Raw genomic sequence first — 52367 nt, forward strand, 5'->3', positions numbered from 1 at the left:
TGGAAGTTATTACGTCTTCGATCGATAAACTAAGTTCGCTTTCGTCGATTCCAAAGTACGGTGGCGTACTCGAGCGAATAGGTGAAAACCTCACGATGAGCATGACCTTTAAAGAAGCACTAAGCCTCTATCCGTTTATTTCTAATCTAAATTCGATCGATAAGATACAGCTATCAGGTGAAAATTATCAACCTGGCTCGACATACTATTTGAAGTTAGATGAACCAACACTAAGTAATGCAAGAATGGAGTTAAGGGATCATTTGAATATTGAAGGAGCGAGCGATAGCTTAAATGCGATCGAACATCAAGATGAGAAAAATAAAGAAGGTCACAGTTGATCTCTGATCGAAAAGGAGCAGGTAAATAGCCTGCTCCTTTTGCTGTTAACAAAACCAAGTGTCCCTATGCCGTAGGAGTATGAATACCTCTTGCTTTCCTGTGGACGAACGCCCGAGCCTCAAAGTGGACAAAAACCGTCCACTCCGAGTCTCGAACGCCCGTTGGACCACTGGAGTCAAGAGGTATTCACTCCTACTAGAATACATTTAACTCAAATAAAACTTTCCGACCGATTATGCTAACAAATCTTTCTTGGCATTTGGTCTTTTCTAGATGCTTTTTCTTTTTGAAATATAATTACCTCAATAAAACCTAGCGTGAAGCGAAATTCTCACCATATTTTAGTGAATTATACCTTTCTCTACAGTATAAAGCAGGCATTAAGCCTGCTCCTTTTCTTTTGAAAGATTACATAGCGATCAATGAGGGTATGAAAATTAAAGACTGAGAGAAAGGGGAAAAGCGACATGATGTCTTTTGTTAAGAAACTCGGAAAAGAAATTGGAGAAGATCGGGTAACCAGTCTAGCAGCTGAGCTTGCGTACTACTTTATGCTATCGATCTTTCCTCTGCTCATATTGGTGATTTCAATCCTCCCATACTTATCGATAGACAAGCAGGAGGCGGTTGACTTTATCACGAAAGTTGCCCCAGGAGAGATCGGAGGCATCCTGCAGGATAATGTTGTATCGATTATTAGTGAGCCGCAGGGAGGACTGTTAACAGTCGGTATCTTAGGTACACTTTGGTCTGCTTCAAACGGAATCATGGCGCTAATACGTGCATTAAACTTGGCGTATGATGTGGAAGAAACAAGGTCTTTCATAAAAGCCCGCCTTCTTTCTATTGTTCTTACGATCGGACTTATCTTAGCTTTTGTTGTTACACTCGTTTTACCCGTATTCGGTGATCTCATTATTGATACTGTAACGAGGTCGTTGTATTTACCTGAGTCAACGGAAATCTTGTTCCGAGTTCTACGCTGGGTCGTTGCAGTTGTTGTTATGGCATTAGTGCTCTCTGTATTGTATCGCTATGCTCCAAATAAACATTTTCCTCTTAAAGAAGTGTTCGTTGGATCAATCGTCGCTACAATTGGATGGCAGGTGATTTCACTCGCGTTCTCTTTCTATGTAAGTAATTTTGGGAACTATTCTGCAACGTACGGTAGCCTAGGGGGAGTTATCATCCTTATGTTATGGTTTTATTTAACGGGACTGATACTCCTTGTTGGAGGAGAGATTAATGCGCTTATCCATAAGAGAAAAATTGGAATGAGTGCTCCACCAGATGAAAGGCCTTTAGATGTCTAGGTTGAAAACTTGGTTTTATTCTGAAGAGGCTGGGACATAAGCATATAACCATGAGAAAGACCCGAACAATTCATTTGAATTAGATCGGGTCTTTTGTAATTTACAGATAGGAAACCGCCGCTTCGCCAACATACTTCGCTTTCCGCGGGCACGGCCTCAGTCTCCTCAGAAAGCAAAAAACCCCGCGGGGCCTTCGGACTCGTGCTGTTCCCGCAGGAGTCTACGTATGTTGGCTACGCTAAGGTCTTACTCTTTACCATTCAACATTCGCGATTTCCTTCATGTATATTGGTTTTGTCCCAGCCTCTTTCTTAGTGAAAAAAAAAGCCTGCACGGATGCAGGCTATTGTGCAGGCTCGAAGCCGATTCCTTCAATTGTATTGATGATCACGGATACGTCGATTGCCTCTTCGTCATATTCGATCGATACCATTTCTTCCTTTAAATCAGCTAGAGCTCTTTCGACTCCGCTAAGGGAAAGTAGCGCTTGTTCGATTTCTTGTATACAGTCCTCGCCCTTCATGCCGGCTACTGACACTTTGATTTCGTTCATATGGATAAACTCCCTTCAAATTGTTCACTCTTTGCGTAGTTACCCGATATGAGTGGAGTTTAATCGGCTAGATTGGTTTATGGTGTTTTTTTAGAATCCGTTTCATTAGATAGTTGTTCAAGAGACTTGATCTTACCGTGAGGATTCTGTGCTTCTTTACGTTTTCTGAATTGACGTTCGCGCTGTCCTTTTGATTGACTCATCTCATCACCCCTTTTTCAGTTGATGATAATTAACATAGCCAGAGGACCTTGCTTTTATTAACGTAATTTATGGTTAGAAAGGTGGACAAACGAGAAGCCCTTTTCCCTAAGAAGTGGGATGGCTTCAATCACACCTTCAGCAGTTCCGCTGTTCGGCTGATTCATATGTAGCAAAGCAATATCGCCCGGTGAAGCGCTCAACAAAGCGGCCTTCACTTCATGACTCGAATAGGTCGCCCCGGCATCTCCTAGTAGGGTGTAGTTCACGACACTGATTCCTAGGGTGTTTGCCATCTCAACTGCAACTTCATCGTAATAAGCAGTCCCTGAGCGAAAAAGGTTTGGAGAGCGTCCTGTTAGCTCTTTGATTTTTTTATGGTTTTTTGTGATTTCGTCATACGCTTCTTCTACGGAAGAAGTACCCTGAATACCCCAGGCAGTTTGCCCAGTAACCGATAGGGGTTTATGGTCTGTCCCATGATTTTCAATTTGGAATTGTGGATTTTGAGCTAATTCAAGGAATTCTTGCTTGTTTTCTTCAATCCAACGGCTGTTTACAAAAAGGGTGGCTGGAACCTGTTCATCCTTTAGAAAAGAGAGAAGTTCATGGTCGATGTCACTTCCAAAAGGGCCTCCGCATGCATCGAACGTTAGCGCGAGTTCACGCTCATTCGTTTGAAAGGAGGTTTTCACACCCGAAACATTTTCACCCCATTCGTTAGGCGTTTTATTAATGAAGGAGGAGAGGATCGTTTCTTTCTCCTTTAATGTTGAGCGTATCGGAAGCTCTTTCTCACTATGGATCGTGTTTTCAATACCGGAATGGAACACTGCGTATTCCTGCTCACATCCCACAAGCAAAAAGCAAAGTAAAGCCATTTTTTTCAATATCATCACCTGTTTACCAGAATATCACAGGTATTAATAAAACGTTAGACAAAAAAACGCCCCCGGTGGGGACGTTGTTGTTAAATTCCGTGGAGGAAGAAGTTGATGAAAAACAAGCTCGCAATTACATACATTGGAACCGGTACATCTTTTCCTTTACCAAGCGCTAACTTCATGAATGGATAAGCGATGAAACCGAACGCAATGCCGTCAACGATACTGTACGTAAGTGGTATCATCACGATGATTAAGAATGCTGGAAAGCCTTCTGAGAAATCCTGAAGCGAAATGTTTTGAATCGATGTGATCATCAAACCACCAATGATAATGAGCACTGGTGCAATCGCTGAATCAGGAATCATCTTGAAGACGGGTATGAAAAACAGCGAGGTTAGGAACAGTAGTCCTGTCGTCACGGACGTCATGCCTGTTCGACCGCCTGCTGCGATTCCAGAAGCACTCTCTACCGTCGATACAGTAGGGCTTGTTCCGAAAAGTCCAGCTGATATAGCAGAGATCGAGTTCGCTTTGTAAGCTTTTGAGAACTTAGATTGATCTGGAAGCAGTCCATGAAGTAGACCCATGTTTTCAAAAACGAGGATCATCGCCATCGAAAACGTTGCGATCCAGAACGGTAATACTAAGAAGTCTTCAAAAGACATTGCTGCGAAAACCGATGCATACGAACTGAACGAGAAACCTTCCTGCTGTTGACCTGTTTCGATCAATCCCATGCTCCATGCAATCCCAGTTCCGATCAGCATGCTGATCAAGAAATGGCCTTTGATGTTTCGAATGAAAAGCAAGGCTGCGATTGCTAATGTTGCAAGCGTTGCAATCACTTGAGCTGAGCCTATATCTCCGAGTGCAACGAACGTTGAGTCACTCGACACCACGATTCCACCTTTTTGAAGACCGATGAAGGTAAGGAAAAGTCCTATCCCAACTGTGATCGCTTCTTTAAGTGAAACTGGGATTGCTTTTGAAAGTAAACCAGCTAGTGGTGTGAATGCCGTGATCGCAAACAGAATGCCTGCAATAAACACGGAGGCAAGCGCAACTTCCCAGCTTAAGCCCATCGACTGTACCATCGTGAACGTGAAGAACGCATTTACGCCCATTCCTGGAACGAGTATGATCGGTGCGTTTGCATATAGACCAACAAGCAAACATCCAAATACTGATGTGATGACTGTTGCGATCATCCCGGCTTCAAACGGAATGCCTGCATCTGCGAGGATCGAAGCGTTGACAGCTGCGATGTAAACGATCGTAAAGAACGATGTTAAACCTGCGAGTATCTCCTTTTTCAGTGAAGTATCGTGAGCTTGAAAATCAAAATTAATTTTCGTTTTCACTATATTCCCTTCTTACTTTTTTATCCCTCTCCCACCCGTGACTTTGATATAAATCAAATCACCAAGAAAACAGTATAACAGAGGGAAGGTGCGTTGCCCAGTGGAAAAATTCGTAATGACCGCTCAAGTACCGTTTGTTATGATGGAAAAGGAAGTTTGGAATGTATCACCATGAAATGAGGATTCGATAAGATGAGAAACACATTATCTGCCCTACAATGGGCTGTCTTTATGATTGCAGGGTCAATCGTTGCTCCAGTTGCGATCGCGAGTTTGTTTCATTTAGATCCGACTGCAGCTGCAGGGTTTGTACAGCGAACAATGTTTGTATTAGGTGTAGCAGGAATTTTGCAAGTTACGCTTGGTCATCGTCTGCCGATTAACGAAGGACCTGCCGGGTTGTGGTGGGGAGTCTTTGTTCTTTACGCGGGATTAAGTGCAACGTTGTTTGGCTCTGAGATCAAAACACTACAAGCTCTTGAACTAGCCATGATCGTAAGTGGAATTCTTTTTATTATTTTGAGCGGACTAGGACTAGTTGAGAAGCTATCAAAGCTTTTTACACCTGTCGTAACGGGCGTATACCTATTGCTTCTCGTTGCACAGCTCAGCGGGTCCTTTCTAAATGGAATGATGGGAGTAGGTTATTTGAAAGAAGGGCTCGATCTAAGAATTGCAGGGTTGTCATTCGTTCTTGTCATTCTATCGATCTGGTTTTCACGCAGAATGCCGCCCGTTATTCAGCAATATTCCATTCTTATTCTTATGATGGTAGGGTGGGCGATTTTTGCTTTGTTAGGCTTAGCGAAACCTATCGTTTTGTCAGAAGAATCACTTTTAAAACTACCTGAAATCTTTGCTTTTGGTATGCCGGTTTGGGACTCCGGTATGATCGTAACTGCAGCGCTCGTCACGCTATTGCTCCTTACGAACATGATCGCAAGCATCAGGGTAGTCGAAGAAGTATTGAGTAATTTGAATAACGAGCGGCCGAAGTCTCGGTACAAGCAAGCAGGGTTCATCTCAGGGATCAACCAGCTCCTTGGTGGCGTATTCTCAGCAGTTGGAAGTGTTCCAATATCAGGGGCTGCTGGATTTATCATCACAACAGGCATTAAAAAGCGGCTTCCGTTTATTATTGGGAGTGCATTGATCGTGCTCATCAGTCTCTTTCCAGCCGTGATGGCCTTTTTTGCGGCTCTCCCTGAACCTGTGGGGTATGCCGTTATTTTTCTTGTTTTTGTGAAAATGGTGGGAATTGCTTTCAATGAGTTTAATAAGGACACTTCTGAGGGAAAAGCATTTATAATAGGCATTTCCTTTATGGTTGGTATCGGTACGATGTTCATACCGCCAGAAGCCTTTCAAAATACGCCGCCTATCATGGCTTCAATTTTAAATAATGGTTTAATATTAGGTTCGATTACTGCGATCGTCACTGAGCAAGTGTTGTATAAGAAAAAAGCATAAAGGGTTGCCTATTGTGATCATTGTCACAGACTCCGTACGTTAGACTTGGTATGTTATAAGCAGATCAGGAAAGGAGAATGACGTATGAAACAATATAATAGAGTCCTGGTTGCTTTTGACGGATCTGAATTGAGCGTAAAGGCACTCGAAGAATCCATTAAGATGGCTCAGGAGAATCCAGAGCTTCATCTCGACATCGTAACGGCCCTTAATCCTACAGCTCAAATCAGTTCAGCGGTCATTTATGCGAGCGTATTGAACGAATTAAGGAAAGATGCTGTTGAAATGTTGGACGAAGTAAGTAAAAGCGTTAAAAAGCGAATTCCACAGGATGATTTAAGTACGATGGTGCTTGAAGGAAATCCTGGCGAAGAAATCGTCAAGTATGCAGAGGAAAATGAATGTGATCTTATCGTGATGGGGAGCAGAGGCCTGAGTGGAATAAAAGAAATATTCCTTGGTAGCGTAAGTCATAACGTATTACAGAGAGCAAGCTGCCCTGTACTCGTGATTAAATAGAAAATCCCGGCTGATTAGCCGGGATTTCTTTTATTCGATAACCGTTACGCCGCCATCGCGACCGATAAAGGCTTGTACAGCCATTCCTATGAATAGGCCGTTTTCAACGACCCCTGGAATGGCGTTGAGCCACTCATGGAGCTTTGGAGGAGAAGGGATACTGTCAAACGAACAATCCACGATCATATTCTCGTTGTCTGTAATAAATACTTTTTCTCCGTTCATTCGTAGCTTAGTTCTGCAGCCAAGTTTAGAAAGAGCGTCCATCGTCTTCTGGTAGCCAAACGGAACTACCTCAACAGGCAGTGGGAATGTCCCAAGCTGTCTCACAAGTTTATTAGAATCTGCAACGACGACCATTCTCTTCGAGTGATAAGCGATCATCTTCTCACGAAGTAGTGCGCCACCGCCACCTTTAATAAGCGTTAGCTGACCATCCAGTTCATCTGCACCATCGATCGTTAAATCGATCTTCTCCACCTCACCTAACGTGACGAGTGGAATGCCGTGCTCACGTGCTAATACTTCAGTTTGTTTGGAAGTTGGGATGCCTTTTATTGACAGGCCTTCTTTTACCATAGATGCAAGTTCCAATATTGTATAATGAACAGTACTCCCCGTTCCGAGACCGACGACCATTCCATCTTGAACGAGGTGAGCAGCACGCTCACCAGCTACTTTCTTCTCATTCACGTAAGTTCACTCCTTTTCTGTTACCTTCTTTTATTTTCCCATTCACCCTAAAATTACTCACACCGAGTTTATACCTTTGCACCAAAAGCGTGAAAGACGTATAATGCATACTGTCAGGCTGTATGAGTAACCGTAAGGCGTGCATACTATAAAACACCGTTTATGGTATACTTTCAAGTGCAGTCACCCGAGTAGAGTATTACAGTATAAAGTTGGAGGGTAAAACATGTCAAAACAACAAATCGGTGTAATCGGTCTTGCCGTAATGGGAAAGAACCTTGCCATGAATATCGAGAGTCGCGGTTATTCTGTTTCTGTCTATAACCGTTCAGAAGGTAAAACAAAAGAAATGATGAGTGAAGTTGAAGGACGTAACTTCCAAGATACATATAGCATTGAAGAATTCGTTCAATCACTAGAAAAACCAAGAAGAATCTTGCTGATGGTCAAAGCTGGCGGACCAACAGACGGAACGATCGAACAGCTTATTCCTCATCTTGATAAAGATGACATCATCATCGACGGAGGAAATGCATTCTTCAAGGATACTCAAGCTCGTTCTGAGCAATTGAAGGAAAAAGGCATCCGCTTCATCGGAGCAGGCGTTTCAGGTGGAGAAGAAGGGGCATTGAACGGCCCATCGATCATGCCTGGTGGACAGCCAGATGCTTTCCGTGAAGTCGAAAATATCTTTACAGATATCGCTGCAAAAGTAGACGGCGAAGCGTGTACAACGTATATCGGTCCAGACGGAGCGGGTCACTATGTGAAGATGGTGCATAACGGTATTGAGTATGGTGATATGCAGTTGATCTGTGAAGCTTACTACATGATGAAGCACGTGCTAGGACTATCAACTGATGAGCTTCATGAAGTGTTCAAAGAGTGGAATGAAGGCGAACTCGATAGCTACCTGATCGAGATCACTGCTGACATCTTCACGAAGAAAGATCCTGAAACAGGCAAAGCGCTTGTAGACGTGATCCTTGATACTGCTGGTCAAAAAGGAACTGGTAAATGGACGAGCCAAAGTGCGCTTGACCTTGGTGTACCTCTTTCAATCATTACAGAATCCGTATTCTCCCGCTTCATTTCCGCAATGAAAGACGAGCGCGTGAAAGCAAGCAAGATTCTGAATGGCCCAGATGTAAAACCATTTGATGGCGATAAGAAAGAGTTGATCGAAAAGATCCGTAAAGCTCTTTACCTAAGCAAGATCTGTTCGTATGCACAAGGTTTTGCTCAAATGCGATCTGCTTCAGATGAGTACGATTGGAATCTCGACTACGGTAGCATTGCTATGATCTTCCGTGGTGGTTGCATCATCCGTGCAGGCTTCCTACAAAACATCAAAGAAGCTTATGACCGTGAAGCTGGCTTAACGAACCTACTTCTAGATCCTTACTTCAAAGAGATCGTTGAATCGTACCAGAGCGCTGCACGTGACGTTGTATCACTTGCTGTACAGCGCGGAATTCCGGTTCCTGGTCTATCTAGTGCACTTGCTTACTACGATAGCTACCGTAGTGAGACATTGCCAGCGAACTTACTACAAGCACAGCGTGACTACTTCGGTGCTCATACGTATCAGCGTATCGACAAAGAAGGCGTCTTCCACACAGAGTGGCTTGAAGATTAATAGAGAACGAATACCACGCTTGACCCACAAAGGTCGAGCGTGGTTTTTTATTTTCTGAGAAAGGGTGGTTGTAAAACGACATTAGTATCGTTATAATGAAAGTAACAAAAAAGACACTAGTGTCGTTTTAAGGAGGCGTTCGTATGGAAGGATCACTGCTACGTAACAAAGGTTACATCACGCTTATGGTTGCACAGCTCATATCAAGCATCGGCGACTGGTTGAGTATCGTTGCCATCATCACGATGGTTGGGTTGAAGTGGAACGCATCACCAATTGAAGTATCGCTTATCATCCTATGTCTTGCAGTGCCCATGGCGTTGTTTGGGCCGTTCGCTGGTACATTTGCTGATCGATTCAACCGAAAAACATTGATGGTGGTTTCGGATCTCGTTAGAGCGGGCCTCGTCACCATGTTGATTTTTGCTACAACGATTTGGATGGTTTACATTTGTTTATTTGGAATCGGTTTGTTTGCTGCACTATTCATCCCTGCTAAGAATGGAAAGTTAAAAGAACTAGTTTCTGACCATCAGATGAAGAGCGCCATGTCGATTACCTCGATGATCGATTCAGGAACGAAAGTGCTTGGACCGCTACTCAGTGGATTACTCGTAACCGCATTTGGTTCTACGCCTGTATTCGTCATCGATTCAGCAACTTTTATCTTATCCGCAATCCTTCTCATCACGTTGCCTGCTAGCGCATTAGCTGAACCTTTAGAAAGTGAAAAGAGTAAGAGCACATCGTTTAAAAAGGATTTTGTAGAAGGTGTAAGTTTCATGAAAGGAAATCAATTCTTGTTAGTCGGCCTTTCGATTCTTACGATCAGCCTCCTCATTTTGCAACTATCGGATTCACAAATCATCGTCTTGATCAGAGAGTTAACGAACGCATCTCCAGACTTGTTCGGCATCCTTGTGACAGGTTCTGGTCTAGGGATGTTTTTCTCCGGCTGGATCCTCGCAAAAAAGACAGACTATAAACCGATTCTCCTCATGCTTTTTGGCGTATTTGGAATGGGAATAAGTTTTGGTTTATTAGCTGTCTTCACTGGTATGGACCTTGCACACTCGATTATATGGGGACCTGGTCTTGGGCTAGTAGCTGGTTTCTCGGCTGGGATCGTATTTATTCCTTTCCAAGCTGCAGTTCAAACGGATACACCGGTACACATAACGGGAAGAGTATTTGGGGTCATCAATAGCGCAACAACAACAGCTACGATTATCGGTCCATTATTAGGAGGAATACTCGTAACGGTATTTGGGGTGATCCCAATGTTTATCGCAACAGCATCATTACTTGTTATTATGTCAGTAGTGGGACTATTGTTTAGATCAAAAATAGAACGGAGTGAGAACGATGTCTCCAAAGGTGAGCAAGGAGCACAAGGAGCAGCGTCGAGCTGAGCTGTTAGAAGCGGCTAAAACTGTTTTCATCGAACATGGCTATGAGCGTGCAACGATGAAACACATCATGGAGGAAGCGAGTGTAAGCAGAGGGGGGCTCTATCAGTACTTCTCTAGTAAAGAGGATGTTTATGAGGCAATTCTAAAAGAAGGCCTAGAAACGGCTATGGAGGATACTGAGGAAGTTCTTAAGAAAGAGGAGCTTACTCATTGGGCACTTCTTATGAAACGGTTATTTGGAGAAGAGCAAGAACTAGATGAGATGGATCCGATGGCACCATCGAATCTTGAATTTTTCATCACGGGTCGTAACGATGAACGACGAAGGAAGTATGGAAAAGAGCGCTACTTTTATGGGTTGAGCATTTATCATGACGTGATTAAAAAAGGACAGGAGAGTGGTGAGTTCAGCTCGAAGTTCGACAGCGAGATGATCGCGCGGTCAATCATTTCATTCGTTGATGGACTTGCGCTCGATTATGCAATCCTAGATCGAGAAGATATCAAGCTAAAAGAGCAGTCGATCATGTTCATCGAGTATTTGAAGATGGCGCTTGAGGTAAAAGAATAAGCCGGGGAAGTATCCCCGGCTTTTTATTATGCTTCTTTTAAGCCTTCAAACAATAGCACACGTGCAGGTGATGCATCCGTGCCTTGAAGTTTCAGCGGTGCTGCGACCATGAAATACTGACCAGCATCAACATCTTTCAGGCGAAGGCCTTCCATGATAATGATGTCTTTCTCGAAGAGGGAACGATGCGTTGGGTGATCCGGCTGGCTTCTTTCGATTCCAAGACCATCGACACCTACACCTTTAATACCGCATTCTGCTAGGTGACGCGCTGCATCTTCACCTACGAATACAAACTCGAAGTTAAATTCTTCTTCAAACGAGTTCTGTGACTTAAATAGAATGAAATCATCTTTTTGAATATCTTCAGACTCGATATCAGATTTTGTGATCGCACCTTTAACGTTTGTAACGTCGATCACTTTTACCGTACCGACGAGGTCTTCTTGATTGATTGTTTCAAACGTTGCACCATCGTTCATCATGTGAAGAGGAGCATCAACGTGTGTACCAGTATGAACGTCTAATGAAAGGCGAGATTCCGTAACATGACCATTCGTCTTTGTATCGATTTCTGGCTGCTTTTCTTCTTTGTTCTTATAAACTGCCATTCCTTTAAAAATTGGTGCGCTTACATCATACATTTTCATCGCATTGCACTTCCTTTCATAGTAGTGAATATGAGAAAGAAAAAGATACGCTGTGCACGTATCTTTTTCTATTCTTATTTGTTTTCTGGTAATGGCCACCAGTGGAAGCCGTCTTTTTCAAGCAAGTCATCAGATGCCTGTGGTCCCATCGATCCTGAAGCGTAGTTAGGGAAGGTAGGCTCCTTCTCATTTGCCCAAGCGATCGAGATCGGGTCGATGAACTTCCAAGAAAGCGCTACTTCATCCCAGCGAGTAAAGTTTGTTGCATCTCCTCGCATCACATCGTGTAGCAGACGCTCGTATGCTTCAGGAGAGTTGATGTAGTTCTCCTGCTTGTTGTTAAAGTTTAATTGGATAGGCGTTGTTTTACGCATATCTCCTGTGTCTTTCGCATTCAAGTGAAGCGTCATTCCTTCTTCAGGCTGAATGTGGATGACAAGTAGGTTAGGACCTAGTTTGCCGCTTTGCTCCTTATATAGGTTCATCGGCATATCTTTAAATTCGATGACGATTTTCGTAGACTTACTCGTCATGCGTTTACCCGTTCTGATGTAGAACGGTACACCAGCCCAGCGGAAGTTATCGATCATCAGTTTCGCGCCAACAAACGTTTCTGTATTCGATGCTTCATCGACGTTTTCTTCTTCACGATACCCTTGTAAATGGGTACCGTTCACTTCACCAGCATCGTACTGACCGCGAACGAAGTATTTGCTAACCTCTTCAGGTATAACGGCTCTAAGAGCACGTAAAACTTTTACTTTCTCACTACGAATTTCTTCTGTCGATAAACTAGCTGGTGGCTCCATAGCGAGCAATGACACCATCTGAAGCATATGGTTTTGCACCATGTCTCGTAAAGCACCTGATTTTTCGTAATAGCCGCCTCTGTTTTCAACGCCAACCGTTTCGCTAGAGGTGATCTGGATATTTGATATGTAACGATTGTTCCAAAGCGGTTCGAACAGTGCGTTCGCAAAACGAATCGCTTCAATGTTTTGTACCATTTCTTTTCCTAGATAATGGTCGATGCGGTAGATTTCATCCTCTGAGAACACTTGGCGAATCTCATCGTTAAGCTTTTGAGCAGAGGAGAAGTTATGACCGAATGGTTTTTCGATCACAAGACGATTCCAGCCATCACCTTCGATCAATCCTTCAGCATCAAGGTTAAGTGCAATCGTTCCGAAGAACTCTGGCGCCATCGCCATGTAGAAAATACGGTTTCCTGGAATATCGAATTGTGTATCAAGCGATTCAGTCAACGCTTTTAAATCTTGATACGATTCACTTTTTGTCACATCGAACGGTTGATAGAAAAAGTGATCGCTGAATTGTTTATGCTTATCATCCTTGTCCATGCATGCCGTATCGATCACTGCATCATGTACACGAGAACGAAATTCTTCATTTGAAAGCTTTCTGCGAGCTACACCAACAACAGCAAAATCTTCTTCAAGTTCACCTTTGCAATATAAGTTATACAACGAAGGGAAAAGTTTACGTTTTGCTAGATCTCCCGTAGCTCCAAATATGACGATAACAGAAGCCTTTTTGGATGGTTGATTCATCTTTCTGACCTCACTTTTCATTATTGCTGTTCCAGAGGGAACGGATTCAAAAGGAACAGTGCGACATTTGTATCGTTAATCACGAAACAGACACTACAATTTGATTCGAATGATTAGTGCGACGATCCCATAACTTATGAGTTATCGGGTTCCCAAGTAAAAATTTTATAGCTTTTTCCTACTAAAATCAAATTGTGAGATTGAGAATTACTGTCTATATACCCGTTTGAACCTATTATCACCAGAGATGTAAGCGATGACAGAACGAATAAAATTTATTTGGAAAATTCCCGTCTTTTAGACGATATGAATGATTGTGGGTTCGAACGGCGAATATAGTTAACAACGAATCAGCTTAACAAAAGGGGGATAATTGACGATGCGTAAAGGAGTCATCTGTTTGTTCCTTGCAGTATTATTGGTAGGCTGTACGAACGGACACGTTGAGGAAAAGCCGGTGGAAGCAGAGAAGCCTGTTAGTGTGATGGAGCGGTCGTACAACGTCCTCGCTGCAATAAAGAATGAAGAAATGGAAGCAGTTGCGAACGTTGTTCATCGTACGAAAGGGTTGCTGTTCTCACCTTATACGACCATCGACAAGAAGAGAGCGCAAGTCTTCATGAAAGGCCAAGTCGAAAAGCTCTTGGAGTCTGATAAGCAGTTTGAATGGGGTGTGAGTGCTGGGAAAGGAGACCCAATTCGCTTAACCCCAGGTGAGTATTTTGATCACTATGTATATGACGTGGAATTTCTAGAAACAGATTATGTAACGCAAGACGGGATGTACAAACAGACAAACAGTGTCGAGAACATCCATGAAGCATTTCCGGAAAGTACCTATGTGGAATATTTTGTACCTGGATCTGAAGAGTTTGGAGGGATGGACTGGAAAAGTCTCAAGCTCGTTTTTAGCGATTATGAAGGTGAGCCACACTTAGTCGCGATCGTTCACGATCAATGGACGCCGTAATGTGAACAAAACGTGAATAAAGACGCAAATATCTTTCTACAGTTGACTGCAAGTAGTTGCTCAATAAGATAAACTTTCTTATCCTTAATATGTACATCTCAGTGATAAGGAGTAGAATCCCAATGAATGAAGTAAAACAACGTAACTACACACCATGGATCGTAGGGCTATCGATCGCTGTCAACGCGCTCGTTGTCGTTCTGTTTTTACTACCAGAATACAACGGTGAAGTTGGATTTGATATTACGATACTTCCATTATTAAACGCGATTTTAAATAGCTTCACATTTGTGTTTTTACTAGCTGCTTTAATATTTATTTTACAGAAAAACGTGAAAGTGCATCGACGCTTTATCTTTGCTGCCTTTACGACAACGGCGTTATTTTTACTATCCTATGTAACGTATCACGGTTTGTCTGAATCAACATCCTTCGGTGGAGAAGGTATCATCCGTTCGATCTATTTCTTCATCCTCATCAGCCATATCATTCTTGCTGCAGCGATCGTGCCGCTGGCGCTGATCACCGTAGCACGTGGATTGAATATGCAAGTCGAGAAACATCGTAAGATCGCACGGTGGACCATGCCGATCTGGCTGTATGTCAGCCTGACTGGTGTCATCGTCTACTTGATGATCTCTCCGTATTATTAAAAAGCGCTGAGTTGAGCGCTTTTTTTGTTTGGGAGCGGCTGGTCGAGGGGGCGAGGGGGTTATCGGCAGATTTGCGGATAAAAGTTGAGAATCGCGGATATGTGAGATGGTTTCGCGGATATAATTAAAAAATCGCGGATAAATGGCGATTTTCGCGGATATCCAAGGTGATTTCGCGGATATCCACCACGCAACACAAACACATATACGTGCAATACACCCCCTCAGCGCAACTTATTGTCCAAACCGCACACGTTATTAGCTAAATTCAAGATTTATTAGCCAAAATCGCTTTTTATTGTCCAAACTTCAAATTTTATTAGCGGAAACTACCCAAAATCCGCATACCATCCTATAAAATATGGAAACGTAACAAAAGGTAATCCATACTGGATTGTCTTGTCATCTTATGCTACTTTTGATAGTGAATGAAACTCAAGGAGGAAACACAAATGAGCGTACATATTGGAGCAAAACAAGGCGATATCGCTGAAACGATTTTACTACCAGGAGATCCACTTAGAGCAAAATTCATCGCAGAGACGTTTCTTGACGATGTGGTTTGTTTTAATGAAGTAAGAGGAATGCTCGGGTTTACAGGTACATACAAAGGCGAACGAGTTTCTGTGATGGGAACAGGCATGGGTGTACCGTCGATCTCGATTTACGTGAACGAACTGATCCAAAGCTATGGCGTTAAAAACCTCATCCGTGTAGGGACTTGCGGTGCGTTAAAGAAGGAAGTAAACGTGAGAGACGTAATCCTCGCGATGAGTGCAACGACTGATTCTGGCGTAAACCGCCTTCAGTTCGACGGCATGGACTTTGCGCCGACTGCAGATTTCAATCTGTTGAAGAATGCATATGACGCTGCAGCAGAAAAAGAAATGAGCGTACATGTTGGGAATGTGTTCACGAGTGATTCGTTCTATCGTGACAACCCAGAGATCTTCCAAAAGCTATCTGATTATCAAGTGCTTGGTGTAGAGATGGAAACGTCAGCTCTTTACACGATTGCAGCGAAATACGGCGTGAACGCACTTACTGTATTAACGGTAAGCGACCATATCGTGACAGGAGAAGAAACAACTTCTGAAGAACGTCAAACGACGTTCAAAGATATGATGGTCATTGCGCTTGAAGCATCGTTGAAAAAATAATACATCGTAAGAGGCTATCAAAACGATAGCCTCTTTTTTTTATGGCTCACAACGCCCAGCGCATATTCTTACTGTTTAGCGTCATGCTAAGAAGAGCTAACAGTTGGAGGATTCGTTATGGTTAGAAGGTCGATAAAGCGAAGAAGAAAATTACAAAAATCAGAAGAAAAGGATCTTACCAATGAAGCAACTCTTCTAGAGCAAATTGAGCATCAGTTTGAAGGATGTGCAGATCTCTCTAAGCGGTTTTTGCCTGATTTAAAGCTCCATCTGTTTTATTTTCAACATTTACTTGATGATGAGATGTTTCAAACTGAATTGTTAAAACCTCTTTATCAGGTTAGAGAAGATGAGATATTGACCGTCTTTAATCGCTTTACATACATGGCTTCCGACGACATACATGACATCACTCAAAAAATCTTAAACGGTTATGCAGGAATCTTATATCAAGACAAGGTGTATTTGATCGATCTCTACGGTCCAAAAGAGAGAAGCATCGAACCGTCTGAGACTGAGGGAACGATAAACGGCCCACATGATGCTTTTGTTGAAAGCAGTTCTACGAACCTCTCCCTGATTAGAAGAAGATTGAAGAATTCAGATTTAAAGGCTTTGGATGTTTCTGTTGGGGAAGTTACGAACGGGACGGTTACATTACTCTATATTCAAGGAATCGCGAACGAGGAGCTCGTCGAGAGACTTAAAACTCGTGTCCAGTCGATCAAGATCGATGGTGTGTATGACTCTCATATGCTTTCACAGTTAATTGAAGATCACCCATACTCGCTTTTTCCTCAACATGTGTTAAACGAAAAACCGGATTCTGTAACGGCTGAGCTCGTTGAGGGGAAGGTTGCCATTCTTTTTGATGGCAGTCCGTCGGTCATCATCACGCCGTCAACGTTTTTTGATTTTTTCCAAGCAGGTGATGATTACTACCAGCGTTGGCTTACAGGTTCAGCGACAAGACTATTACGTTTTGCAGCATTTCTTATCACCATTTTATTAACTGCTCTATACGTATCAGTCACAACGTATCAATATGAAATGATACCTGAATCTCTTCTGCAGACGCTCGTTGAGTCACGGAGCCGCGTACCGTTTGCACCGATTTATGAAGCGTTGATGATGGAGATCACCCTTGAACTTCTAAGGGAAGCTGGAGCGAGGTTACCTACGAAAATCGGACAGACGATCGGGATCGTAGGCGGTATCGTGATCGGACAAGCAGCTGTACAAGCTGGTTTTACAAGTAACGTTCTTATCATTGTAGTTGCAAGTTCAGCGATTTCCTCTTTTGTCATTCCGAGCTATGTGATGAGTGCAAGTATTCGGTTAACGAGGTTCGGTTTAATTATTCTTGCTGGAATTCTTGGGAATTTTGGGATTATGGTCGGACTTACTGTTCTAATCATTCATATTTGTGGGTTAACTAGTGCTGGTGCTCCTTATACCGCACCTTTATCTCCTTTTTTTAAAAAGGACTGGAGAGACTTTTTGATCAGAGCTCCTTTTTCTTCTATGAAAACGAAGCCGACGATTTCAAAGAGCTCACAAAAAAGATGAGTGGATAACGAAACGCTAAGGAAACTGAGGGATGAGAATGTCTGAAAAGATTGCTCCTTTTCATCTAGCTATCTTAATCTATATGATTCAATCGGGAGTAACGCTTACAAAACTACCTCGTTTGCTTGCTGTTGATTTTGGAACGAATGGATGGATTATGGTCATCGTCGTTTCAATCGTTGCGTGTTGTAACATCTTTTTAATCGGTCTTGTGAATCGAATAGGTGGAGGGAAGGACCTGTTTGACATCATGGAAGCGCTGATTCCTCGAGGTGTTATGGCACCTTTTTATCTTCTGCTCGCATTTATCTATTCTGTGTTAGTCATTCTCATCGGAAAAGATTATGTTGTGATCACTCAGGTGCTTTCATTTCAAAATACAAACGCATATTACTTTATCATCATCATGCTGCTCCTCGTCATCTATCTAGTAAGTAAAGACGTGTATACCATTTCGAAGGTGACTGCTGTGTTTTTTGTTTTTACGGTTTGGATGACATTGCTTATGTTCTATCACTTTCCATACATGTCTTTTACAAGAATGACGCCATTCTTTTTAGCAGAAGGAGAGAACTTTCTCTTAGGATTTATCAATCTGTTCACAGCGTTTCTTGGTTTTGAGCTTGTGGTCTTTCTCTTTCCTTATATCGATCGATCGAAGAAGAATTGGTTTCGAAGTGTTTATATCGGAAATATGATCACAACCTTCATTTACTTAGCGATATCGATCGTCTCCTATATGTTCTTTTCACTTGAGCAGCTAAAGTTAACGAGTTTCCCCGTCCTAAACTTAATTGCTTTCATAGAAATAGAGTTGATCGAGCGAATAGAAAGCTTTATCTTTACGCTGTTTTTAATGAAAATCGTGGTGTCGATCGTGATGTATATTTGGGTTGCAAAACTCTTGTTTCAGAGAGCTCTCCCAGTCGTGCCGGAAAAATGGGTAACCCTCATCCTTATTTTTTCAGGTCTAGCCATTACCTTTAATGCAAACTTGGAATATGAGATAGGTGAATGGTTGAATATATTCGGCCTCATAGGAGCTAGCATCGCAGTGGCTTTACCGCTTATCTTGCTTACAGTGTTAGGTATTCTAAAGTTAAGGGGGAGAAATCGTGCATAAAATGAGTTGTGTTATCATGGTCATTCTTTCCTTGCTGCTGACAGGTTGTAACGACCAAAAAATCATCGAACAACTTGGAATTGTTAGTTTAATCAGTTACGACGATATTAGTGAATCGGAAGAGCACAAGATGAAAGTTACGGCTGTGATTCCTGATTACTCCATCGAAGCAACATCAGAACAAGAAATACTTGAAGCAGAAGCGAGCCTTATGAAAGAAGCTGAAGAGAAATTGGCAAATCAGACCCGCCAAAAATTAGTGAATGGGCAAATTCGTTCAGTGATATTTGGAGAAGAATTAGCATCAAAGGGAATCGAGGATATCATTCAAGCGATGGAAAGGGAGCAAGAAATAGGTTCACGTGTAAAGGCGATGGTTGCAGAGGGCGAAGGTGTAGCCATCTTAAAGTCAACTGGTGTTGAAAACATCGGTGATTATATGGAAAAAATGATCAAGAAAGCTGCCAAGGAATATTTAGTTCCTAATTCAGACATCCACATTTTTTATAGAGATCTCCTTGATGATGGAATTGACCCTGTAACACCTTTAATAGGCCTGACAGAGGGTAGAGCCAATCTAAAGGGGACGGCGTTATTTAAGGACGATCGGTATGTAGGCAGTTTGGATTCAGAGTTATCTCGAATCTTTTTAACACTTTACGGAAAAGTGAATTCGAGTGAGTTAACGGTGAAGATGCCAGACGGCGAACATATGCGGTATATTAATTTTAATTATAGTGAGAGTGATCGAGACGTTAAGGTGAAGAAGAAGGGAAAGGAAATCACTGGGATCGAGATTAAGATCTATTTAAGAGGCTCGGTTCTCGAAGATACAAAAGAGGGCGTGATTTCTTCTCCTGCAGAAAGTAAAAAGATCGAAAAGCTAACAGAAGACTATATCAAACAAAATGGTGAAAAAGTTCTTTCCGTTTTAAAAGAGAATCGCACAGACAGCCTAGGATTAAAGCAGTATGTGCGAAACGCATTGTCCTATAAGGAATGGAAAACGTTAGATAAAGAAAGCATCCTTCAAACGACACCGATTACGTTATCGGTCGATGTGAAAGTGAAGGACACTGGCATGACTCAATGATCAGTAGCAAATCCCAACTCGCTTACGAAGGTGGTTTTTTTCAAAGAGTTCTTTGTAAACAAAGTCCGCGGTATCACCTACAGTAATTTTCTTTCCGTCTTCAGGTAAAACATCTTGTTCCGTGCGGTAATGTCCGACAGCTTCACCATCAGGTAAGTATGTTGGACAAACAATCGTCCAGTCTAGGTCCGTTTCTTTTAATGCTTCGTAGACGCTTCGGTGTTCTTCAGCTGCCCTCGTCGTTTTCCGTTTAGACTCCGGTGATTCATAACGGAACAGCTCCGGGTTTGTGCGGCTATTCAATATTCCTGCTGTTCCAACGGTAACGATCCTCTTAATATGATGTTTTTTCATCGTGTCGATGATGAGCGGAGTGCTTTCAGATAACGTTGTTGTCTTATCTGTACTGAGGGCACTAACGATCACGTCCGCATTACGTGCAGCCTCATCAAGTTTTGATGCATCGAGCACATCTCCTTCGATAATCGTAAGCCCTTCCTTTATTTGTAGCCTCTCTTCAGAACGGACGAGGACAGTCACGTCATGGCCGTCTTCGACTGCTGATTTTAATACGTGACTTCCGACTCTCCCCGTGCTGCCTAATAGTAAAATATGCATCGTATAAACCTCCTCTATACTCTTCCATTATTTTAGAAAAGTTCCAATATGATTGCAATGCAATCGACTTCCCTAACAAACGACGCGCCTCGTTCGAATCGTTATGGTAAACTGTTAGAAAATTTGAGATTTAACAGAAAATTATTGAAATTAGCCTTTTTTTACCAGTCTTTTTTGTTAAACTACTCATAAGTCTAATCACAACTTTGAACACAGGAGAGGGGTTAACGACATGAAGGAAACGTTACATAAGAGACTCGAAGAGCTTTACCCAAATATGGTGTCACTTAGAAGAGATCTTCACCAGCACCCAGAACTTTCATTCGAAGAAATTCGAACTCCTGAATTGATTGCATCCTTTTATGAAAGTCTCGGAATGGAAGTGCGAACCGAAGTAGGAGGAAGAGGTGTCGTAGCGACGTTGAAAGGAAACCAACCTGGTAAAACTGTCGCGCTTCGGGCAGATTTTGATGCCCTTCCGATTCATGATCAAAAAGAAGTTCCGTATAAGTCTACGGTTCCAGGCGTCATGCACGCTTGTGGACACGATGGCCACACCGCAACATTGCTTTATTTAGCCCAAGCGCTTTATGAGCAAAGAGAAAACCTCACTGGCACGATTGTTTTCATCCATCAGTTTGCTGAAGAGCTTGCACCAGGCGGAGCAAAACCGATGATAGAAGATGGGTGTCTCGACGGTGTAGATGCTTTATTTGGAACGCACCTCTGGTCTGGTTTTCCAACAGGAACGGTCGCTTACAGAGCGGGCGAACTGATGGCAGCAGCAGACTCGTTTGAAATCGTCATAAAAGGAAAAGGTGGACACGGCGGTATTCCGCATGAGGCGATCGATTCCATCGTCATCGCGAGTCAGCTCGTCGGAAGTCTACAGCAGATCGTCAGCCGCTCGATCGATCCTTCCAAAACAGCAGTCTTATCTGTTGGGTCATTTCATGCAGGCTCTGCGTACAACGTCATTTCTGAATCGGCTACGTTAACAGGGACTGTTAGAACGTTTGATATGGAAGTGCGTGAAGATATCGTGAAAAGAATGGAAAGAATGATCAAAGCAGCTTGTGACGCAGTTGGAGCCGACTATTCCTTCACATATAAAAGAGGGTATCCTCCAGTCGTTACTCATGAAGAGGAAACAAAGCTGCTCGCGGAAGTAGCAGACCAAGTCGATGCCGTAAACGAAGCTATTGAAACAGAAGTATTGATGGTAGGGGAAGATGTATCATACTACTTACAGCAAGTCCCAGGTACATTCTTTTTAACTGGAGCAAGAAATGAAGATATAAATGCTGTTTACCCTCATCATCATCCGATGTTCGATATCGATGAGAAAGCGATGCTGATCGCAGCGAAAACGCTTGGTGAGGTTGCATTAAAATATTTAGAGAAGACTCATAGATAGAGAGAGTTTAGACGGATTGGGAGTGGGCGTATGTCGAAAGGATTACTAAACAATGAAGCTGAACTAAGTAAACGTCAACTTCATCTACTCATGGAAGTTTCCACGATTTTTAATTCATCTTTAAATTTTTACTCTGTTATACAGTCGGTGATTGAAGAAGCAGTTTCTGCGATCGATGCCGCTGAAGGAGGCATTCTTTTTCTGTTAGACGAAAACGAGGGGGGGCTGAAAGTTGCTGCTTCAACAGGGTTTAATAAAACGAGCCTGAATGACGTCGTATTGTATCCTGGAGAATCGATGACAGGGCTTTCGTTCGAAAAAGAGAAGACAATGCATTTTCCTACGAGTGAAAAAGCAGCCGAGGCGATGAGCACGATGACCTCACGTAATAGGGAACTGTATCATGAGTCGGCAATCCGCTTACCGATGAGTACAGTTTGTGTTCCGATCAAGAAAGAATCTTCTTGTACAGGTGTGATCGTGCTCGATAATTTTAATGAGATGAAGCAGTTTGAAGAGGAAGATATCAAGCTCGTTGAAGCGATCTCTTCACAAGCTGCAATCGCGATTGAAAATGCAGGTCTTTATGAAAATAAAAAAGTTTCGATCGAGAAATTAAAAACGTTCAATAAAACGGTCGTTGAACAAAATGAAAATCTTTCAAAATCGGTTGAAACGCATCAATCTCTCTCTGATTTTGGGATGGAAGAGAACTCTTTTCAGAACATCTGTACCTTCTTAGCAAATTCAATCGACCGTCCAGTCGTGTTGTTTAGTGCTTTTGGAGATGTTCAAGCAACGAGCATAGAGGACTTTCCTCATGTTGAAGAAATGAGGGAAGCCATTCATTGTAATATACGTTCAACGGAGAGAAGCATTGGAAAGAGCATGTTCCACGGAGACGGCTTTATGCTGTTCGCTTTAGGAAGGTTAACGTTTCCAACAGGCTATCTAGCGATCTTATCGAATGGCACTCAGTTAACAAGGTTTGAACACTCTGCTATCTGGCATTCTTGTACCGTTGCTGGATTGCAGTTAATGAAGAAAGAAGGGGATGAAAAGGAGAAGCACCGGCTTACGAATGAGCTATTAATCAATATGATGTCAGTCGAAGGTGAGGATGCGGATGTTGACTATCTTGCCACGCGACTGCATACGAGTGAAGACGGTTTGTATACGATCTCACTTATCGATCTTCCTAAGGAAACGGGTCCAGATAAGGAAGAGTGGTTGCGACAGTGCGTTCATGCTGCGATTCAGCATTCTATTTCTCAATTTCAATGTAAAAACATCCACGTTACGGAGTGGGGAAGGCAGATCGTTTTGCTCTTCTATTTTGACAAAGAAGAAGAGCATCACGATGCAATAGAGAAGGTTGACACTTTCGTTGAAAAGCTTACATCGCTACTCAACTCAGTGATCGATGACCCACAATACAGAATCGGAATCGGAAAACCTGTTAAAGGAATGCAGCAGCTGTTTGAAACGTTTAAAGAAGCGAAGAAAACCGTGCTGTTTTTACGGAGGTTCACCTTTGAGGGGAGTGTTGCGTCATACGGCGATATCGGAGCACTAAGGTTGTTACTGAACAATAATGAAAAAGAGCTTTCCGATTACACGCTCGACTATCTGAGTCCACTATTGAGGTACGAGAAACGCAGGAAAGGCGACCTTTTTCATACACTCTTCATCTACCTATCTACTGGACAGGATTTAAGAAGAGCATCTGAATTACTTCATATTCACGTCAATACGATGAACTATCGTATGCAAAGAATACAAGAGATTCTGTCTGTTGATTTTAACTCACCTGGGGATTTATTAAATATTCAGGTTGCTTGTAACATCTATAAATACCTTTATGATGTGAATCAATCTTGATCAGGTTCTAAGAACGGACGAAGTTTTCTAATGTATCGTCTGATGTCAAACAATAACTTCGTTTGCGTTTTTTTATCGCTTGAAAATGAGCGAACATGTGAGATCGAAGGAAAGGCACCATGTTCATTGAAGCGGACTGGTAGGACAGCTTGTTTGAGCAGATCTCCTGATTTGCGATCGATCAACTCTACTTCTACCTCCGCTTCAAGCGTGTCTGGAATATGATAGTTTTCAAGTCGTATGACTCTCTGTACTTTGAATAGTAGTTGATCCATAAGAAGGCTCCTCTTCTATGTTGGTACTATTATTATAAAACACTCGAGAAGTCGTGCCTATAAATGGATGCGCTGCTTTGAGAAATTTAGGATATTTTGCTGAAAGATGGAAGGGTATTACAAAGAAATGTCTAATAGATTACATAACAATTCAATTTTTACATTGTGTTGCAATCATTCACAATTTGAGCGGGGTATTCTATGGGGAATTTCACCTATACATTTCACTTCTTTCTTGTTGCACTGTCACTATTCATGGTGGTGAGCTATGCCTATACGGCATTCGACTTTCATGAGCGATCATTAAATGCTACTTACAGAGCGAAGAGGCTATGGGTGATTGGAAGTGCGGTTACGCTTGGTTCTGGTATTTGGATTCTTTATTATATAGGCTTGCATGGGTACTCGAGCAATATTACATCACAGTTCGATACACCGCGTTTCATCGTGCTTTCTCTTATGCTACCGTTGCTCGGTTCGATCGCGACGTTTTTTTTACTTTCATTAAAGCTCGGTCGTTTTATTACTGTTTTGTTGTGCAGTATCTCATTAACGGTGACCTTGCTAGCACTTCAGCTTTTGAGTTCTGTTAATATCCTAGGCATATCTTATAGTTTAGAAAACGCCTGGCAATTGGTTGTAACTGCTTTTATTGCTCTGTTTTCATCGTTTAGTAGCTTTTGGATCGTATACGGTATGAGAAATGAAAAGCGTCAGTTTATTAATAATTTAGTCGGTGCTCTAGTAATCGGATTAGGGATCGCATCCGTTCATTACTTCTCGATTTCTTATGCTTCATCATCTACATCGTTTAACCTTGAGAACTACAGTGGAAATTCTATGATGCAATATCTTGTTTTAACTGCTGTTTTTATTGTAACGGTCCTTCTTCTAATCAGTGTCGTTAGAGATCGAAAGTTAGCATTAAAGACAGCTCAACTGCGGGAGAGTGAACGACGCTATCTTTCTCTTGTAGAGAACAACCCAGATGGCATCATGCTCGTTGATCTAGAGGGAATGATCATCAACATCAATCCTGCTTTAGAGGAAATATCAGGCTATACGTTAAAAGAGGCAACAAATCTCAATTGTTATAACATCCTTTCAGGTGGAACGAAAAAAAGAGTTGTGAAGTGCTTTGTAGAAGTGAAGAGAGGAGTGTCACAAAAATGTGAGTCAGCGATCCTTCACAAGATGGGGGACTCTGTCAAAGTTAAGTTAATTATGATTCCTCATGTGATCGATGCTAGCATAAAAGGGGTCATCGTCATTGTAGAAGATATCACTGAGATAAAAGAAACAGAAGAGCTTCTCAGAAAATCTGAGAAATTGACGGCAGTAGGTGAGTTAGCTGCTGGTGTAGGACATGAGATTCGTAATCCACTTACATCCTTAAAAGGGTTTGCAAACATCCTTTCAACATCTACAACAGACGTGAAGTCGAAAGAGTTTTTACAGATCATGCTCTCTGAGATCGATCGGATCAATGTGATCGTTAGTGAGTTTATGCTCCTCGCTAGGCCTCACGACAAAGAGTTCGCTCGATGTGACCTGATCTCACTCCTAAGGCATGTGGTTACATTGCTAAAAACACAAGCGATTTTAAATGATGTTGTGATTCGAACGCATTACGAATTTGATCGCCTCCTGATCACTTGTGAAGAAAACCAAATTAAACAAGTATTTGTTAACCTTATTAAGAATGCGATCGAGGCGATGCCTGATGGTGGAATCATAACGGTGAAGGTTTTGCTGAATGAGGAGAACGAAGCGTTAGTACGTATAACAGATCAAGGTGTGGGGATTTCAGATGAACACCTGAAACGAATCGGTGAACCGTTCTACACGTTGAAGGAAAACGGAACGGGTCTAGGGATGATGGTAAGCTTCAACATCATCGAGAATCATGGTGGTACGCTTCAGCTGACAAGTCGTGAGGGAAAGGGAACCACTGTAGAAGTCGTCTTGCCTTCTGTTGAAGAAAATTTAATAAAAGTCAATTAAAGCGCTGACAGCAGTCAGCGCTTTTTCTATTGTAAAAACGTATTTGTTTTAGTATTTGACCAACAGAAGCTTCCGGCGTAACGCTAATTTGTTACTATGATCTAACTCCCATTTTTCGTCGATTCTTTTGGCTGCTCGATATGAGGGTAGTCAAATCCTTTGAATTCTGAAGCGGGAATGTCCAAAGCGGTTGAAATTTTTAAAAGCGTTTGCCCATCGGGAGATTTGCGGTTATCTTCGATTGCCTTCATTACCCCTTTTCCAATACGGACTTTTACAGCAAGCTCTTCAATCGTCATCCCTTTTTCAAGTCGGTGTCTTCGAATGATTTCAGATAATCCTTTCATGTTCTCTTCCTCCTATCAATTTTTTTGCTGGCATTTACCTATTGAGTAGCAGTTTATAGTGCTATTGTATAGACTGATTTGAAAGAAAACTGTGACATTCATCACGCTTATGATTCTAAACGGCTATAAAATGAATAAAATAATGTTGACAAAGGTGGCAGAACGCGATAGTTTTGTACTAAGGAAACATTTGTGTGTGAATGCATAGTGAGATAAAAAAGTTGAAAGTCAGTCTTGGCTTCCTTTTTTTTAATCAAAGTTTGCCCATGGGAAACAAATATAAACATGGCCAAGACTGCTCGTCACTAATGCGCCGAGGCACCTTTTTTTCGGCTATGCACAAATTCACAACCGAAGAATACTATCATAACTAATCGAAAGTGAGGAACAATTTATGAAAAAATTTATCGGACTATTTCTAGGGGCGGTACTTGCGGTCGTTCTTTCAGCTTGTGGTAGCACAGATGCAGGCAGCGGGGACGAAAAAATCGTTGTTACAACTACGATTGGTCAAATTGCAGATATCGTTGAAAATGTAGGTGGAGAACACGTAGAAGTGGATGGACTAATGGGACCAGGTATTGACCCTCACTTATACAATGCTTCACAGGGAGACATCAAAAAACTTTCAAATGCAGATATTATTTTCTACAATGGACTTCATCTTGAAGGAAAGATGGGAGACATCTTCGCGAAGATGAAGAAAGATAAGCCGACTTACCCGATTGCTGAAGCTATTCCAGAAGAAGAACTTCTTCAAGATCAAGCTGATGCATCTGCAATTGATCCACACGTTTGGTTTAATATCGATCTATGGAAATATGCAGTTGAAGAAGTTCGCGATGGTTTAATTGAATATGATCCGGAGAATAAAGAAGAATATACGAAGAATACAGAAGCTTATATTAAGGAATTAGAAGAAGTGCAGGCAGAAGCTCAGAAGAAGATCAACGAGATTCCTGAAGAAAGCCGCGTGTTAGTAACGGCACACGATGCGTTTCAGTATTTCGGTCAGGCATACGGAATGGAAGTAAAAGGATTGCAAGGACTAAGCACCGATTCAGAATACGGCCTGCGCGATGTGCAAGACCTTGTGAACGTTCTTGTTGACAGAAACATTAAAGCTGTATTTATCGAGACGAGTATCTCAGAACGCTCAATCAATGCAGTAGTCGAAGGTGCAAAAGAAAAGGGTCACGATGTGAAAATTGGCGGTGAATTGTACTCTGATGCAATGGGAGAAAAGGGAACGCCAGAAGGTACGTACACAGGAATGTACCGACACAACATCGATACGATCACGAATTCGTTAAAATAAGGCTGTAAGAAGTCGAAAGGAGTTTCAGGAATGAATCCCGTTGATATATCTAACGTAACAGTTGCATATGACAGAAAGCCAGTGCTTCAGGAAGTGACATTCAATGTCCCTGAAGGAAAGCTTATTGGAATCGTAGGTCCTAACGGTGCTGGAAAATCTACATTGATCAAAGCAATTTTAGGACTTATTCCAACAGCTTCTGGCACTGTTCAGATATACGGCAAACCCTACAAGGCTCAGAGAAAACTCGTTGGATACGTACCTCAGCGAGGCTCCGTCGATTGGGATTTTCCAACGAATGCGCTTGATGTCGTTTTAATGGGGAGATATGGTCACATTGGATGGTTTAAGAGACCTGGTAAGAAGGATACTAAAATCGCGATGCAGGCACTTGATAAAGTTGGTATGAAAGAGTATGCAGATAGACAGATCAGCCAGCTTTCAGGTGGGCAGCAACAGCGTGTGTTTCTTGCAAGAGCTCTTGCTCAAGATGCTACCGTTTATTTTATGGATGAACCGTTCGTTGGGGTTGATGCTGCTACAGAAAAAGCGATCATCGCATTATTGAACGAGTTGAAAGCCCAGGGTAAAACGGTATTGGTGGTCCATCACGACCTCCAAACAGTCAAAGAGTATTTTGATTGGACTCTTCTATTAAATAAAAGGCAGGTAGCACTTGGGCCGACTGAAGAAGTATTTACGATCGATAATTTACAGAAAACGTACGGAGGAAGACTTGCGTTTCTAGATCAGCAAGTGAATCAACCGTTCGTTCAACAGTGATAAGGAGGACCGGCAATGTGGAATGAGATACTCCTGACTCTACAGGATGCTAATACACAATGGGTCCTCTTTGGATCCATACTTCTCGGTATAGCGAGCGGCGTGCTCGGTAGTTTTGCGCTGCTTCGTAAACAAAGCTTGATCGGAGATGCGATGGCCCACGCGGCATTGCCAGGTATCTGTATCGCATTTCTCCTATACGGTACGAAGTCGATCGGTTGGTTTCTTATTGGTGCCGCGCTATCAGGTTTGTTAGCGACCTATTTTATCCAATCGATCATCCATCATTCAAGAATCAAAGAAGACACGGCGATCGGTCTAGTGCTCTCCGTGTTCTTTGGTTTTGGTATCGTACTTTTAACGAAAATTGCACAATCGGAAAACGGAAATCAAAGTGGTCTAGATGATTTTATTTTTGGGCAGGCTGCATCATTAGTTGGAAATGATGTGAAGGTCATTTCTAGCGTCGCAATCGTACTACTGATCATCACGTATCTCTTGTTTAAAGAACTAAAACTTTTTACGTTCGACCGTCAATTCGCAAAAGGAATCGGATTACCTACAGGGCTTTTGAACGCTCTATTGATGACGTTGATTGTTAGTGCTGTTGTAATCGGTCTTCAAGCAGTAGGTGTTATCTTGATGGCTGCGATGCTCATTACGCCAGCTATATCCGCTCGCTATTGGACGGATCGTCTTGATCGCATGGTCATCATTGCAGGAGGAATCGGAGCGTTATCAGGAACGCTCGGTACGATTTTGAGTTCGATGGCGAATAGCCTTCCGACTGGTCCAGTCATCGTTATTGCTGCAACATTGATGTTTCTTTTTTCACTCGTGTTCGCTCCAAAACGCGGTTTAGTTTCAAAAGGTGTGAAGCTATATAAGTTACGTAAGGAGGTCGCTCGTGAAACGGTTCTCCAAACTCTGTATGACTTAACGGAGTCAACAGCCGTAAGCGGTGGAGAAGTGGAATTCACACCTCACGCGATCGCTGAACGTAGGCCGATGAGTGATCGAAAGCTTCAAACGAATCTTTTATCACTTGAGAAAGAAGGCTTGGTTTCTAAGTCGGGAGACAAATGGAAATTAACATCTAACGGCGTGGTAGAAAGCTATGAAATCACATTAAACAATCGATTGTTCGAAACGTACTTGATGTATGAAATGAAGTTTGCGCATCTTCAACTAGCCGCAAACGATTCTTGGAATTATAAAGAACTTCCAACGGAAACGTTAAACGAACTAAAGGGATATATGGCGGTTCACGACCGAACGCCGAAATTAGATCCAGAGGTATTTGCAACTGGTGGAAATCATGCTGAACAGAAAAGGGAGGTGAACTGATCATGAGCTATGGCGCATGGATTATCCTAACAGGCTCACTTGTAGGAGTATCATGTGGAATCGTTGGGTGTTTTCTAATATTGAGGAAGATGGCGATGTTAGCTGATGCGATCAGTCACACCGTCTTACTAGGAATCGTACTTGCATACCTTGTAAGTCACTCCCTCGAAGGAATTTATATGCTTGTAGGTGCTGGAATAATCGGTCTTTTGACTGCCTTCTTAGTACAGGTCCTCGATACGTCTGGTGTTCAATCTGATGCAGCGATCGGCGTTGTGTTCACATCGTTGTTTGCTCTTGGAGTTATCCTTTTATCAGCTTTTGCAGGAAAAGTTCACCTTGACGTCAACCATGCATTGATGGGTGAAATTACATTCATTCCATGGGATACGTTAACGATCAATGGAATGGATCTTGGACCATCCGCCGTATGGATGCTTGGTTTTGTCCTGATACTGAACCTTATCTTAATCTTTTTCTTTTATAAAGAAATTAAAATCAGCTCATTCGACCCTGCTATGGCAACAGCAATTGGGATTCCAGTCATCTTCATCCACTACCTTTTGATGTCGATGGTATCCATTACGACGGTAGCATCTTTCGATAGTGTGGGTGCGATCTTAGTTGTTGCGATGTTGATCGTACCTGGAGCCACCGCGTACTTGTTAACAGATCGATTGATCATTATGCTTTGTATCAGTGCTGTAATCGGGGTCGCTTCTGCAGTCGGAGGCTATTACGCGGCGCTTGCATGGAACATTTCGATTTCAGGTTCTATGGCATCCATCGCTGGTTTAATCTTTGGTCTTACGTTTATTTTATCTCCGAAACATGGACTATTAGGTAAGGTGCTTGCTAGAAGGTCAATATCTACACAGCACTCATAATCCATTTAACGCGATAAATTATAGAAGAAATGATTCGAAACTATATGAAAATTTAGAGACTTATAGTATAGTAAGTTCATATCGATAGACTGTACCCACGGGTCTATCTCCTCAATTGAAGGGCCATCCGAACGAATGCTGGATTCGTTCGGATGGCTATTTCTTTTTTTATTTTTAGATTGAAATGAAATTTCACAGGGAATATACCTGTGGAATGGAATTGATTGAGAGGAGAAATAGAGATGGACGTAGGTACACAATCAAGAGCGAAGGCTCAGCAAGCAAAAAACGATGTAAAGCCCTGGATAAGAGGGTTGGCAAGGATGGGCTACATTGCAAAAGGCGTTGTATATTTGATCATCGGTGTTCTTGCCTTTCAAGCTGCAATTGGTACGGGAGGAAAAACGACTGATTCGAAGGGAGCTTTCGCAGCGGTCGCCTCAAAACCGTTTGGAGAAGCACTTCTTTGGATTTTAGCTGTCGGATTACTTGGTTATGCGATGTGGAAGTGTATTCAAGGCATTAAAGATCCGGAGAAAAAAGGAAATGGGACGAAAGAAATCTTCTTACGCATTGGATTTGTTGGAAGTGGGATCGTTCATGTGTTTCTAGCCTACAACGCCGTACAGATCATTTCTAGAGCTGGAAGTTCTTCTTCAGGCGGAAAACAAACATGGTCTGCTATGTTACTAAGTAAGCCTTTTGGGCAATGGATCATCGCTTTAATTGGTGTTGGATTCATCGTATTCGGCATTACTCAAATCGTTAGAGCTTACAAGAAGTCGTTTATGAAGAGTTTAAAAAATCACAATATGCATGACCAGGAACAATGGTGGGGAAAACGAGTCGGTCAATTTGGCTTGAGTGCGCGGGGTGTTGTATTCGGCTTAATGGGAATCTTCTTTATTCAAACAGCGATTACAGCAGATCCTGATAAAACAAAAGGACTCGATGGCGCACTTTCAGAATTGTCACAACAGCCTTATGGTACTGTACTCTTAGCTATAGTCGCCCTCGGTTTCATCGCATATGGATTATTTATGTTTGTAAAGGCGAAGAATAGAAGAGTAACCGTTTCTTCATAGGTAGGTGGATTATTTGAAAGAAATCACGTTAAAAGATGCACAAGTAGCGATACAGGATGAAGCATTGTTCTTTTTATACCTGTATGGAACGAACTGTTCAGTTTGCCATGCGCTGCTACCACAGGTAGAAGAAGTACTGAATGAGTATCCAGAAATACAGTGTGGAAAATTAAACGTACATGAGGTTCCTGAAGCGGCAGGTGAGTTCTCAGTGTTTACGATTCCTGTTCTCCTCTTGTATGTTGAGGGAAAAGAAACGATACGCGAAGCACGATTTGTTAACATGGATTCTTTTGCTTCAAGTATCGAGAGAATCACGACTCTTATGAAAGGTTAAGGAGCAGCTTCCTGCTTCTCAGCTAGGAAAGAATTTCTGTATCATAACACAATATTAAGAAAACAACGCACAGCATCCCACAGGATGCTGTGTTTTTCTGTGTCATCACACAAAAATAACTCGATAAACTCAGTTTAATTTGGGTGTTTATAATAATTTTTATTTTTCTGAAAAATAGGTTGAACCTTTTTGTTTTATTGTTATATAATACTAACATATTAAGTTAGTTGTACTATAACAGATAGGAGGAAGTTAATAATGAATTGTTACACGTGTTCTGGAAATGGTGAACTTTCTTGTCCTCATTGTCATGGTAAAGAAAGAACGGCTGAACAGTGCAAGCACTGTCGTGGAGAAGGCTGTGTTGGTTGCCATCGTTGCAGTGGCAATGGGCGTTTGGATTAATTGAAAGGGGGCTTCTAATGGGAACGGTGAATGTTAAAACTGTATCACTAACACGGTCAGATCAAGAAGCAAAGTTCCTATCGAGGCTCATTCATACATTCGATGTAGAACGCTCGCAGAAACATGAGCCAAGAAACAGCGGTTTGAACACAAACGTAAATCGTATAGACAGCAACTGGCGCATTAAACCGGTGAGAAGAGATCTGCAAGACCAGAGAGTCGGTCTGATTGTAAGACATCATTCAGAAATGAAGAGATGCCTTGAATCCAAGGCGAAGGTGATTTCGGTCTTTTTAGAATCATCGCATCGTACATTTAACAACTTTCAAAGCGCTATCGGAGATGCATTGAGAAGCTCTAGTCAGATTCCAGCGATTATGTGCAATATTAATGCAAACGAAAAGGAATCGGTATTAATCTTCGGGAAGTACTTGTTCCAAAATGCTGAAGCCTTATTACATAGGCGATCAGCACCATACTTTTCAATAAGAGGGATCGATTCTTGTGAAATGGCGAGGGTATGGAGAAAGCTTATATCTTTCGCTGAAGCTGAACTTTCACTTATAAGAGGTACTGTGAAAGTGGCGATTGAAATTGACGGAGTGAATGATAAAGACTGCGAACACATTCTTTATGAGTTTAAAGACCATTGTGCTGGTCTTAGGGTGGCAACTGATGATCAACACGTTGATAGCGAGATCGTACAAAACACGATTACGATCGGCCATGTGCGAGGTGCTCATGTCATCGCACTTAAAGAGCAAACGTTCACCGAGAAAGCAGCAGAATCAGAAGCAATAACAGGGTTTGACGGAATTAGTATTTGCAATCATACAGCCATCGAAAGCATGGTAACCATTTGGGATCATATTATGCCAGAAGCAAATCAGTTATGGAAGAAACGAAAAGGAATCACTTGTTAACTTACTTTAGGGGAGGAATTAATGATGAATGAAGGAAAAAAGTTACTGGATAGCTGGAAGTCAGACCGTTTTACAGGTGTTGAACGACCGTACACACCTGAAGACGTAATGAAGTTAAGAGGATCGGTTCAGATCGAATATACATTAGCACGTAGAGGTGCTGAGAGGCTCTGGAAGTCCATACACGAGGAAGACTTTGTGAATGCGCTTGGTGCATTGACAGGAAATCAAGCCGTTCAACAAGTAAAAGCGGGCTTGAAGGCCATATACTTAAGCGGATGGCAGGTAGCTGCTGACGCAAACGTTTCAGGGCAAATGTATCCCGATCAAAGTCTATATCCAGTAAACAGCGTGCCGCAAGTTGTAAAGCGAATTAACCAGGCTCTTCAAAGAGCAGATCAAATTGAGCATTCTGAAGGTAGCTTTAATCGTGATTGGTTTGTTCCGATCGTAGCGGATGCTGAAGCTGGATTCGGTGGTGCACTAAATGTATTTGAACTGATGAAGTCCATGATTGAAGCAGGTGCTGCAGGTGTTCACTTTGAAGATCAGCTATCTTCTGAGAAAAAGTGCGGGCACCTCGGAGGGAAGGTGCTGCTTCCAACGCAGCAAGCTGTACGTAACCTTATCTCCGCAAGACTAGCGGCTGACGTGATGGGAGTACCAACAGTGATCATCGCTAGAACAGACGCGAACGCTGCTAACTTGATCACGAGCGATGTAGACGGCTATGACCGAGAGTTTTTAACAGGTGAACGAACTCCTGAAGGGTTCTTTTACACGAAGGCTGGACTCGATCAAGCGATCGCTCGAGGGCTTGCTTATGCACCTTATGCTGATTTGATCTGGTGTGAAACATCAGAACCAAACCTTGAAGAAGCGAAGCGATTTGCAGATGCGATTCATGAGAAATTCCCTGGAAAACTTCTCGCATATAATTGCTCTCCATCGTTCAACTGGAAGAAAAAGCTTGATGACGAAACGATTGCGAAATTCCAGAAAGAATTAGGGAAGATGGGCTATAAGTTCCAGTTTGTAACACTTGCTGGCTTCCACGCGCTTAACCACAGCATGTTCGAACTTGCTCGTGATTACAAAGATCATGGAATGGCTGCTTATTCGAGGCTTCAACAAGCTGAGTTCGCAAGCGAAGCGGATGGCTACACTGCGACAAGGCATCAGAGAGAAGTAGGAACTGGTTATTTTGATGCGGTATCTCAAGTGATTACAGGTGGGACTTCTTCCACGACAGCTCTCAAAGGGTCAACAGAAGAAGAACAGTTTTCAACGAATTAAGAGAAAAACCGGCTGATTCAGCCGGTTTTTTCGTTACTTAAACTTTATGTTAGATTCCACGATCGTTCCGCCTTCAGTTACCTCTTTCAAGCAATCGAGTGCTTTATGAAGAACCTGTTGTTGCTGTTCTTTATTCCCAGGTTGTCCTACAGCACTCCCAAAAGGAAATCTGCTATATAGCGTGCGGGGGATTTTCACATAGTCTGCAATTTCTTTTGACATCGAGAGTGTAACGGTTGGAATTCCGTGTTCTTCCAATATGCGAGCGACCAGACCGGCCGACTGTTGGCAAATTGGTCAGGAAGGAACCAACAATGCGAAATCAACGTTCTGCTGAAGCAGTTTTTGTGCTACTTCAGGTGCAGTAACCTGTTTTAGTGGATGAGGGGTTGGGATATAGCCCATAAAACTATAGTGGGTATCTGCGAGTCCCCCAATTCTTCCTTCCTCCACCAGTTCGTTCATTCTTTCAAGCGGGAAGAGGACGTTAGGGTCCTGCCTTACGTTTGTTTGGTCATAATGTTCATGAGAGAAAGATAGATCTTTGTTCGGTGTAGTTGCAGGTATTTCTCGGTAAGATGGGTCACCTAATCCGAAATGATCGGTAAAAGGTGTTTGTCCTTTTACATAAACCCCACCTGTTGTGATGATAGCACCTTTTGCATTACTTAGATCTTTTGTAAAAGGTGTGAAAGGTGTTGTTTCGTTTTTTTCGTATCGAAACGATGGAACCCAGTTTTGCCTTACTGCTTGTTCAACTTTTTCGATCAACTTTTTCTCCTCCTTTCGTATGTAATATCCCCATTCCGTTTTATCATTTATGCCAATAGATGAAAAGATATATGCTCTAACACTCATAATTAGAAGGACAAGTTAATATGATGGGTAATAAAAACGTTGGGAGGGACAGGCAGGAATGAAAAGGACGTTTGCCTATGTGACATGATCTTTCGTTTTTTCATTTTTCTAGTTGGCTTTGGTCTCTCTGTCGCAGGAGGCGTTACCTTAATACTTGAGCTGAACTTTATTATCATCGGTCACACTGTTTTAGAATATTTACAATATGTATCACGACGACCGGAGATGTTTTTATTTGCATCTGGAATCATCGTAATTTGGGTAAGTGTATATTGGCCTAAGTTTTAATGTGTGAAATCCCAATATCTCCGCTAATGTCCCTTTCATAATCGAGCACTTTCCATAACCTATACTGTAGGCAATCGAACGGTAAATGGAAAGGGAGATGGCATGTGAGGGGTATTGGACATCATAAGAATTGTTATGATCCGTGTCTACACACGAGATACAATCATCAAGTGAGACAGTTTGGACTTGGATATCCTTTTCTCGGGGGTTTAGCAGGTGGGCTTGCTGGAGGGTTTATCGGAAGTGCGATAGCACCAGGATACGGAGGCTATGGCTATCCTAGACCAAGACCTCCTTATTACGGTGGTGGCTATGGTTACCCACCGTATGGATATCAAAACTACCCAGGACAATACGGAGCTGGCTACCAGAGCGGAGGATACCCAGGTGGTTACGGGAGCTATGGAGGTCAGTACAGTTCACCATACTGGCAAGGTTCCTATAGATAAGGAAAGAAGCAAAGACGATGTCTTTGCTTCTTTCAATTAAAACGACTCCCATTTCACAAGCTGTGCAGTTTCAAGGCGATGGGTGACCTCAAGCCAGTTCACAACATTCCACCAGTTATCAATATATTCTTTTCGATTATTCTCATACTGAAGGTAGTAAGCGTGCTCCCATACATCGAGAACAAGAAGAGGAATCACATCCCATTGACTCAGGTTCTGATGCTTTTCAGCTTGGAGAATTTCTAATCGTCTCGAAACGGGTGACCATACAAGAATGGCCCACCCTGAACCTTCGACTTTATTGGCAGCATTCGTAAACTGTTCTTTAAATTGCTTGAAGCTGCCAAAACTCCTATTAATTTCATCTAACAGTACGCCAGAAGGTTTCCCTCCGTGTGGTGTCATCACCTTCCAGAAGATCGTGTGTAGATAGTGCCCTGCACCGTTAAAAGCTAGCTCCCTTTCCCAGTGTTTGATGAGCTCGTATTTTCCTTTCTTTCTAGCCTTTTCGAGCTCCGTTTCGGCTTGGTTTAAACCATCTACATAACTCTGGTGATGCTTATCATGGTGCAGCTTCATAATACGAGCAGAAATATAAGGTTCTAATGCATCATACGCATAAGGCAGAGGTGGCAGTGTATGACCACCGACCGGTACACTCTCACGGCGAATCGCTCTCCATTCGTTGTATAGCTCTGCCGCCCTTATATAAAGAGAATTGTTAGGAGATGGGTCCTGAATCTCTACATGATATTCTAAATCCCTTAACCAATTTTCTGTTAACGGGATGAGTGATTCGTACCGCTCATTGTTCATAATCTTTTCGTAAAAATGATTCCCCCATATCAATAGCTCATCAGGTGTAGAACTGTCCATATTTCATCCTCCTTTCCTTGCCGTTATTACTATATGAAATGGAATAGAACTTTTATCATCAAAATTTAATGTTTTTTACAAGTGGTATGTGGGTATTCCTCCTTATAGACTAAGACCTTTAAGGTGGGATTATAATGGGGAAAAGCACGAATAAGGGGACGAAGCAGCCTAGAAAACGTACTTTTTTAAGATACATAGCATTGAGCATGGTGTTTATTATGATTTTTGTTTTATCTTTTGGAGGCTATAATACGTATGCTTATATCAACGATGCACCTAAACTTGATGAAAAAGAGTTAAACCTTGCTCAGTCTTCAACGATTTACGACCGAGATGGAAATAAGATAAAAGATCTGATCGGTAAGGAGCATAGAAAAACAGTTGCCTTTGAAGACATTCCAGACCACGTCGTGAACGCGTTCATCGCAGTTGAAGATGTGAGATTCTGGGATCATAGCGGTGTCGATGTGAAACGAATAGGCGGTGCGATTCTTGCGAATATCAAAGAAGGTTTCGGCGCAGAAGGCGCGAGTACGATCACACAGCAAGTAGTGAAAAACATGCTTCTTGAACCTGAGAAAACGATGAAGCGAAAAGTCCAAGAAGCTTATCTTGCAATCGAGTTAGAAGAAGAGTATTCAAAAGAAGAAATCTTCGAAATGTATGTTAACAAAATCTATTTTGGTAATGGAGCATACGGTGTCGCAACCGCAGCTGATACATACTTCGATAAGAATTTGGATGAACTAACGACTGGTGAAGTTGCTTTATTGGCCGGATTACCACAAAGACCTTCTGGCTATGATCCATATAAACATCAAGATCTTGCTGAAGAGAGAAGAGGAACCGTCCTCTATCTGATGGAGAAACACGGTTTCATTAGTAAAGAGGAACGAAAAGAAGCAGAAGCTGTAGCAGTATCTGACTTGATTGTCGAAAAGAAAGCACCTTCTACAACCAATGACGCGTTTATTGATCAAGTGATCGTAGATTTGAAGAAAGCAGGAATACCTGAGACTGCACTCTTTACAGGTGGCTTGGAAATCCATACGACCCTCGATCAAAATGCACAGCAAGTTGTTGATGATGCCCTGACAACGGATAAGGCAGTAGCGTATCCAGATGAGAAGTTTAAAGCTGGTATTGCGTTGATCGATACACAAACAGGTAAGATCAGAGCGATAGGTGGAAATCGTAACTCTGAGAAGAAAGATGTTCAAAAAGGGTTCAACTATGCAACACAATTAGAACGTCAGCCTGGCTCAACGATTAAACCGATATTAGATTATGCACCTGGTATAGAGAAACAGAAATGGTCTACGAACAAACAGTTCGTGGATGAAGAGCTTGAATTAAATGGAAAAGAATTTAGCAATTGGAACGATGAGTACCATGGCAGTGTATCCATTAGGACTGCATTACAGTGGTCATATAATATTCCTGCCATCAAAGCATTCATGGAAGTTGGTGGAGAAGAAGCGAAAGCATTCGCTGAAAATCTAGGAATCTCGATCGACCATACTTATCCTTCATATGCGATTGGAGGGTTCAATAAAGGGATATCTCCATTAGAACTTGCTGGAGCATACGCATCATTTGGTTCTGGAGGAGTTTTTCATGAACCTTATAGCGTAGAGAAAGTCGTTTATCCAAATGGGAAAGAGCTGAATCTAGCATCTGAGGGAAGCCGTGCCATGAGTGAAGGAACAGCTTACATGATCACAGATATGCTTCGCACCGTAGTAGAAGATGGGACGGGTATGCAAGCGAGCATTCCAGGTCTTGACGTAGCTGGGAAAACTGGTACAACGAATCTACCAGAAGAAATCAATGCTGAAGGAACATCAGATTCATGGTTCTCAGGTTATACAACGAATTTTACGGCAGCAGTTTGGACGGGTTATGATCAAACAACGGCAGAAACGTTTATAAAAAAGAAGGATGACGACATCGCAAAACTATTGTTTAAGCATGTGATGGAAACAGTATCTACGGATGTTGAAACTGCAGCATTTGAAAAACCAGATTCGGTCGTAGAGTTGAAAATCGACAAGAATTCAGGCTTGCGAGCAAACTCAAAGACTCCAACTTCAGAAACGATAACAGAACTATTTTTCAAAGGTGAGGAACCAGAAAAAGCGAAGCTGCCTGAACCAAAACCGAAAAAAGAAGAGAAAAAGAAACCAGCTCCTCCTGTAAACAATAGCGATAAAGAGGAAGACAAAGAAACGAATGAAACTGAAGAGTCCTCTGAAACAGATGGACAGAGTAATTCTGCTGAAGATGCAGATGAAGAGAACAGCGGTGAACAAGGTTCAGAAGGGACTGAAAGTGAAGAAGATACCGAGAGCTCTGAGTCAGGAGATGCTGGCACGGAAGAAGGCTCAGGTTCAGGGTCAGAAGACTCAGGAAGTGAAGAAGGCTCAGGTTCAGGATCAGGAGACTCAGGAAGTGAAGAAGGCTCTGGTTCGGGATCAGGAGACTCAGGAAGTGAAGAAGGCTCTGGTTCAGGATCAGGAGACTCAGGAAGTGAAGAAGGCTCTGGCTCAGGATCAGGAGACTCAGGAAGTGAAGAAGGCTCAGGTTCAGGGTCAGGAGACTCAGGAAGTGAAGAAGGCTCAGGTTCAGGGTCAGGAGACTCAGGAAGTGAAGAAGGCTCAGGTTCAGGGTCAGGCGACTCCGGAAGTGAAGAGGGCTCTGGTTCAGGATCAGGAGACTCCGGAAGTGAAGAAGGTACAGGGGGCTCAGGTTCAGGAGAATCAGGAAGTGAAGAAGGCTCAGGTTCAGGGTCAGGCGACTCCGGAAGTGAAGAAGGCTCAGATTCAGAGTCAGGAGATTCAGGAAATGAAGAAGGAACTGGCTCAGGGTCAGGAGACACAGAAGGTAACAATAATGGAAGCTCAGAGGCTGGTGAAGAAAAAAATAAAAAATCTAACAAAAAATCAACTGAATAAATTTAAAAACCTCCAGATCATTCTTCTGGAGGTTTTTGTGATATGTAATAAACCGCCACTTTGGCGGTATTAAGATGGAGGAGCTAACGGTACATATGGGCTAAATTCAGACTGAAACTGTTGAGATTCAAACTCTGGAGCTGGCTCTGTATACGCTCCAGTATTGTAAAGGTTAGAAAGTGGCTTGATGACACCTGCACTACCAATTTGAAGAACTGAAGAGTTTGAAATTCCTTCGACTCTAAGCTGATGAATGACGATGTTTTGGTTTACAAAGAAATTCAAGGCTCTTCAGCTCCCTAATTATTTGCGGTGATATCTTGGTCAGCGATGTCAGGATCAAATGAGTTCGTCATACTGAATCCGTTGTTTACAACATGAAAATCTCCAGTATTAAAACCTCCTGAACCTGCGTATGTTTTCGAAGTCGATTTAGGTGTTGTATTGAAGCTGTCCCCGAAGTTTACGACTCCCCCTGCGCTGTTGATTTTTACTGGACCTACAATAGAAGGCATGGATAAACATCCTTTGCAGTGATAGTTATACCGTATACTATGTCTAATCTAGGGATATGTTCGACTTATCCTCTTCAGGATCAGAGAAGAATTCACGAACGTTCTTTACTCTCGCTTCGCTTCGAATGAATTGCGTGGAACCTACGTGTAGAACAGAAGAAGCTGCAACACCGATAATATCTATTCCGCCTACTTTGATTACAGGGTTTTCTTGTATCGTTATTTGTTCCACACACTCCGTAATTACAGGGAGAGGAATCTCTTGAGAATAAATAGGAAATTCGGATAAATCCTTTGCTTCATCGCCTTTAAAGATGGGGTACTCTCTTTGCACGGCGTATACCTGCGATTCAGGAGTAACTTGATTGCTGTCCCCAATCTGCACTGTTGCAGCAAGGTCTACTGATGCGACACGAATCCAGTTTACGAGTGAAGCTCTAGAAGGAATCATGTCGTGATTGGCACAAATGGTCTTGTGACAATTAATGATTCGGGTGGTGTATCAAATATTGATGAGCATGCGACAGTTTGAGTATCTCCGATCAATACCACTGAAGAGCTCGCTACGGCCATGATCGAAAGCTGACCGACTGAAAGACCTCTATTTATGACGGTGTACTTCATTGTGGTTCCATCCCCTTCGGTAAGTTTTTAATGAAAGCTTCCATTCCCTTTACGACATCCCGCTTGATTTTTGTGACGATTTCTTCCGCCACTTCTTCATTCGTTGCTGAAGAAGAACGAGTGCTCGAATCGCTTAAATAATGATTGATTCTTTGGTCGAGCTGTTTTTGTATATCGTTTAATATAAAATGACGATAAGGATCGTCGAGAGGGTAATTATATTGTTTTTCCAATTCCATTAGTTGAGGTAACGCATCCCTCTGCATATATGATTGCACGTTCTGTTGAATGGCTTGAATGGCTTCAGGTGAAGCTGCTGGACTATTTGGTCCTTGTGGCTGACCATTGACCGTAAAGTCTTCTAACATTTCCCCGTTTGCGCCCGGCGTCAGTCCGATGTTAAGGGTACCATCCAACCTCTCTATTTTAAGTTGGTCAAATTTGTATTCAACTTTTTCAATATTCGTTTTAGGAGATTGCGCTTGCTCTTTCATTTTTAATTCGAGCCGCTTGATCTTCTTTTCAAGCTTGCTGATTCGATTGTCTTGTTGGGCAATAGTTTCTTGCATCCGTTGCAGTATCGCGTATAAGTTATCGTTTGGATACATAGACAATCCTCTCCCGTATAGGAATCTTACTTCAGTCTATGCTGCAAAGGATAATAGGTGTTCGCCCTCTTTAGATATTTGCAACGACGTTCTGATCTGCAACATCGGAATCATTTACTGTCGTTACACTGTAGGAACTACTTACGTTAAGTCCGTTTCCTGTATTAAATGAACCTGCACCAGCAAATGTTTTCGCTGTGCTGATAGGAGATACGATAAACACGTCACCGACATGAAATACTCCGCTACTACCGATGCTGTTTACTTTGATTGCTCCAACTAATGCCGGCATGATTTCACATCCTTTTCTAACGTCTCTTGTTACTGTATGCGATAAAACGGGCTGATGTTCAGACAAGTGATTGGGCTAATTCATCCACTAGTACTGAAACATCATCAACAAATTTAAAAAGATCGTTTTATTATTTGAATATTTGACTGCCTTCTGTTGAAAAATAGTCTCGTCAGATAATAGAAGAAAAAGGATGTGTTTTTATGAAAATAATCGTCTCAATCCTCTTAACCGCATGTATGGTAATGGGATTATCTCAGTTCACTCAAGCTGGCGAACAATCAAACGTAAGAGTGATCCATGCTTCTCCAGATGCGCCAGCAGTAGATGTCTATGTGGACGGGAAGCCTGCTTTTGAAGGAGCTACATTTCAAGCAGCAACGGACTATGCATCCGTAACACCTGGTGAAAGGAAAATACAAGTGTTTCCTTCATCTGCCGGAGGAAAAGGGGATGCAGTTCTCGAGAAAACATTAACGATCGGTAGTGGCAAAGACTATTCCGTTGTTGCTTTAGGAAAACTTTCAGACCTTTCGCTGCTTGTTTTAGAAGATGAGACAGCAACTTCAGAGAAAGCGGGTATCCGTGCTGTTCATGCATCACCAGACGCTCCGGCTGTCGATATCGCCGTTAAAGATGGAGATGCCATCATCAGCGATCTTTCGTTCGGTAAATCTTCCGACTACAAGACGGTTGATCCAGGGACGTATAATCTTGAGATTAGACCAGCAGGAAGTAGCCAATCCGTTCTAGATTTACCGAATATTCCTGTCGAAAGTGGGCAGAATTATACTGCGATAGCAGTAGGTTTCCTTGATGGCGAACCTAGTTTGAACGTTGTTCTTGTAAAAGACGGTAATTAACACGCGACCGCAGCGATTCCGCTGCGGTTCTTTCTATCTAATATTAGGAGTGAGTTACATGCATACAAAGCAAACCGTTCGTTATATTTGCGAACAGTATCAAAGCGGAAATCATTATTATTATAAACAGGAGCTCATCACTCATGATTCATGGCAAAATCCTTCTTCTATTCAATGGTCGGCAAGACGTCCGATCACGAGGAAAACGTTTCAAGCTAAAGAAAAAGAAGGGTATAAGACGCTCGTAATAAAAGTAGAGAAAGCGCCTGCAGAAATTCTCTTATTCACAAAGCGAAAGCAAAGCGTTTAAAAAAGGAGCGGAAGGGTATTAACTTTTCAAAAAGGAGATGCTTCTAATTGAAGACGATTTATCACGTTCAGAGCCATCATGGTGAGAAGTGGCAGGTGAAACGAGAAGGAGCAGATCAAGCTACCAAAACGTTTTCTACAAAGGAAGATGCCTATCAGTTTGGAAGAGAACTTTGTGATTCTAATAGACCCTCAGAGCTCATTATCCATAAGGTAGACGGTGAAATCGAGGATAAAAGCCTCTATAATGACTAGTAATTTTCGTTCGGGCGTACATATTTTTCAGCTTTTGAATAAATATAGTAGTACTAACTACTACTTTTAGATGAAAGAAGGGAACTGCGATGGATTTTATTAGTCCCTCAGCTGGAAGAGTGACGGTCGAACAAGTTACCGGATTGATCGAGACATATACGAAAGAAGACCCTAAAGCGACTTATCGCATTGTCATAGGTACTGACTCTCAAACAACACGTAAAACGACACAATTCGTAACTGCCTTGATCATTCACCGGGTAGGAAAAGGAGCAAGAATCTTCTACCGAAGAGAAAAACACAAACCCATTCATGAATTGCGACATCGTATTTATAAAGAAACTGAAATGAGCCTCGAGCTTATGGAATCATTAAAGGAAGAAGGAATCGCTGAACTTTTAAAGAAATGGCCGATCGAAATTCATCTTGATGTAGGAAAACAAGGTGAAACGCGTAAGATCATCCAAGAGGTTGTTGGTTGGGTAACAGCAGTAGGGTACATTGCCCGAATTAAACCATACTCATATGGAGCGAGCAGCGTTGCTGATCGATATACGAAATCCATAAGTTAAACTGGCCATGCCAGTTTTTTTCTTTGGACAATCCTATTAAATTTAGGGTTAAGGCTGGAAAAATATGCACGAACCCTTTAACATTAACCTTACTACCACATTGTGAAAGGAGTGAGGTTATGTCTCGTGAGGAAAAAGTTCATGATCGCTACCAGCGTCCGTTAAGAGATTTGCGAATTTCTGTAACCGATCGATGTAATTTTCGCTGTCGCTATTGTATGCCAGAGGAAACGTTTGGCCCAGATTATGAGTTTTTACCAAAAGCAAGTTTACTGAGCTTTGAAGAAATCACAAGACTTGCGAAGGTATTCGTGGAAATGGGAGTCGAGAAGATCAGACTTACTGGAGGAGAGCCCCTCCTTCGAAAAGATTTATTTGTTTTAGTACATATGCTTTCATCGATCGACGGAATAAAAGATATTGCTCTTACTACAAATGCTTCTTTACTAAAGAAGCATGCAGTAAGCTTAAAAGAAGCTGGCTTAGATCGTGTCAACGTAAGCCTCGATGCGATTCACGATGAAACGTTCGGTAAGATGAATGGAAGAGGAGCGAAGATCAAGCCGGTCCTCGATGGGATACAGGCAGCTACGGACGCTGGCCTCGGTGTAAAGATTAATATGGTCGTACAAAAAGGATTGAATGACCACGAGATTATCCCGATGGCAGAGTACTTTCGACACAGCGGACATGTCGTGAGGTTCATTGAGTATATGGATGTGGGAAATTCGAACGGGTGGAAGTTTGACCATGTCGTAAGCAAAAAAGAGATCGTAGATGCTATATCTCAACTGTACCCTCTAGAAGAGGTTGAACCTGCTTATTACGGAGAAGTTGCGAATCGTTTCACATACCTTGATGGAGCTGGTGAGATCGGCGTAATTTCTTCTGTTAGTGATTCGTTTTGTGCGAACTGCACGCGTGCGAGATTATCAGCAGATGGGGCTCTCTATACCTGTTTATTTTCCTCAAAGGGCACAAGCCTTCGCAATCCACTACGAAACGGTGCGACTGACAGTCAGATGGCAGAGCTTCTTCATTCGATCTGGATGGGACGTGACGATCGCTATTCTGATGAACGAACAGAAGAAGGAGTCGAAAAGCGAGAGAAAATCGAAATGTCCTTCATAGGTGGGTAAAAGAGATGAACAGTAGCAAGAGAAAAATCGTTAGCTACCATGATGGAAGATTTGTTGAGAAAGAAGATACGATTGCGTTAGAAAAACCCCTTACGATAAGAGTGAACGGTGTGGAGTTTGCGACGGTCGTGTGCACTCCTGATGATCTTGAAGAATTAGTCATCGGCTTTCTTGCTTCAGAAGGAGTTGTAACATCTCATAAAATGATTGAAGAAATGCTGTTCAACGATGGGCAAGGAATCGTGAATGTGAAAGCTAAAACGAACATTTCGCTTGAAACAAAGTCATTTACAAAACGAAAAATCAGTTCATGTTGCGGAAAGAGTCGACATTTTTACTTTGAAAGTGATTCGAAAACTGCCAAAACGATCATGAACGCGCCTACTTTGTCAGCTGAAGATTGCATAAAGTACATGAGCACGTTACAAGAGGAATCTTCTACTTTTCATTCCACAGGTGGCGTTCATAATGCTGCTCTTTTTAACCGTGAAGAAATGATTGCGATTCGAACTGACATCGGGCGTCACAATGCATTAGATAAATTATATGGGTACATGCTTCAGAACGAGGTACCACCATCTCAATTAGTTGTCGCCTTCAGCGGACGGATATCATCAGAGGTTGTGTTAAAATTATCCAAGATGGGAATTGGAGTTCTCTTATCTAAATCTGCACCGACAGATCTCGCTTTACGCCTTGCAGAAGATCTCGAAATCACAACGGTCGGATTTATTAGACGCGGAGGATTTAACGTTTATACGAGAACCGACCGAATCAAGCTACGCTCAGAGTAAATTCTGAGCGTTTTTCTATCTGTTTCGCATGTTCTTATGTGTATCGGCGAATACTACGGTACATATAGAGTAATGAAAGGCGGATTGGTGATGGGTTGGACGATTGCTATGCTTCTTTGGGCATTTGGAATATTGATCGTTGCAAGTCCAAGGGTATTGTTCCATAAACTTGAATTGAAGAAATCAGATACAGCCAATCATTCTAGAGCATCTAGAAACTCTGACCGAGGAGAAAGTATCCTGTTCTTTCTTGAGACGAAAGCACTCGATGCCATTCCATGGTGGATCGTGACGCTCTTTTGTGTGTTTACTGGCTTAATCCTCATCGTACTTGGCGTAATCGCACTTGTTTTTTCATACTAAAACGAAGCTTCTTTCATTCATTCGTTTAATTAGTAATGTAAAAACAAGAGTAGCCGTTTGGTCTCCCTCTATTAGTGGTATTAACGTATAGAATAGAACGATACAGGGAGACGTAAGGGGTTGGAGTAGATGGAAGTAGAGAAAAGAGAAGAGCGAATATGGCAATTCTATTTTATACTCGTAGCACTGTTATTTGTGAAAACATATGTAGTTTATCGCTTTGAGTTTTCATTAACGATAACTGGGATTGGTGAAGAGCTGTTGTTGTTTATCAATTCACTAGGAGCAATTTCTTTGCTGCTTGGGATCGGCCTTTTTAAGAAGCATTCAAAACCAGGGCTGATGTTAGCAGTATATTTTTTATTATCTGTAATTTTATATGCAAATGTTCTCTATTACCGGTTTTACATAGATTTTGTAACAGTGCCTGTTCTATTTCAGTTCGGTAACGTAGGTGGGTTGAGTCAAAGTACGGTCGAGCTGATCAACTGGTATGACCCTTTCCTTGTCTTAGATGCGTTCGTATTGTTTTGGCTATTGAAAAAGTGGAAGATGCAGGCGAGTTCTTTATCAAGCAAGCGAAAGAAGAGAACAGCTTATGCTGCAACGGGAATGTTTCTAGTGACAGCAGTGCTGGCGATTGTGCTCCACCCATTACTATTTGAGAAATCTTACGACCGTGAGCTATTCGTGAAGTCGTTAGGGGCTTATACCTACCACGTATACGACGTAGCTTACCAATCGATTGCATCTTTAAATAGTGTTTTCGCGGATGATACTGACATATCCGAAATACAGGACTTTGTAGATAAGAGTAGTGTAGACCGGTCTTCTTTCTTCGGTGTTGCTGAAGATAAGAACATTATTCTTATATCACTTGAGTCCACTCAAGCATTTATGATGGAAGAAGAAGTGGATGGCGAAGAAGTTATGCCGTTCTTGAACAGCCTAAAAGATGAGAGTTATTACTTTCCGAATTTCTATCATCAGACTGCACAAGGAAAAACGTCAGATGCTGAATTTATGATCGACAATAGTTTATATCCACTTGCAGGAGGTTCGGTTTTCGTCAGGAAACCTGAAAACAACTTTCACTCTCTTCCGTTAGCATTGAAGGAGGAAGGATATACCACGACATCATTCCATGGAAATGACCGACAGTTTTGGAATCGCGAGGAAATGTATGAAACGCTAGGTTATGATCGCTTTTATTCAAAGAAGGACTACGATGTTACGGATGGAAATTCAATCAACTATGGACTTAAGGATATCCCCTTCTTTGAACAGTCTATTCCTTATCTAAAAGAGCTTAAAGAACCTTTCTCAGCAAAGTTTCTCACGCTCACTAATCATTTCCCGTTCTTACTAGAAGAAGAAGATACGTACATCCCATTGCCTGACACGAGCCAAAGCGTTGTGAATCGCTATTTTGCAACTGTTCGGTATGAGGATGAATCGATCAAAAAGTTCTTTGAAGACTTAAAGTCAGAAGGGCTTTACGAAGATTCAATCTTTGTGCTGTACGGAGATCATTATGGGTTGTCTGAAACATACAATGACGCGATCGGTGAATACCTTGGTAAAGAAATCGGTCCAGTAGAGCACATTCAACTACAAAAAGTGCCGTTGATCATCCATATTCCTGGTCAAGAGGGAAAAGTATTTGACACTGTTGGAGGGCAGATCGACCTTAAGCCGACTATCCTTGAACTTCTTGGTATTGAAGAGGAGAACGGCTTGAATTTTGGTAGAAGTCTCTTAGCACCTGACCGAAAAAACCTTGTGATCTTACGAGACGGAAGTTTTGTGACGGAAGATTATGTGTATACGAAGAATACATGCTACAACAAAGAAACCGGAGAGAAAACGAATCGAAACAAATGTGCAAGACACTTTGAACACGTACAAGATGAGCTAGATTATTCTGATCGCGTGATTTACGGTGATCTTCTCCGATTTATGAAGTAAGATGATGTAAAAAGGTTGCCAATCGTGGTAACCTTTTTAATAGGACTAAAGGTAAGGAGTTTGAGTGTATGGATATTCAACGTTTGCAAATACTTGCTGAAGTAATTCGAGAATACAAAACGGCGATTCATATGGATGAAAGGAAGGATGAGATCGGTAGTGAAGTTCTTGAAATCATTATGAACTCACAAGATCTTGTCCTATATGGTCATGTGAAGAGAGCGAAAGAAATCGACCGCTTTCCTGGTGAGGCGATCAAGCACCTTGACGAAGCAACCGCATATCTCCATGACAAGATCGATGAGCAAATGCGTCACCATTAGAGATGTGGAAAAGCACTTCCGGACAACGGTGGTGCCTTTTTATTTTTGGAAAAAAGCGAATACTTAGTATGTTGCAGGAAGTTGTACAATTTGTTGCATTTTGTCGTAATAAAATGATATATTTTTAACTGTTTAGTATATTAAAGGGGGATTACTAGTATGTCTATGTACATAAAACGATTGGTACCTATGTTCGTTGTAGGACTACTCGTGTTAGCGATAAGCGCATGTTCAAATGACGAACAAAGCGAAGAAACGACCTCAAAGTGGGATGAAATTAAAGAAGAGGGCAAAATTGTCGTTGCAACTTCAGGAACGCTTTACCCAACTTCATATTATAAAGAAGGATCTGATGAGATCACTGGATATGAAGTAGAAGTGGTAAAGGAAATGGCAAAGCGCCTTGAGCTTGAAGTTGAATTTAAGGAAATGGGCTTTGATGGCATGCTGACAAGTCTAAAGTCAGGTCAAGTTGATCTTGCAGCGAATGACATTACGGATACAGAAAAACGTAAAGAAAAGTTTACGTTCTCTGAGCCTGTAAAATATTCATATGGAACTGCAATCGTACGTAAAGATGACCTGTCTGGTATTGAATCGTTAGACGACCTTGAAGGAAAGATCGCTGCAGGCGCATCTACCACAGTTTATATGGAAGTCGCTCGAGAGAATGGTGCAGAAGAGAAAATCTATTCAAATGCTACGAACGAACAATATTTACGAGACGTTTCAACAGGCCGTACGGATATCATTTTGAATGACTATTACCTGCAAACGCTCGCTTTAGCTGCATTTCCTGAACTCAACATCACGATCCACCCAGATATCAAGTATCTACCGAACAATCAAGCGATCGTAATGAACAAAGGAAACGATGAGCTTCTAGAAAAGGTTAACGAAACGATTAAGAAAATGAAAGAAGACGGTACGCTGAAAGAGATCTCTGCAGAGTTCTTCAACGGTGCAGATGTTTCAGTTGAGCCTGATGTTGATTTTGAGAAGTAGAAGGGTGTTGTAACAAATGGGGAATTTTCAGCCTGAAAACCTATTTGATGCAGATCTTGCGATAAGGTCGTTTCCCTATGTAATTCAAGGCCTAGGGTTAACCATGTTGATTTCGGTCGTCGGAATGATCGTCGGCCTGATCCTCGGGTTGTTTCTAGCTCTAGGTCGTATGTCGAAGGTCAAACTATTACGATGGCCAGCTCGGTTGTACATTTCGTTCATGAGGGGGACACCGATTCTCGTGTTTCTCTATATATTGTATTTTGGACTTCCGATGGCAGGTATTGAGTTTTCGGCCATTACAGCTGCGCTGATCGGATTCAGTTTGAACAGTGCGGCTTACATGGCTGAGATTCAGCGTTCTGCGCTATCTTCGATTGAAAAAGGGCAATGGGAAGCCTCTACGGCGCTCGGGATGTCCTACTGGCGAACGATGAAAGAGATTATTCTGCCTCAAGCAACCAGAATTGCGATTCCTCCTTTATCGAACGTGATGCTAGATTTGATTAAGGCATCCTCTCTAGCGGCCGTTATTACAGTGCCAGAGCTTCTCCATCATGCTCAAAGAGTCGGAGGGCGCGAGTTCGATTTCATGACACTTTATATTTTGGTTGCCTTCATTTATTGGGGTGTATGCGTCGCCGTGTCATTCATACAAGAATTACTAGAGAAGCGGTATTATTATGTGAACTAAATCCCTGCATGAGCAGGGATTTTCTATAGAGAAAAGTATCAAAAAATTACCAAAATACTCTTTTCTATGTCGTAAAAGTTATTGAATGTGTGATACCATTTACATAGGAAATTGCCAAACGTGAAGGGAGAACGACACAGCATGAAAAAACAAATAAGTATGCTAGTCCTGTTAGCAGCCCTATTACTAGCTGCTTGTTCAAACAATGAAGGGGAAAACACGCAAGAAAAAGATACTTCAGAGAATGATACGGTGTCTATGGAAGAAACACAAAAACAACTCGAAGCAATGAAGGTTGAAGAAGATAAAATAGTAGCGACTGTTAACGGTGAAGAAATCAAAGGGAAAGACTACAACTCCATGTTGATGCAAACGCAACTACGCTATACGATGGAAGGGAAAGATCCTTCTGAAAGTGAGACTGCCGAGACGATTAAGAATGAAGTGATGGACAACCTGATCGGTCAGGAACTCCTATTGCAACAAGCAAAAGAAGAAGGCTATAAAGCATCTGAAAAGGAAGTAGAAACAGAGCTTGAACAAGTGAAATCACAGTTTCAAAGTGAAGAGCAGTTACAAGAAGCATTGAAAAAACAAGGGCTCACCCTTAAACAGCTTGAAACTCAATATGAAAACATTGTTGTAGTCGATAAATATGTAGAAGAGAAAATTAACACGCCTGAAGTCACTGAAGAAGAAATGAAGGCATTTTACGATGAGCAGTTCACAAAGGATGCTGACAACCCGCCATCTTATGATGAAATGAAAGACCGAATCAAGAGCTATCTTGAAGAAACAAAGCTACAAAAAGAAGTACAAGAGCTTAGAGAAAAACTGAAAGAAAAAGCAGAAATAGAAGAGATGATCTAGGTCAGCCAACAAGCTGGCCTTTTTTTATGAAGCAGGAGGTAATGCAGTGGAAAACGTAATTAAAGAAATACGTACATATGTTCAACAAAAGCTTGAAAATGAAGGAAGTGGCCATGACTGGTCACATATCGATCGTGTAACAAAGTATGCAAAGACAATTGCTGAAGCAGAGGGTGCTGATCGATTCGTTTGTGAAGTGGCCGCACTCGTTCATGATCTTGTTGATGATAAGCTTGGCGATCCTGAAGAAGGGGTAAGAGAAGTCGAACAGCTTTTAATGGAAGTTAGCACTGAAGAAAAAAATCATATTTTCAACATTATTTCTACGATCTCATTCAAAGGTGGAACGATGCCACCAGTCGAGACACTCGAAGCAAAAGTTGTGCAAGATGCAGATCGATTAGACGCGATCGGTGCCATCGGGATCGCTCGAACGTTCGTGTACGCTGGATCAAAAGGGAGTTTGATGTATGATCCCAAGCTTGCTCCAAGAGAAAACATGTCAGTATCAAGCTATCGAAATGAGCGGTCTACGGCTATCAACCACTTTTATGAGAAGCTGTTAAATCTAAAAGACATGATGAATACGAAAAAGGGAAAAGAGCTTGCAGAAGAGCGCCATGTTTTTATGGAGACATTCCTTGATCAATTTTATAACGAGTGGGAAGCAAAAAAATGAATAATTGGCTCTTACAAGTACAAACTGAAAACAAAAGATGAGAGGATGTTTTTAGTGGATGCAATGAGAGCCAAACAAATATTAGCTTCAAAAGAAGAGATTCAAGTCCTTCATAACGGAAATCCGGTCTGGTTGACTAGCGTAAATGAGCAGAAAGAAACAGCGAGAATCCATGAAACAGATCGACCAGGGCATGAGCATGATGTGTCGCTGTATCAGCTATTCGAACAGTAAATTAGATATAGCATAATAAGACGGACAGTTTAAATTGATTTAATTGTTTTCTAGCAGGAGTGAATACCTCTTGACTCCCTCCGGAAATGTTGATGTACCAGTGTTTATTAGGGTTAAAAATTCTTTTTAAATTTCCCTGTAGGAACTAAGTCCCTACAGGGA

General features: G+C 42.0%; 61 protein-coding genes (1 of these 61 cut by a window edge). 42 read left to right on the forward strand and 19 right to left on the reverse strand.

The features are described from left to right. A protein-coding gene (locus ACXAHI_RS16700; protein WP_474849780.1) for an LCP family protein crosses the window boundary here: on the forward strand, nucleotides 1-341 show its 3' portion. Its footprint begins 676 nt before the window's first position; only the last 341 of its 1017 coding nucleotides appear in the window; its start codon lies off the left edge, out of view; it ends in the stop codon at nucleotides 339-341. Between the two features lie 468 nt (nucleotides 342-809). Then, the gene (locus ACXAHI_RS16705) at nucleotides 810-1655 is read left to right on the forward strand and encodes a YihY/virulence factor BrkB family protein (protein ID WP_474849782.1); all 846 of its coding nucleotides are present in this window, start codon (nucleotides 810-812) and stop codon (nucleotides 1653-1655) included. 343 nt (nucleotides 1656-1998) lie between these two features. Here ACXAHI_RS16705 and ACXAHI_RS16710 read toward each other — a convergent pair whose 3' ends face one another. From ACXAHI_RS16710 to ACXAHI_RS16725, 4 genes are all read right to left on the reverse strand, one after another. Then, nucleotides 1999-2208, reverse strand: a complete 210-nt coding sequence (locus ACXAHI_RS16710) for a heavy-metal-associated domain-containing protein (RefSeq protein WP_270181501.1) — start codon at nucleotides 2206-2208, stop codon at nucleotides 1999-2001. A 77-nt stretch (nucleotides 2209-2285) separates the two neighbouring features. After that, the gene (locus tag ACXAHI_RS16715; protein ID WP_270181502.1) at nucleotides 2286-2411 is read right to left on the reverse strand and encodes a DUF6254 family protein; all 126 of its coding nucleotides are present in this window, start codon (nucleotides 2409-2411) and stop codon (nucleotides 2286-2288) included. 57 nt (nucleotides 2412-2468) lie between these two features. Next, the gene (locus ACXAHI_RS16720) at nucleotides 2469-3290 is read right to left on the reverse strand and encodes a polysaccharide deacetylase family protein (protein WP_474849916.1); all 822 of its coding nucleotides are present in this window, start codon (nucleotides 3288-3290) and stop codon (nucleotides 2469-2471) included. An 89-nt stretch (nucleotides 3291-3379) separates the two neighbouring features. Continuing rightward, on the reverse strand, nucleotides 3380-4657 hold the full coding sequence (locus ACXAHI_RS16725) for an NCS2 family permease (RefSeq protein WP_474849784.1): 1278 nt from the start codon (nucleotides 4655-4657) through the stop codon (nucleotides 3380-3382). Between the two features lie 192 nt (nucleotides 4658-4849). On the opposite strand from ACXAHI_RS16725, the gene ACXAHI_RS16730 reads away from it, so the two are divergent. Continuing rightward, complete coding sequence (locus ACXAHI_RS16730) at nucleotides 4850-6127, forward strand: purine/pyrimidine permease (RefSeq protein WP_474849786.1); 1278 nt, start codon at nucleotides 4850-4852, stop codon at nucleotides 6125-6127. Between the two features lie 84 nt (nucleotides 6128-6211). Then, nucleotides 6212-6646 carry a universal stress protein gene (locus tag ACXAHI_RS16735; protein ID WP_474849788.1) on the forward strand — a complete coding sequence of 145 codons (435 nt, stop codon included), beginning with the start codon at nucleotides 6212-6214 and terminating at the stop codon, nucleotides 6644-6646. 30 nt (nucleotides 6647-6676) lie between these two features. On the opposite strand, the gene rpiA is transcribed toward ACXAHI_RS16735, so the two are convergent. Beyond that, nucleotides 6677-7339 (reverse strand): ribose-5-phosphate isomerase RpiA, encoded by a 663-nt coding sequence (gene rpiA / locus ACXAHI_RS16740; RefSeq protein WP_474849790.1) that lies wholly within the window; start codon nucleotides 7337-7339, stop codon nucleotides 6677-6679. A 226-nt stretch (nucleotides 7340-7565) separates the two neighbouring features. Here rpiA and gndA point away from each other — a divergent pair, with 226 nt between their 5' ends. The 3 genes from gndA to ACXAHI_RS16755 all read left to right on the forward strand — a co-directional run bounded on the left by gndA (nucleotide 7566) and on the right by ACXAHI_RS16755 (nucleotide 10961). Then, a complete protein-coding gene (gene gndA / locus ACXAHI_RS16745; RefSeq protein WP_474849792.1) occupies nucleotides 7566-8978 on the forward strand; it encodes an NADP-dependent phosphogluconate dehydrogenase in 1413 nt (470 codons plus the stop codon). A gap of 143 nt (nucleotides 8979-9121) precedes the next feature. Continuing rightward, nucleotides 9122-10390, forward strand: coding sequence for an MFS transporter (locus tag ACXAHI_RS16750; RefSeq protein ID WP_474849794.1), 1269 nt, complete (start codon nucleotides 9122-9124; stop codon nucleotides 10388-10390). Beyond that, complete coding sequence (locus ACXAHI_RS16755; RefSeq protein ID WP_474849796.1) at nucleotides 10344-10961, forward strand: TetR/AcrR family transcriptional regulator; 618 nt, start codon at nucleotides 10344-10346, stop codon at nucleotides 10959-10961. Before ACXAHI_RS16750 ends, ACXAHI_RS16755 begins: the two co-directional genes overlap by 47 nt. A gap of 26 nt (nucleotides 10962-10987) precedes the next feature. Here the strand turns inward: ACXAHI_RS16755 and ACXAHI_RS16760 are convergent, their stop codons facing one another. Together ACXAHI_RS16760 and zwf are read right to left on the reverse strand one after the other, a co-directional pair. Further along, the gene (locus tag ACXAHI_RS16760) at nucleotides 10988-11611 is read right to left on the reverse strand and encodes a cyclase family protein (protein ID WP_474849798.1); all 624 of its coding nucleotides are present in this window, start codon (nucleotides 11609-11611) and stop codon (nucleotides 10988-10990) included. Between the two features lie 74 nt (nucleotides 11612-11685). Next, nucleotides 11686-13182: a glucose-6-phosphate dehydrogenase gene (gene zwf / locus ACXAHI_RS16765; RefSeq protein WP_474849800.1), complete on the reverse strand. Its 1497-nt coding sequence runs from the start codon at nucleotides 13180-13182 to the stop codon at nucleotides 11686-11688. 379 nt (nucleotides 13183-13561) lie between these two features. Between zwf and ACXAHI_RS16770 the strand changes: the two genes are divergently transcribed. The 6 genes from ACXAHI_RS16770 (at nucleotide 13562) to ACXAHI_RS16795 (ending at nucleotide 19750) form a co-directional block, all read left to right on the forward strand. Continuing rightward, nucleotides 13562-14152 (forward strand): hypothetical protein, encoded by a 591-nt coding sequence (locus ACXAHI_RS16770; protein ID WP_474849802.1) that lies wholly within the window; start codon nucleotides 13562-13564, stop codon nucleotides 14150-14152. Between the two features lie 122 nt (nucleotides 14153-14274). After that, nucleotides 14275-14805, forward strand: a complete 531-nt coding sequence (locus ACXAHI_RS16775) for a DUF420 domain-containing protein (protein WP_474849804.1) — start codon at nucleotides 14275-14277, stop codon at nucleotides 14803-14805. Nucleotides 14806-15257: 452 nt separating this feature from the next. Then, entirely contained in the window at nucleotides 15258-15965 is a 708-nt protein-coding gene (gene deoD / locus ACXAHI_RS16780) for a purine-nucleoside phosphorylase (protein WP_270181513.1), read from the forward strand. 117 nt (nucleotides 15966-16082) lie between these two features. After that, nucleotides 16083-17534 (forward strand): spore germination protein, encoded by a 1452-nt coding sequence (locus tag ACXAHI_RS16785; RefSeq protein ID WP_474849806.1) that lies wholly within the window; start codon nucleotides 16083-16085, stop codon nucleotides 17532-17534. A 37-nt stretch (nucleotides 17535-17571) separates the two neighbouring features. After that, nucleotides 17572-18657 carry a GerAB/ArcD/ProY family transporter gene (locus ACXAHI_RS16790; RefSeq protein ID WP_474849808.1) on the forward strand — a complete coding sequence of 362 codons (1086 nt, stop codon included), beginning with the start codon at nucleotides 17572-17574 and terminating at the stop codon, nucleotides 18655-18657. A gap of 1 nt (nucleotide 18658) precedes the next feature. After that, complete coding sequence (locus ACXAHI_RS16795; RefSeq protein WP_474849918.1) at nucleotides 18659-19750, forward strand: Ger(x)C family spore germination protein; 1092 nt, start codon at nucleotides 18659-18661, stop codon at nucleotides 19748-19750. Here the strand turns inward: ACXAHI_RS16795 and ACXAHI_RS16800 are convergent, their stop codons facing one another. Beyond that, nucleotides 19751-20368 carry an NAD(P)-dependent oxidoreductase gene (locus ACXAHI_RS16800; RefSeq protein WP_474849810.1) on the reverse strand — a complete coding sequence of 206 codons (618 nt, stop codon included), beginning with the start codon at nucleotides 20366-20368 and terminating at the stop codon, nucleotides 19751-19753. Nucleotides 20369-20600: 232 nt separating this feature from the next. Between ACXAHI_RS16800 and ACXAHI_RS16805 the strand changes: the two genes are divergently transcribed. Together ACXAHI_RS16805 and ACXAHI_RS16810 are read left to right on the forward strand one after the other, a co-directional pair. Next, complete coding sequence (locus ACXAHI_RS16805) at nucleotides 20601-21785, forward strand: amidohydrolase (protein ID WP_474849812.1); 1185 nt, start codon at nucleotides 20601-20603, stop codon at nucleotides 21783-21785. 30 nt (nucleotides 21786-21815) lie between these two features. Continuing rightward, on the forward strand, nucleotides 21816-23666 hold the full coding sequence (locus ACXAHI_RS16810; RefSeq protein ID WP_474849814.1) for a helix-turn-helix domain-containing protein: 1851 nt from the start codon (nucleotides 21816-21818) through the stop codon (nucleotides 23664-23666). Here the strand turns inward: ACXAHI_RS16810 and ACXAHI_RS16815 are convergent. Beyond that, on the reverse strand, nucleotides 23657-23941 hold the full coding sequence (locus ACXAHI_RS16815) for a hypothetical protein (RefSeq protein ID WP_474849816.1): 285 nt from the start codon (nucleotides 23939-23941) through the stop codon (nucleotides 23657-23659). The genes ACXAHI_RS16810 and ACXAHI_RS16815 overlap by 10 nt on opposite strands. 201 nt (nucleotides 23942-24142) lie before the next feature. On the opposite strand from ACXAHI_RS16815, the gene ACXAHI_RS16820 reads away from it, so the two are divergent. Beyond that, nucleotides 24143-25945 (forward strand): ATP-binding protein, encoded by a 1803-nt coding sequence (locus ACXAHI_RS16820; protein ID WP_474849818.1) that lies wholly within the window; start codon nucleotides 24143-24145, stop codon nucleotides 25943-25945. 101 nt (nucleotides 25946-26046) lie between these two features. Here ACXAHI_RS16820 and ACXAHI_RS16825 read toward each other — a convergent pair whose 3' ends face one another. Then, nucleotides 26047-26292 carry a helix-turn-helix domain-containing protein gene (locus ACXAHI_RS16825; RefSeq protein WP_474849820.1) on the reverse strand — a complete coding sequence of 82 codons (246 nt, stop codon included), beginning with the start codon at nucleotides 26290-26292 and terminating at the stop codon, nucleotides 26047-26049. A 394-nt stretch (nucleotides 26293-26686) separates the two neighbouring features. Here ACXAHI_RS16825 and ACXAHI_RS16830 point away from each other — a divergent pair, with 394 nt between their 5' ends. From ACXAHI_RS16830 to aceA, 9 genes are all read left to right on the forward strand, one after another. Continuing rightward, complete coding sequence (locus ACXAHI_RS16830) at nucleotides 26687-27610, forward strand: metal ABC transporter solute-binding protein, Zn/Mn family (protein WP_474849822.1); 924 nt, start codon at nucleotides 26687-26689, stop codon at nucleotides 27608-27610. Between the two features lie 30 nt (nucleotides 27611-27640). Further along, entirely contained in the window at nucleotides 27641-28393 is a 753-nt protein-coding gene (locus ACXAHI_RS16835; protein WP_474849824.1) for a metal ABC transporter ATP-binding protein, read from the forward strand. A gap of 15 nt (nucleotides 28394-28408) precedes the next feature. Then, nucleotides 28409-29740: a metal ABC transporter permease gene (locus ACXAHI_RS16840; protein WP_474849826.1), complete on the forward strand. Its 1332-nt coding sequence runs from the start codon at nucleotides 28409-28411 to the stop codon at nucleotides 29738-29740. 2 nt (nucleotides 29741-29742) lie between these two features. Then, nucleotides 29743-30627 carry a metal ABC transporter permease gene (locus ACXAHI_RS16845; RefSeq protein ID WP_270181525.1) on the forward strand — a complete coding sequence of 295 codons (885 nt, stop codon included), beginning with the start codon at nucleotides 29743-29745 and terminating at the stop codon, nucleotides 30625-30627. A 242-nt stretch (nucleotides 30628-30869) separates the two neighbouring features. After that, nucleotides 30870-31712, forward strand: a complete 843-nt coding sequence (locus ACXAHI_RS16850; RefSeq protein WP_474849828.1) for a DUF1206 domain-containing protein — start codon at nucleotides 30870-30872, stop codon at nucleotides 31710-31712. A gap of 13 nt (nucleotides 31713-31725) precedes the next feature. Further along, nucleotides 31726-32049, forward strand: a complete 324-nt coding sequence (locus ACXAHI_RS16855; RefSeq protein WP_474849830.1) for a thioredoxin family protein — start codon at nucleotides 31726-31728, stop codon at nucleotides 32047-32049. Between the two features lie 283 nt (nucleotides 32050-32332). Continuing rightward, nucleotides 32333-32458, forward strand: a complete 126-nt coding sequence (locus tag ACXAHI_RS16860; RefSeq protein ID WP_474849832.1) for a hypothetical protein — start codon at nucleotides 32333-32335, stop codon at nucleotides 32456-32458. Nucleotides 32459-32471: 13 nt separating this feature from the next. Continuing rightward, nucleotides 32472-33377: an aldolase/citrate lyase/malate synthase family protein gene (locus ACXAHI_RS16865; protein ID WP_474849834.1), complete on the forward strand. Its 906-nt coding sequence runs from the start codon at nucleotides 32472-32474 to the stop codon at nucleotides 33375-33377. Nucleotides 33378-33398: 21 nt separating this feature from the next. After that, a complete protein-coding gene (gene aceA / locus ACXAHI_RS16870) occupies nucleotides 33399-34673 on the forward strand; it encodes an isocitrate lyase (RefSeq protein WP_474849836.1) in 1275 nt (424 codons plus the stop codon). A gap of 33 nt (nucleotides 34674-34706) precedes the next feature. On the opposite strand, the gene ACXAHI_RS16875 is transcribed toward aceA, so the two are convergent. Together ACXAHI_RS16875 and ACXAHI_RS16880 are read right to left on the reverse strand one after the other, a co-directional pair. Continuing rightward, nucleotides 34707-34931 carry a hypothetical protein gene (locus ACXAHI_RS16875; RefSeq protein ID WP_270181531.1) on the reverse strand — a complete coding sequence of 75 codons (225 nt, stop codon included), beginning with the start codon at nucleotides 34929-34931 and terminating at the stop codon, nucleotides 34707-34709. Nucleotides 34932-34970: 39 nt separating this feature from the next. After that, complete coding sequence (locus tag ACXAHI_RS16880) at nucleotides 34971-35444, reverse strand: glycine/sarcosine/betaine reductase selenoprotein B family protein (protein ID WP_474812500.1); 474 nt, start codon at nucleotides 35442-35444, stop codon at nucleotides 34971-34973. Between the two features lie 171 nt (nucleotides 35445-35615). On the opposite strand from ACXAHI_RS16880, the gene ACXAHI_RS16885 reads away from it, so the two are divergent. Together ACXAHI_RS16885 and ACXAHI_RS16890 are read left to right on the forward strand one after the other, a co-directional pair. Then, the gene (locus tag ACXAHI_RS16885; protein WP_474814827.1) at nucleotides 35616-35819 is read left to right on the forward strand and encodes a YuzI family membrane protein; all 204 of its coding nucleotides are present in this window, start codon (nucleotides 35616-35618) and stop codon (nucleotides 35817-35819) included. 104 nt (nucleotides 35820-35923) lie between these two features. Next, the gene (locus tag ACXAHI_RS16890; protein WP_474849838.1) at nucleotides 35924-36268 is read left to right on the forward strand and encodes a hypothetical protein; all 345 of its coding nucleotides are present in this window, start codon (nucleotides 35924-35926) and stop codon (nucleotides 36266-36268) included. A 36-nt stretch (nucleotides 36269-36304) separates the two neighbouring features. Here the strand turns inward: ACXAHI_RS16890 and ACXAHI_RS16895 are convergent, their stop codons facing one another. After that, nucleotides 36305-37084 (reverse strand): superoxide dismutase, encoded by a 780-nt coding sequence (locus ACXAHI_RS16895; RefSeq protein WP_474849920.1) that lies wholly within the window; start codon nucleotides 37082-37084, stop codon nucleotides 36305-36307. A gap of 194 nt (nucleotides 37085-37278) precedes the next feature. Here ACXAHI_RS16895 and ACXAHI_RS16900 point away from each other — a divergent pair, with 194 nt between their 5' ends. Next, nucleotides 37279-40098 carry a transglycosylase domain-containing protein gene (locus tag ACXAHI_RS16900; RefSeq protein WP_474849840.1) on the forward strand — a complete coding sequence of 940 codons (2820 nt, stop codon included), beginning with the start codon at nucleotides 37279-37281 and terminating at the stop codon, nucleotides 40096-40098. A gap of 69 nt (nucleotides 40099-40167) precedes the next feature. Here ACXAHI_RS16900 and ACXAHI_RS16905 read toward each other — a convergent pair whose 3' ends face one another. The 6 genes from ACXAHI_RS16905 to ACXAHI_RS16930 all read right to left on the reverse strand — a co-directional run bounded on the left by ACXAHI_RS16905 (nucleotide 40168) and on the right by ACXAHI_RS16930 (nucleotide 42137). Then, nucleotides 40168-40383: a spore germination protein GerPB gene (locus tag ACXAHI_RS16905; protein ID WP_474812496.1), complete on the reverse strand. Its 216-nt coding sequence runs from the start codon at nucleotides 40381-40383 to the stop codon at nucleotides 40168-40170. A gap of 14 nt (nucleotides 40384-40397) precedes the next feature. After that, nucleotides 40398-40613, reverse strand: coding sequence for a spore germination protein (locus tag ACXAHI_RS16910; protein ID WP_270181537.1), 216 nt, complete (start codon nucleotides 40611-40613; stop codon nucleotides 40398-40400). A gap of 43 nt (nucleotides 40614-40656) precedes the next feature. Continuing rightward, on the reverse strand, nucleotides 40657-41064 hold the full coding sequence (locus ACXAHI_RS16915; protein ID WP_474812493.1) for a spore germination protein GerPE: 408 nt from the start codon (nucleotides 41062-41064) through the stop codon (nucleotides 40657-40659). Beyond that, nucleotides 41061-41237 carry a spore gernimation protein GerPD gene (locus tag ACXAHI_RS16920; protein ID WP_224881323.1) on the reverse strand — a complete coding sequence of 59 codons (177 nt, stop codon included), beginning with the start codon at nucleotides 41235-41237 and terminating at the stop codon, nucleotides 41061-41063. Before ACXAHI_RS16920 ends, ACXAHI_RS16915 begins: the two co-directional genes overlap by 4 nt. After that, a complete protein-coding gene (gene gerPC, locus ACXAHI_RS16925) occupies nucleotides 41234-41845 on the reverse strand; it encodes a spore germination protein GerPC (protein WP_474849842.1) in 612 nt (203 codons plus the stop codon). Before gerPC ends, ACXAHI_RS16920 begins: the two co-directional genes overlap by 4 nt. Nucleotides 41846-41915: 70 nt before the next feature. Then, the gene (locus ACXAHI_RS16930) at nucleotides 41916-42137 is read right to left on the reverse strand and encodes a spore germination protein (RefSeq protein ID WP_270181540.1); all 222 of its coding nucleotides are present in this window, start codon (nucleotides 42135-42137) and stop codon (nucleotides 41916-41918) included. 203 nt (nucleotides 42138-42340) lie between these two features. Between ACXAHI_RS16930 and ACXAHI_RS16935 the strand changes: the two genes are divergently transcribed. From ACXAHI_RS16935 to ACXAHI_RS17000, 14 genes are all read left to right on the forward strand, one after another. Then, nucleotides 42341-43000, forward strand: coding sequence for a DUF4397 domain-containing protein (locus tag ACXAHI_RS16935; protein WP_474849844.1), 660 nt, complete (start codon nucleotides 42341-42343; stop codon nucleotides 42998-43000). A gap of 58 nt (nucleotides 43001-43058) precedes the next feature. Further along, nucleotides 43059-43310, forward strand: coding sequence for a hypothetical protein (locus ACXAHI_RS16940; RefSeq protein ID WP_474812487.1), 252 nt, complete (start codon nucleotides 43059-43061; stop codon nucleotides 43308-43310). A gap of 47 nt (nucleotides 43311-43357) precedes the next feature. Then, entirely contained in the window at nucleotides 43358-43564 is a 207-nt protein-coding gene (locus tag ACXAHI_RS16945) for a DUF2188 domain-containing protein (RefSeq protein WP_474849846.1), read from the forward strand. Between the two features lie 89 nt (nucleotides 43565-43653). Beyond that, a complete protein-coding gene (locus tag ACXAHI_RS16950; protein ID WP_474849848.1) occupies nucleotides 43654-44136 on the forward strand; it encodes a ribonuclease H-like YkuK family protein in 483 nt (160 codons plus the stop codon). Nucleotides 44137-44255: 119 nt separating this feature from the next. Next, complete coding sequence (moaA, locus tag ACXAHI_RS16955) at nucleotides 44256-45275, forward strand: GTP 3',8-cyclase MoaA (protein WP_474849850.1); 1020 nt, start codon at nucleotides 44256-44258, stop codon at nucleotides 45273-45275. Nucleotides 45276-45280: 5 nt separating this feature from the next. After that, nucleotides 45281-46069: a formate dehydrogenase accessory sulfurtransferase FdhD gene (gene fdhD, locus ACXAHI_RS16960; protein ID WP_474849852.1), complete on the forward strand. Its 789-nt coding sequence runs from the start codon at nucleotides 45281-45283 to the stop codon at nucleotides 46067-46069. Between the two features lie 90 nt (nucleotides 46070-46159). Then, nucleotides 46160-46432: a hypothetical protein gene (locus ACXAHI_RS16965; protein ID WP_474849854.1), complete on the forward strand. Its 273-nt coding sequence runs from the start codon at nucleotides 46160-46162 to the stop codon at nucleotides 46430-46432. 129 nt (nucleotides 46433-46561) lie between these two features. Further along, nucleotides 46562-48400 carry an LTA synthase family protein gene (locus ACXAHI_RS16970; protein WP_474849856.1) on the forward strand — a complete coding sequence of 613 codons (1839 nt, stop codon included), beginning with the start codon at nucleotides 46562-46564 and terminating at the stop codon, nucleotides 48398-48400. A 68-nt stretch (nucleotides 48401-48468) separates the two neighbouring features. Next, nucleotides 48469-48723 (forward strand): hypothetical protein, encoded by a 255-nt coding sequence (locus ACXAHI_RS16975; protein WP_474849858.1) that lies wholly within the window; start codon nucleotides 48469-48471, stop codon nucleotides 48721-48723. Nucleotides 48724-48888: 165 nt separating this feature from the next. Next, the gene (locus tag ACXAHI_RS16980) at nucleotides 48889-49728 is read left to right on the forward strand and encodes a transporter substrate-binding domain-containing protein (protein ID WP_474849922.1); all 840 of its coding nucleotides are present in this window, start codon (nucleotides 48889-48891) and stop codon (nucleotides 49726-49728) included. 16 nt (nucleotides 49729-49744) lie between these two features. Beyond that, complete coding sequence (locus ACXAHI_RS16985; protein ID WP_474849860.1) at nucleotides 49745-50422, forward strand: amino acid ABC transporter permease; 678 nt, start codon at nucleotides 49745-49747, stop codon at nucleotides 50420-50422. Nucleotides 50423-50563: 141 nt separating this feature from the next. Next, nucleotides 50564-51292: a SurA N-terminal domain-containing protein gene (locus ACXAHI_RS16990; protein WP_474849863.1), complete on the forward strand. Its 729-nt coding sequence runs from the start codon at nucleotides 50564-50566 to the stop codon at nucleotides 51290-51292. Between the two features lie 46 nt (nucleotides 51293-51338). Then, nucleotides 51339-51971, forward strand: a complete 633-nt coding sequence (locus ACXAHI_RS16995) for an HD domain-containing protein (protein ID WP_474849865.1) — start codon at nucleotides 51339-51341, stop codon at nucleotides 51969-51971. 63 nt (nucleotides 51972-52034) lie between these two features. Beyond that, the gene (locus ACXAHI_RS17000) at nucleotides 52035-52205 is read left to right on the forward strand and encodes an H-type small acid-soluble spore protein (RefSeq protein ID WP_474849924.1); all 171 of its coding nucleotides are present in this window, start codon (nucleotides 52035-52037) and stop codon (nucleotides 52203-52205) included. Nucleotides 52206-52367: the final 162 nt, after the last annotated feature.

The sequence above is a fragment of the Anaerobacillus sp. ABD4_527 genome, from assembly GCF_056160805.1.

What these genes read in the sequence shown, in the direction of transcription:
- ACXAHI_RS16705 (WP_474849782.1), top strand. Translation starts at nt 810, where the DNA reads ATGATGTCTTTTGTTAAGAAACTCGGAAAAGAAATTGGAGAAGATCGG.
- ACXAHI_RS16710 (WP_270181501.1), bottom strand. Translation starts at nt 2,208, where the DNA reads ATGAACGAAATCAAAGTGTCAGTAGCCGGCATGAAGGGCGAGGACTGT.
- ACXAHI_RS16715 (WP_270181502.1), bottom strand. Translation starts at nt 2,411, where the DNA reads ATGAGTCAATCAAAAGGACAGCGCGAACGTCAATTCAGAAAACGTAAA.
- ACXAHI_RS16720 (WP_474849916.1), bottom strand. Translation starts at nt 3,290, where the DNA reads ATGGCTTTACTTTGCTTTTTGCTTGTGGGATGTGAGCAGGAATACGCA.
- ACXAHI_RS16730 (WP_474849786.1), top strand. Translation starts at nt 4,850, where the DNA reads ATGAGAAACACATTATCTGCCCTACAATGGGCTGTCTTTATGATTGCA.
- ACXAHI_RS16735 (WP_474849788.1), top strand. Translation starts at nt 6,212, where the DNA reads ATGAAACAATATAATAGAGTCCTGGTTGCTTTTGACGGATCTGAATTG.
- gndA (WP_474849792.1), top strand. Translation starts at nt 7,566, where the DNA reads ATGTCAAAACAACAAATCGGTGTAATCGGTCTTGCCGTAATGGGAAAG.
- ACXAHI_RS16750 (WP_474849794.1), top strand. Translation starts at nt 9,122, where the DNA reads ATGGAAGGATCACTGCTACGTAACAAAGGTTACATCACGCTTATGGTT.
- ACXAHI_RS16755 (WP_474849796.1), top strand. Translation starts at nt 10,344, where the DNA reads ATGTCTCCAAAGGTGAGCAAGGAGCACAAGGAGCAGCGTCGAGCTGAG.
- ACXAHI_RS16760 (WP_474849798.1), bottom strand. Translation starts at nt 11,611, where the DNA reads ATGAAAATGTATGATGTAAGCGCACCAATTTTTAAAGGAATGGCAGTT.
- zwf (WP_474849800.1), bottom strand. Translation starts at nt 13,182, where the DNA reads ATGAATCAACCATCCAAAAAGGCTTCTGTTATCGTCATATTTGGAGCT.
- ACXAHI_RS16770 (WP_474849802.1), top strand. Translation starts at nt 13,562, where the DNA reads ATGCGTAAAGGAGTCATCTGTTTGTTCCTTGCAGTATTATTGGTAGGC.
- ACXAHI_RS16775 (WP_474849804.1), top strand. Translation starts at nt 14,275, where the DNA reads ATGAATGAAGTAAAACAACGTAACTACACACCATGGATCGTAGGGCTA.
- deoD (WP_270181513.1), top strand. Translation starts at nt 15,258, where the DNA reads ATGAGCGTACATATTGGAGCAAAACAAGGCGATATCGCTGAAACGATT.
- ACXAHI_RS16785 (WP_474849806.1), top strand. Translation starts at nt 16,083, where the DNA reads ATGGTTAGAAGGTCGATAAAGCGAAGAAGAAAATTACAAAAATCAGAA.
- ACXAHI_RS16790 (WP_474849808.1), top strand. Translation starts at nt 17,572, where the DNA reads ATGTCTGAAAAGATTGCTCCTTTTCATCTAGCTATCTTAATCTATATG.
- ACXAHI_RS16795 (WP_474849918.1), top strand. Translation starts at nt 18,659, where the DNA reads ATGAGTTGTGTTATCATGGTCATTCTTTCCTTGCTGCTGACAGGTTGT.
- ACXAHI_RS16800 (WP_474849810.1), bottom strand. Translation starts at nt 20,368, where the DNA reads ATGCATATTTTACTATTAGGCAGCACGGGGAGAGTCGGAAGTCACGTA.
- ACXAHI_RS16805 (WP_474849812.1), top strand. Translation starts at nt 20,601, where the DNA reads ATGAAGGAAACGTTACATAAGAGACTCGAAGAGCTTTACCCAAATATG.
- ACXAHI_RS16810 (WP_474849814.1), top strand. Translation starts at nt 21,816, where the DNA reads ATGTCGAAAGGATTACTAAACAATGAAGCTGAACTAAGTAAACGTCAA.
- ACXAHI_RS16815 (WP_474849816.1), bottom strand. Translation starts at nt 23,941, where the DNA reads ATGGATCAACTACTATTCAAAGTACAGAGAGTCATACGACTTGAAAAC.
- ACXAHI_RS16820 (WP_474849818.1), top strand. Translation starts at nt 24,143, where the DNA reads ATGGGGAATTTCACCTATACATTTCACTTCTTTCTTGTTGCACTGTCA.
- ACXAHI_RS16825 (WP_474849820.1), bottom strand. Translation starts at nt 26,292, where the DNA reads ATGAAAGGATTATCTGAAATCATTCGAAGACACCGACTTGAAAAAGGG.
- ACXAHI_RS16830 (WP_474849822.1), top strand. Translation starts at nt 26,687, where the DNA reads ATGAAAAAATTTATCGGACTATTTCTAGGGGCGGTACTTGCGGTCGTT.
- ACXAHI_RS16835 (WP_474849824.1), top strand. Translation starts at nt 27,641, where the DNA reads ATGAATCCCGTTGATATATCTAACGTAACAGTTGCATATGACAGAAAG.
- ACXAHI_RS16840 (WP_474849826.1), top strand. Translation starts at nt 28,409, where the DNA reads ATGTGGAATGAGATACTCCTGACTCTACAGGATGCTAATACACAATGG.
- ACXAHI_RS16845 (WP_270181525.1), top strand. Translation starts at nt 29,743, where the DNA reads ATGAGCTATGGCGCATGGATTATCCTAACAGGCTCACTTGTAGGAGTA.
- ACXAHI_RS16850 (WP_474849828.1), top strand. Translation starts at nt 30,870, where the DNA reads ATGGACGTAGGTACACAATCAAGAGCGAAGGCTCAGCAAGCAAAAAAC.
- ACXAHI_RS16860 (WP_474849832.1), top strand. Translation starts at nt 32,333, where the DNA reads ATGGTGAACTTTCTTGTCCTCATTGTCATGGTAAAGAAAGAACGGCTG.
- ACXAHI_RS16865 (WP_474849834.1), top strand. Translation starts at nt 32,472, where the DNA reads ATGGGAACGGTGAATGTTAAAACTGTATCACTAACACGGTCAGATCAA.
- aceA (WP_474849836.1), top strand. Translation starts at nt 33,399, where the DNA reads ATGATGAATGAAGGAAAAAAGTTACTGGATAGCTGGAAGTCAGACCGT.
- ACXAHI_RS16885 (WP_474814827.1), top strand. Translation starts at nt 35,616, where the DNA reads ATGATCTTTCGTTTTTTCATTTTTCTAGTTGGCTTTGGTCTCTCTGTC.
- ACXAHI_RS16895 (WP_474849920.1), bottom strand. Translation starts at nt 37,084, where the DNA reads ATGAACAATGAGCGGTACGAATCACTCATCCCGTTAACAGAAAATTGG.
- ACXAHI_RS16900 (WP_474849840.1), top strand. Translation starts at nt 37,279, where the DNA reads ATGGGGAAAAGCACGAATAAGGGGACGAAGCAGCCTAGAAAACGTACT.
- ACXAHI_RS16910 (WP_270181537.1), bottom strand. Translation starts at nt 40,613, where the DNA reads ATGCCTTCTATTGTAGGTCCAGTAAAAATCAACAGCGCAGGGGGAGTC.
- ACXAHI_RS16915 (WP_474812493.1), bottom strand. Translation starts at nt 41,064, where the DNA reads ATGATTCCTTCTAGAGCTTCACTCGTAAACTGGATTCGTGTCGCATCA.
- ACXAHI_RS16920 (WP_224881323.1), bottom strand. Translation starts at nt 41,237, where the DNA reads ATGAAGTACACCGTCATAAATAGAGGTCTTTCAGTCGGTCAGCTTTCG.
- gerPC (WP_474849842.1), bottom strand. Translation starts at nt 41,845, where the DNA reads ATGTATCCAAACGATAACTTATACGCGATACTGCAACGGATGCAAGAA.
- ACXAHI_RS16930 (WP_270181540.1), bottom strand. Translation starts at nt 42,137, where the DNA reads ATGCCGGCATTAGTTGGAGCAATCAAAGTAAACAGCATCGGTAGTAGC.
- ACXAHI_RS16935 (WP_474849844.1), top strand. Translation starts at nt 42,341, where the DNA reads ATGAAAATAATCGTCTCAATCCTCTTAACCGCATGTATGGTAATGGGA.
- ACXAHI_RS16940 (WP_474812487.1), top strand. Translation starts at nt 43,059, where the DNA reads ATGCATACAAAGCAAACCGTTCGTTATATTTGCGAACAGTATCAAAGC.
- ACXAHI_RS16950 (WP_474849848.1), top strand. Translation starts at nt 43,654, where the DNA reads ATGGATTTTATTAGTCCCTCAGCTGGAAGAGTGACGGTCGAACAAGTT.
- moaA (WP_474849850.1), top strand. Translation starts at nt 44,256, where the DNA reads ATGTCTCGTGAGGAAAAAGTTCATGATCGCTACCAGCGTCCGTTAAGA.
- fdhD (WP_474849852.1), top strand. Translation starts at nt 45,281, where the DNA reads ATGAACAGTAGCAAGAGAAAAATCGTTAGCTACCATGATGGAAGATTT.
- ACXAHI_RS16965 (WP_474849854.1), top strand. Translation starts at nt 46,160, where the DNA reads ATGGGTTGGACGATTGCTATGCTTCTTTGGGCATTTGGAATATTGATC.
- ACXAHI_RS16970 (WP_474849856.1), top strand. Translation starts at nt 46,562, where the DNA reads ATGGAAGTAGAGAAAAGAGAAGAGCGAATATGGCAATTCTATTTTATA.
- ACXAHI_RS16975 (WP_474849858.1), top strand. Translation starts at nt 48,469, where the DNA reads ATGGATATTCAACGTTTGCAAATACTTGCTGAAGTAATTCGAGAATAC.
- ACXAHI_RS16980 (WP_474849922.1), top strand. Translation starts at nt 48,889, where the DNA reads ATGTACATAAAACGATTGGTACCTATGTTCGTTGTAGGACTACTCGTG.
- ACXAHI_RS16985 (WP_474849860.1), top strand. Translation starts at nt 49,745, where the DNA reads ATGGGGAATTTTCAGCCTGAAAACCTATTTGATGCAGATCTTGCGATA.
- ACXAHI_RS16990 (WP_474849863.1), top strand. Translation starts at nt 50,564, where the DNA reads ATGAAAAAACAAATAAGTATGCTAGTCCTGTTAGCAGCCCTATTACTA.
- ACXAHI_RS17000 (WP_474849924.1), top strand. Translation starts at nt 52,035, where the DNA reads ATGAGAGCCAAACAAATATTAGCTTCAAAAGAAGAGATTCAAGTCCTT.